The following is a 57,671-nucleotide window of genomic DNA, read 5'->3' on the forward strand; positions in this document are numbered from 1 at the left end:
AAGGATGATTACAACAAAAACAGACCGCACTCTTCACTCGGCAATGTCACACCGAATGAGTTCGCCATAAAAATGGCTCTAGAAAAACAGGCCGCTTAAGGCCAATAGTATAACCCAAGACTCTCCTGAAAAATGGAGGAGTGTTGGGGCTCAGGTCAATATCCATTTATTATTATAAGCGCTCGCTAGACGGCTGCTCATTTAAAAATCAATGGTGCGGCCTTTGATTTCCCAATCACCAAAACGTGCAGGATCTTTACCACCACGCCCGCCGATTTCACGCGGGGGTGCCGCTTGTTCTTCAGTTTTCCGGCGCTCTTCCGCTTCTTTCAAAGCGCGTTGTGCAGCCGGTGGCAATTCGTCAAAGACACGCGCCTTCGCAGCCACGTCCTGTACCTGATCTGGCGCATCATTCTTGGTCATAACCACTATCCCACAATATTATAGACGATAAGTTCGAAAGCTAATTATTGAAGCTTGGCGTTCTGATCCCCATGATATAGGCAAGATCAATTGCCGTGCAAAGCATTAAACATGATAATTTGCACGAGATTACAGGAGATAGCCAATGAACATGACAAGAACAGCCATGCTGATTGCCTTGATGACAGTCATGTTTATGAGTGTCGGCTACCTTTTGGGCGGCAGCGGCGGCATGATGATTGCACTGTTGATTGCCATTGCCACCAATGCCATCGGCTATTGGAATTCCGACAAAATGGTGCTGCGTATGTATAATGCGCAGGAAGCCGATGAGCGCACCGCGCCTGAATATTTCCGCATTGTCCGCGGTCTTGCCGCCAATGCCGGTTTGCCAACGCCTAAAATCTATATCATCCATGAAGATCAGGCCAATGCCTTTGCCACCGGCCGCAATCCGCAAAACGCAGCCGTTGCCGCAACAACAGGCCTTTTACAGCGCTTAACACCGGAAGAAATTGCCGGTGTGATGGCACATGAATTGGCGCATGTGCAAAATCGCGACACATTGACGATGACGATCACCGCCACTTTGGCCGGTGCCATTTCCATGCTTGGCAATTTTGCGCTTTTCTTCAGCGGTAACCGTGAAAACGGCAATAATGTTTTGCACATTATCGGCACGATCATTGCGATGATTGTTGCCCCTTTTGCCGCTATGATTGTGCAAATGGCTGTCAGCCGCACGCGCGAATATGCTGCTGACCGCAGAGGTGCCGAAATTTGCGGCAATCCGCTTTGGCTCGCTTCCGCCTTGAATAAAATTGCCCGTAGTGCCAAAACAACCGTAAATGAAGAGGCCGAGCACAATCCGGCAACCGCACATATGTTTATTATCAACCCGCTATCTGGACGCGGTGCAGATAATTTGTTTTCAACCCATCCAGATACTGATAATCGCATTGCAGCTTTGCAGCAAATGGCGGCAGAGATGGGCTTTTCTCATTCAGCGCCTTCATCACGTGTAACTCCTGAGCCAACACGCGGCCCTTGGGGTAATAGTGATGATCAGGGCTCAACCGGCTTTAAAGGACCGTGGTCGTGAACCAAACTAACAAAAAGAACGCCGGAAAAAAACGGAATTTCAAACAACAAGCCGATATGTTCGACCGTCCGGGTCTGGCAGCGCGTCTTTGTGCGCAGCGCCTGCTTGGTGCAGTCATTGAAAAAAACAGCTCGCTTGACGGCTTGACCGATAATAATACCGGTAACGCACAATATCTGGCGCTGGAGCCGCGTGACCGCTCGCTCGTGCGCGCAATCCTCGGCACATCTTTGCGCAATCGCGGCACAATTGAGCAGACAATCCGCCGCCTGCTTGATCGCCCGCTACCGGAAAATGCTCATTCATTGAAACACCTTTTGCATGTGGCAACGGCTCAGATCCTTTATCTTTCGGTGCCGGATCACTCGGCTGTTGATTTGGCTGTCACTGCTGCCGACAATGACCCGCGCAACCGCAAATATGCAGGCCTCGTCAACGCTATTTTGCGCCGCATTGTCCGTTCAAAAGAAAAAGTGCTGGCACATGCTGCCAAAACTGACCAAGCCGCCAATAATGTGCCGGCATGGTTTAATGAAATGCTGATTGCTGCCTATGGCGAAGAAAAAGCTGCCAAGATTTTGCAAATGCAAACCTATGAGCCACCAATTGACCTCACCGTCAAAGGCGACCCGAGACATTGGGCAGAGGTGCTGAACGGCACTGTCTTGCCCAATGGCTCTGTACGTTTAGGCTCGTTTGAAGGTTCGCTCACCGATTTGCAAGGTTTTGAAGATGGCGAATGGTGGGTGCAGGATATGGCAGCGAGCCTGCCCGCGCGCCTCATGGGCGATTTAAAGGGCAAAAAAGTTGCTGATCTTTGCGCGGCACCCGGTGGTAAAACTGCGCAGCTGGCGCTTGCCGGTGCCGATGTCACCGCCCTTGACCTTTCTGCCAATCGCTTGAAAAGGCTGCAAGGCAATTTTGACCGTCTGAAACTGCCGGTCAAAACACACCAAACCAACCTGATGGATTATCAGCCGGAAGAGCTTTTTGATGCCGTACTTTTGGATGCGCCTTGCTCATCCACCGGCACCGTGCGCCGCCATCCGGATGTGCCTTGGACAAAAACACCAGACGATCTGGCAAAACTTGCAACGGTGCAGACCAATCTGCTGGCACGGGCTGTCGATTTCGTTAAGCCGGGCGGTATTATCGTTTTCTCCAATTGCTCGCTTGATCCGCAAGAGGGTGAGGAAGTCGCAAGAGCAGCGCTTAAAAATCCGGCATTGGAAGCCTGTCCTATCACCGCTGAAGATTGTCCGGGCATCGAAAATCTCATCACTGATGAGGGTTTTTTGCGCTCGACACCTGCGGATATGCCGCATGAAAATCCGCAGCTTGCAGGAATGGACGGTTTTTTTGCAGCCCGTTTTCGCAAAAAATCCGCATAGTCAGATATTAAATATCTGATATCCCAATGAATTGTGTGTTTTAACCTATACAGCTCATGGCTGATATGGTTAACACTCGATTCACCATTCTTGTAGCATTATACACTTAGAAGAGAAGGCCAGTGATTTGGCCTTTTGCTGACCGATGACATATGATTCCGTAAATTCAGGCAAGGAGACCGGCCGCGTGACTGTCGCCCTCAGCGAAACCCCGCATTTATGGGGACTGGCTGCCGCACAAACATGGCGGCGCTTCAGTCGTCGTTTGCGTATGGGGCCGCTTTATCGCTGGCGCTTTACCGGTTTCACTCCAGAGCGCATTTTGATTGCGCCGCCTGATTTGCGCGTTGCTGACCCGCAGCTGGCACAAGAATTTTACCACGGACGCTTTGCACTGGCCGGTCGCATGGTGGAAACTGGCGGCTTTTCGCCTTTCGCTGTTGAACCGCCAACCCATGCGTGGGAAGCGGCACTGCACGGCTTTGGCTGGTTGCGCCATATGCGCAGCGCCGAAACCGATCTTGCCAGCGCTAATACACGCGCCCTTGTCGATGATTGGATCAAGCTGCACAGCAAGCGTATTCATGGCATGGCATGGGAGCCGGAAGTTACCGCACAACGCATTATCGCATGGCTTCAGCATTCCAATCTTATTTTGGAAGGGGCGGAACTGCCAGCCTATCGCAAATTCATGCGTTCACTGGCAACACAAGTGCGGTATTTACGCACTGTCGCAGCCGTGATGGATGATGGCGAAGAAAAGCTGCGCGCCCGCATTGCGCTCGCCTTTGCCTCTCTTGCTCTGCCAATGTCTCCAGCAACGGTGCGTTCTGCCAAGCGCAATCTTGAATATGAGCTGAACCGTCAAATTCTACCCGATGGTGGCCATATTTCGCGCAATCCCGTCACCGTGCTTGAATTACTGGCCGACCTTTTACCTTTGCGCCAAACCTATGCCAATGGCACAGAAACACCACCCAAAGCATTGATTGAAGCTGTCGAGCGCATGCTTCCGGCTTTGCGTTTCTTCCGCCATCAGGATGGAAGCCTTGCACTTTTCAATGGTGTGGGCCCAACCTTGCCAGAGCGTATTATCTCTGTTTTGCGCCATGATGAAACCGCAGGCGCACCGCTTACTCATGCGCCCTATTCCGGCTATGAACGCTTGTCGATGGGCTCAACCACGATTATTGCCGATACAGGTCTGCCGCCGCCGGTGACTGCATCGCGTGATGCCCATGCCGGTTGCCTGTCATTTGAAATGTCCTCCGGTCGCCAGCGTTATATCGTTAATTCCGGCATCGACCGTTATGGCCCTGCCGAGTTTCGCCCGCTCGGGCGCTCAACCGCAGCGCATACTACTGCGACAATCAACGATACGTCCTCTTGTCGTTTCAGCCTCAATTCCGGCCTGTCCAGAATGCTTGGGACGCCGATCATTGCAGGGCCGACAAAAGTTCACCGTGAGCATATTGAAGAAATCGGCACGCAAGGTTTTCTGGCGCGCCATGACGGCTATGCCCGCCTTTTCGGCATTCATCATGAACGCCGCGTCTGTCTTTCGCACAGCGGCAGCATCATTCAAGGCTCTGACCGTTTTTACCGTGAAGACGGCAAGCCGATGGGCGCGAAAACCCGCGACCATATTGCCGTGCGTTTTCACATTCACCCTTCCGTCCATGTAGAATTTAACGAAGACGGTTTGCTGGTGCTTTCTGCCGATCGCGATGACACATGGGCATTTTCCTGCTTTGAAATTGCGCCGCAGCTGGAAGACTCAATCTTCTTTGCCGGTTTCCGTGGCCCCGTGCGCAGCAAACAAATTGTGCTGCATTTTTCCGGTTCCGAGCTGGAACAGGTCAACTGGCAGCTGACACGCATAGCCCTTGGCAATTATGTTTGAGGCAAAAGCGCCGCAAAAGCCTAAAATTCAAGCTTTTTGCCATTAAAAGCCAAAAATCCGGCTTTTAAGATAGGATTCATCCGCCCCTTGTGCTAACCCGCAGCCATCCCCTCCCGTTTCATCAACGAAGAGAATTTCCATGGCTGTTAGTTCCAAACATATCCCTGCTCCTGATCTGTGTCAGGTGCGGCGCGCGCTGCTGTCTGTATCGGATAAAACCGGTCTTATCGAATTTGCTCAAGCTCTGCATGATCAGGGTGTTGAACTGCTGTCCACCGGTGGCACGGCAAAATCAATCGCCGCAGCCGGAATTCCGGTGCGCGATGTCTCCGAAGTGACTGGTTTTCCGGAAATCATGGATGGTCGCGTCAAGACATTGCATCCTTCAGTGCATGGCGCTTTACTTGCTGTTCGCAATGATCCGGAACATGTCAGCGCCATGGAAGAACACAATATTCACGGCATTGATCTGGCTGTCATCAATCTCTATCCGTTTGAAGAAGTCCGCTATAAAGGCGGCGACTATGACACAACGGTTGAGAATATCGACATTGGCGGCCCTGCCATGATCCGTGCTTCGGCTAAAAACCACGCTTATGTCGCAACGGTTGTTGATCCGGAAGATTACGCGCTTGTTGTTGAAGAGCTTAAGCAAAACAGCGGCTCATTGCCTTACGCATTCCGCCAGCAGCTTGCAGCCAAAGCGTTTTCGCGCACTGCCGCTTATGATGCAGCCATTTCCGGCTGGTTTGCTGAAAGCTTGAAACAAGAAGCTCCAAAATGGCGCTCGGTCGCAGGCACATTGCATTCTGTTATGCGTTATGGTGAAAACCCGCATCAGAAAGCAGGTTTCTACCTGACCGGCGAAAACCGCGCGGGTGTTGCCACCGCAACGCAGCTTCAGGGCAAGCAGCTTTCTTACAACAATATCAACGACACCGATGCAGCTTTTGAGCTCGTTGCTGAGTTTGACCCAGCCCGCACCAGTGCAGTAGCCATTATCAAACACGCCAATCCATGCGGCGTTGCAGAAGGCAACAGCATTAAAGATGCTTACCTTAAAGCTTTGGCTTGCGATCCGGTTTCAGCCTTCGGTGGTATTGTTGCTCTCAACAAGACGCTGGATGCAGAAGCGGCTGAAGAAATTGTCAAAATCTTCACCGAAGTGATCATTGCGCCTGATGCAACAGAAGAAGCGCAAGCAATCGTTGCAGCCAAGAAAAACCTGCGCTTACTCACCACCGGTGGCTTGCCTGACCCGCGCGCCGAAGGCATTTCAGCCAAAACCGTTGCTGGTGGCTTGTTGATCCAGTCACGCGACAACGGCAATATTGATGATCTCGATCTGAAAGTTGTCACCAAACGTGCGCCAACCGACGCTGAAATGAATGACCTTAAATTCGCGTTCCGCGTTGCCAAGCACGTTAAATCCAATGCCATCGTTTATGTTAAAGACGGTGCAACTGTTGGTGTTGGTGCAGGCCAGATGAGCCGCGTAGATTCTGCCCGCATTGCAGCCCGTAAGGCAGAAGATGCAGCAGAAACAGCTAACTTGGATGCGCCACTCACTAAGGGTTCAGTTGTTGCATCCGATGCATTCTTCCCGTTTGCTGACGGCTTGCTCTCTGCCATTGAAGCTGGTGCCACGGCCGTTATTCAGCCGGGCGGCTCCATGCGCGATGATGAAGTGATTGCGGCTGCTGATGAGCATGGCATTGCCATGGTGATGACCGGCATGCGCCACTTCCGCCACTAAACATTACGGATAGTGTAAAATTAAAACACCGCCGGATTATCTCCGGCGGTGTTTTTTATGTCTTAATTTTAAACTTTTGCGGCTGGATAAGGTGTTCTAGCGATCAATAGTAATCCGCCGATAAAGAACAATAGTAACACCGCCATACCGAGACGCGGCGAACCAAGCGCCATTGTCACTGTCGCCACCATGAAAGGCGCTACAAAACTGGTGGCACGTCCTGCCAATGCATAGATGCCGAAATAGCGCCCTGCTTCTTCCGGTTTGACACTACATGCAAACCATGAGCGCGATGAGGCCTGTACAGGGCCAAAAGCAAAACCGATCAGCAAACCATAGACCAGATAGGCGCGCTCAGCACCGGTGGCAAACAGCCCTTCCCCATCAAGGCCAAATGTCAAAAGACCGAATAAAGTATAGTCGGTTCCGGTTGAGATGATCCCAACGGTCGCAATCAGCAACAAAATAAGAGACACAATAACAATTGGTTTCGAGCCGAAAAGCGCATCACATCGGCTGGCAATCAAACAGCCGAAAATCGCCACCACATTGAGAATAATCCCAAAAATCCCGACTTCGGTGATCGTCCAGCCAAACATCGCAGCAGCGAAGCCACCACCCAATGCCAGCAATGCGTTGACCCCATCCTGATAAATCATCCGCGCGATTAAAAAGCGCATAATACCGGAGCGCTGACGCACTTCATGCAATGTCGCTTTTAGCTCACTTAAACCCGACCGGATTGCTGGCATCAAGCGTGATGCTTTCGGTGCATCGGGTGTGAAAAAAAGCATCGGCAGAATGAAAATAAAATACCACATAGCGCTTAACGGCCCTGTGATGCGCGCATCTTCACCGCTCACCGGATCAAGCCCCCATAAAGGCTTGATACCGATCAGTGTCGTGCCGGTTTCGGGCGATGCCGCCAGACATGTCACCACGAAAATCAGCATAATCATGCCGCCTAAATAGCCAAGCCCCCACGCAATATTGGAAATACGGCCAATGTCCTCGCGCTTGACCAAACGCGGCATCATTGAGTCATTGAAGACGATTGAAAATTCGGCTGCAACGGTCGCCAGTGCAAAAAAGATCAATACCACCACAAGTGACGAGCCGGGCGCTGCAAACCACAACATGCTTAAACTGATTATTTTGATCGCTGCAAAAAAGCTGATCCACGGTTTGCGGGCACCTGTTTTATCGGCAACCGCGCCCAGAACAGGCGACAGAATAGCGATGATAAATCCGGCAATTGCCACGCCATAACCCCATGCAGCTTGGCCTTGCGCCGGATCTTCCGCCATGCGGGCAATGAAATAAGGGCCGAAAATAAAAGTGGTCACAACGGTGAAAAACGGCTGTGCTGCCCAATCAAACAACATCCAGCCCCAGATGCCGCGTTTAGGTGTCTCTATGACGCGTGGTGCCGCCCGTTCCAACTCAACCAAAAAATATTCCTAACCTGTTTTCGACTGAGCCGGATCATTTTGCTAAGACAGGTCTTACAATTCGACCAATTTGTCTTCCAGCTCGTTTTTACTGTTTCCGTCATCGGGAAAATGGGTTTTGAGCAATTGTTCTGAAAGCGCAATCGCCTCCACAAAACCATCACTCACTGCACCTCTTTTGGCGTGTCGCATCAGCACGCCAACAATTGCATTCCATTCTGCCTGATCGACTTTCGCATGAATACCAGCATCGGCGACCACTTCTGCATAATGTTCAGCCAAGGAAACAAACAGCAAAATACCGGTACGCTGCGAAGTCAGATGCACATTACGCGCTAAAAACTGCTGCATCGCATTGAGATGTGCGCGCTTATAAAGAATACGGCGCGGCACCAATAAAACGCGTAAGCTTGGGATAAACCACAATAGCAACATCGCGCAAATGAATGCACCCAGAATTGCCAAGCCAAAGCGCGGCAGAGCAATATCAAACCAATAATAATGCGCCAGAAAGGCCATCACGACGGTGCTCAGTAAAATGCCACAGGTAAATACAAAGCCCGCCGCGAAGAAATAATCATCACTGCGGCGTGCCAGCACGGCATAAATTTCACCGCTCGTGCCTTTCTCTGCTGCTGCAATTGCCGCGCTAATGTGCTTATGGCCAGCTTCGTCAACATGATGATATGTGTGATTGCTCATCAAAACTTATCCACTACCAACTGCCCGAGGCGCCGCCGCCGCCCGATGATCCACCACCTCCGGAAAAACCACCGCCGCCACTGCCGCCGCCGAAGCCTCCACCAAAACCACCGCCACGGCCTGACCGCCCGCCGCTGGATCCGCCCTGCGAGCGCATGTCAAAGGTCATGCCAAGCCATTCATAACGGCCGGGGGCAATTTTCTGCCCGAAAATCGGCACCAAAACCGCCATGCCGAAGCCACCAAAAAAGATACTGATCCAGAAAATCAGGAAAATGACTTCCAGCCAATCGACATTATCTGTGGCACTTTTCGCGTTGCGTTTGGCGCGCGCTTCCAGCTCTGCACCATCCCCTGAAAGAACAGCAATAATACCTTCAACGCCTTTGGCGATACCGCCGGAATAATCGCCATCACGGAAAGCCGGCAGAATGATTGTTTGAATAATGACGCTTGAAAGCGCATCGGTCATAATGCCTTCCAGCCCGTAGCCAACTTCAAGCCGTACTTTGCGGTCATTGGGGGCTACCACCAGCAAAAGTCCGTTATCTTCTTGCTTTTGCCCCAGTGACCATGCTCGAAACAACTGATTGGAATAGGTTTCAATATCCGAACCCTTGAGGCTCGGCACTGTCACCACCACCACCTGATCGGATGATGTCTTTTCAAAATCGGCAAGTTTTGCAACAAGCTGGGCGCGTGTTTGCGGATCAATCACATTGGCCGCATCAACCACACGCCCTGTCAAAACCAGTTCAGGTGAAGAACTTGCCTGTGCCCATGCAGCCGTTGCGTTTACGCAAAACGCACTCCAGACAAGCAGCAGCAACAAGCCAGATAAACTGGCCAGTTGGCTTAGCCGTTGACGAAATATGGTGCATGAAGCAGTCATTCAACGATCACCCGACATTCACACAGTCCACAAAAGATCAGAAATTGACCTTCGGTGCCTGCTGGCTGGCCGCATCAATGCTGAAAGTCGGCATTGGTTCACTATCGCGGAACCAGAACATCTTCCACAGCATTGTCGGCATGGTTTTTAAGCCAGTATTATAAACGCGAACCGCTTCAATATAATCACGGCGGGCAACAGCAATCCGGTTTTCTGTGCCTTCCAGCTGTGATTGCAAAGCCAAGAAGTTCTGATTGGCTTTCAGATCAGGATATTTTTCAACCACAACCATCAAGCGCGACAATGCACTGCTCAAATTGGCCTGATTGTCCTGAAACTGCTTAAACATTTCCGGATTATTGAGCATTTCCGGGCTCAGTTGCACAGATGTTGCTTTTGAGCGGGCTTCAATCACTGCGGTCAGTGTTTCCTGCTCATGCGCGGCATAGCCCTTCACGGTTTCCACCAAATTCGGGATCAAGTCGGTACGGCGTTGATACTGGTTAAGCACCTCGCTCCATGCAGCCTTGGCCTTTTCTTCATTGGTTGGAATCGTGTTGAAACCGCAAGCGGACAATAACGGCATTAAAATCGCAAGGCCGAGAAACAAAGCCAGACGGGAAAATCGGGAACGGGACGCAGTCATCGCAGTGGACATTTATATCTCCTGATAAAGCGCTTGTTTTATCAACCAATAAAAAAATTAATCCGGTTCAGTGTTCAAGCTATAGGACATTGAGTTTAAACTGAAAAGCGCAAAAGAAAAGCGGCAGAAAATCTGCCGCTTTCATATTCTTCATGCAAATCTGTATAAAAGATCAGGCTTTATGCGAAATTTCGCTCTCAGCCCTAATCTTTCATGCAAATTATTCGCTTGCAGCTTCTTCAGCTGGTGCGGCTGCTGCTGCAGCTGCTTCAGCGGCCTTTGCAGCAGCTTCTTCTTCAGCCTGCTTAGCCATTGCCAAACGTTCCTGAGCTTTTTTGCCCGGGAGACCCTTGGTTGGGTTGTTGCGGGTGTCACGCTTGGAAACACCAGCCTGATCCAAGAAGCGCAGTACGCGGTCGGTTGCCTGTGCACCGTGACCGAGCCAATGAGCAGCGCGTTCGCTGTCAACTTTTACGCGCTCTGCGTCTTTAGCAAGCATCGGGTTCCATGAACCGATGATTTCAAGGAAACGACCGTCGCGCGGGCTGCGGGCATCTGCAACTACGATGTGGTAGTAAGGACGCTTTTTAGAACCGGCACGTGCCAAACGAATTTTAAGGGACATAGTTTTTTTCCTTAGAGTAAATAAGAGATCTGACCGTCAGGGCAGAACAATGTTATGCTACGGTTAGCAGCAGTTTAGTTTTCACCGTGGTTAGCGGCGGTATGTTCATGATGCCGAATAACTTCTTTCACGATGAAGTTGAGAAATTTTTCAGCAAAATCGGGATCAAGGTTTGAATCTTGTGCAAGGGCACGAAGACGCGCTACCTGACGCTTTTCACGTTCAGGGTCAGCAGCGGCCAGCCCCTGTTCAGCTTTCAAAATGCCAACGGCTTTGGTGCAGCGAAAACGCTCGGCCAGCATATGAATAAGGGCTGCATCAATATTATCGATTGAGCCACGCAGTGCGAGTAACTCAGCAGGAGTTGTATTTGCTTCGCTCATCATACTCACTTCTTCTTTGGTAAGCCCGGAAGGCCGCCACCAAGACCAGGCAATTTAGGGCCGCCAAGCCCTGGTAAACCACCACCAAGACCCGGAAGACCACCTTTGGTCAGGCCTGCAGCTTCTGCTTGTTTTTGAAGCGCTTCGAGCTGCTTCGGATCCATGTTCGACAGATCAGGCAAACCACCGCCGAGGCCACCCATACCGCCACCGAGACCACCAAGCCCCATTTTACCGGCAAGGCCGCCCATCATCTGCTTCATCAGGCCGCCTTTGCCGCCCTTGCCCATGGCTTTCATCATATCAGCCATCTGACGATGCATTTTCAAAAGCTTGTTGATGTCGGCAGCATTGGTGCCGGAACCTTTGGCAATACGCTGCTTACGGCTATGTTTTAGCAAATCAGGGTTTGCGCGCTCGGCTTTGGTCATTGAGCTGATGATTGCCAATTGGCGGTCAAAAAGCTTGTCATCCAGACCGGCAGCAGCCATTTGATCTTTTGCCTTGCCCATGCCCGGCATCATACCCATGATACCGCCCATGCCGCCGAGCTTTTTCATCTGGCCAAGCTGATCGGCAAGATCGTTCAGATCAAATTTGCCGGACTGCATTTTCTTCGCCATTGCCGCCGCTTTTTCGGCATCAATGGTTTCGGCAGCTTTTTCAACGAGGCTGACAATATCGCCCATACCAAGAATACGGTCGGCAATACGCTTTGGATGGAACTCTTCCAGAGCATCCATCTTTTCGCCAGTTGCAATCGCTTTGATCGGCTTGCCGGTAATAGCGCGCATCGAAAGAGCTGCACCACCGCGACCATCACCATCCATACGGGTGAGAACGATACCGGTAATACCAACACGCTCATCAAAATTGCGCGCCAGATTAACGGCGTCCTGACCGGTAAGGCTATCAGCAACCAGCAAAATTTCGTGTGGGTTGGAAGCGGCACGAATTTCGGCCATTTCAACCATCAGCGGCTCGTCAATATGTGTACGACCCGCCGTATCGAGGATTACAACATCATGACCGCCAAGCTTTGCAGCCTGTACGGCACGCGCAGCAATATCAACCGGTGACTGACCGGCAATAATCGGCAAAGTATCAACGCTGACCTGCTCACCAAGCTGACGCAGCTGCTCTTGTGCCGCAGGTCGACGTGTATCAAGCGACGCCATCAGCACTTTTTTGCGCTGGCGGTCACTCAAACGCTTGGCAAGTTTACCGGTTGTGGTGGTTTTACCCGAACCTTGCAAACCGACCATCATAATAACAACCGGAGCCGGTGCATTCAGATCAATCGAGACACCTTCGGTGCCGAGCATTTCAACCAGTTCATCATGAACGATCTTGACGACCATCTGACCCGGTTTAATGCTTTTGAGAATTTCTGCGCCGACAGCTTTTTCACGAACTTTATCGGTAAAAGAACGAACAACTTCCAGCGACACGTCAGCTTCAATCAGCGCACGTCGCACTTCACGCAGGGCTGCCGATACGTCGCTTTCAGAAAGAGCGCCGCGTCCGGTCAGACCGTTGAGAATAGAGCCTAAGCGCTCCTGAAGTGATTCAAACATTCTTTTTCCTTACAGTTCCGGCAAGCATTACGATAAACACCCGCAGAATGGTTGTCATGCGCCCGAAAGACAAATGAAAAAGCAGCCAAAGCGAAACGACACCCGAGGGCGCATCGCGCTGTCGGATGTGTACCTCCGGGATCGTTTTATACCATTGCGGGTCCCGGTCGGCGGCTCAAACAAATAATCATGTTTGCAGAACAGCTCCGCTTAAAGCGTAAAAATGTCTTTGAGTCAAGAATTCCTTAAAAACCTGCCCTTAAACATATATGCAACAGTTAAGCCGAATTCGGCCTTTCGCATGTTAAATTGCAGGGCAAACCGCCCAAAAATGCCATGATACAGCTATAACTGCCTTATTTTTAGGATTAATACCCCCGAAACAAAACAATTAGCTGAAATTGATGATGCATTGATCACGATATTTGTTCATGTGATATCAATTTCAACATTAACTCGAATCATTATTCAGGAGATTCTAATGGCATTGTCTGCCACAGGTAAATTCTCAGTTGCTGCTGCTGCCCTACTGGTAGCAGGTGTCATTGGAACTGGTGCTGCAAACGCGGCACAATGCGGCAACAATGCTGCAGGCTATAATGCATGGCTGAAGCAGACCATGGCTGAAGCTCCGTCCCGCGGCATCGGCAAGGCTGGCATCAATGCATTGGGCAGCACCAAATATGCGACTGCAACCATCAATGCAGACCGCAATCAGAAAAGCTTCAAGCTTTCTCTGAATGAATTTATGCAGAAGCGTGGCTCGGACGCAATCATCAAGCGCGGTAAAGCACACAAGCAGGCAAATGCTGCGCTGTTTGCCAATATTGAAAAGCGTTACGGCGTACCTGCCGGCCCGCTTCTGGCGATCTGGGGCATGGAAACCGGTTTCGGCAGCTATCTTGGCAAGCAGCACACACTTTCAGCTGTCGCAACCCTTGCTTATGACTGCCGCCGTTCAGCATTCTTCACCGAACAGCTTTATGCAGCCCTCAAGCTGATTGACAATAAAGACCTCAATCCAAATGCAATCGGCGCAATGCATGGTGAAATCGGCCAGACCCAGTTCCTGCCATTGAACGTACTGAAATACGGCGTTGATGGTGATGGCAGCGGCCATATCGACATGATCAACTCCAAAGCTGATGCGCTGGCTTCGACTGCAAACTTCCTCGTAGGTCACGGCTGGAAACGCGGTGCAGGCTATCAGCAGGGTGAGCCAAACTATGGCGCCATTCAGGGCTGGAATGCGGCAACTGTTTATCAGCAGTCCATTGCCATTATGGGCAAGGCAATTGACGGCAAATAATCGTCACGCGATATAAAAACAAAAAAGCCCGTCGGAAAATCATTCCGGCGGGCTTTTTGTTGGACTTAATTTTTAAGAAGCTGACTGTTCCGCAGCTGGTGCCGGAATAATAAACGGATCATCAATATCAGGACGTTTGAAATCACCGGTTTCTTTATCCATCACCCACAATTCGCCGGTTGAAATATCAAACCATGCGCCATGCAGACTGATGCGACCCTTTTTCTCCAGAATATCAACGCACGGGAAAGTACGCAGGTTCTGGATTGAATAACGGATGGAAATACGTTCCAAAGCCGTGTGACGTTCACTGTCAGTCATCATTGTATTCGCGATAACATTTTCAGCAGCCGGTGCCAGAATGCTCATCCATTTACCAATGAAATCACCCGGCGACAATGGCGCATGATCCGGCGACAATGCCGCTTTAATACCGCCACAACGACCATGCCCAAGCACAACAATATGTTTGACCTTGAGGCTTTGGACTGCAAATTCAAGCGCCGCAGAGGCTGCATGATATTCACCATCCGGCGTATAAGGCGGCATCAGGTTTGCGACATTGCGCAAAACAAAAATTTCACCCGGAGCGGTATCAAAAATAATTTCTGGTGCCGCGCGCGAGTCGCAACACGCAATAACAAGGGTCTGAGGTGTCTGACCGAGGTCAGCAAGCTCACGATAACGGGCTGTTTCATGAGCAAAATGATTGTTCATGAAATTACGATAGCCATTGAGGAGTGTGTCTGGAAGATCTGCCATCCCTCTCAAATATCCCTATCGATATTTAAGATCAATAAAATAACACAAGCAGCGTTATTTTTTTGGGAACCAGAAACCACACCCTATGCACGCAAATTTTTACCCGGATGCATCAGCTGACGCATTTGCACCATCGCCATAGGCGAAGACAGACTGGCAGCATCTGCTTCCAGCATCAGCTCGTCTGCACCACGCTTTGCGGCGCGCACCATAATTTCAAACACGGATGCAGTTGTGCTTTGAAGCGCTTTTTCATCCGTCATCCCATCGAGAATACGGGCAAGGAAAAGTGCTGCCGTCAGATCACCCATACCGTTAGTCGGACCTTCCACATGGCGATGCTCGGCCATATAAGCATGGCCATCTGTCACCAAAAGATTGCCGGTTGAGCCATTCAACATCCCAAATGAGGACGTCACCAACATGCGTGAAGGACCTAAATCCAGCGCTGCTTCCATCAGTTTTTCGTTGTTTTCAGGCGAAACACCGCTCAGCCATGCAAGCTCAAAACGGTTCGGTGTTGCAATATCGGCAAGCGGCAATAATTCATCACGGATCGCTGCGGCAGTTGCCTCCGGCACATAAAGTCCTTCACGGTCACCAATCACCGGATCACACAAATAAAGTGCCTGCGGATTACGTGCCTTAATCGCCTTGATCAGTTTGGCTGCGGCTTTTGCCTGTTCAGCATTGCCTAAGTAACCGGTTAAAACCGCACCGACTTCACCAAGCCAGGGCGCGCGCTCCATATCTTCCATCAATTGCTTAAACTGCTGCACTTCCGGCACAATGCGACCCGCAGGGCCATGACCGGTATGCCACGGCAAAATAACCGTCGGCACAGCCCAGACCGGATGCCCCAGCGTTTCAAGGGCAAAAACCGCGGCACGGTTGCCGACAGAACCACGCACGACATGGCTTGAGATTACAATAACGGCAGTATTATCAGCAGCAGTTGTATTTGGCATTTTAATATCCGGTTCAGGCTTGCAACAGATAGAGAACCAACCACACCATCATGGCCAGCATAAGTATCAGACCCAGTATCCGCCCGATGCGCGTTGCCCAGACTTCAACCCGATCCTGATGGTCAAGTTCACTTGCTTTCAAGTGTTCCCGACCACGATGAAAGCTTCGCGTGATCAAACCACTCGCACCAGAGCCGGTTTCTGATTTTATGCGAGCCAGTATATCTTCCGATTCAGCCTTACGCGCATCATCATATCTTTTTGATGAAAAAGCATTTTCTTTTTCACCCGAAACATCGGCTTTCTGCTGCATCATACCATCCGGTTTAATATTGCGGTGTGATAAGATCAATCAATATGCAGTGTTATGCCTGCGCTGAATTCCTGCAAGTGAAAAATAATGAAAATAAAAAACCCCGCCATAACTGACGGGGCTTTTTTGTTTTTCGCTCGCATATCTGCAACCATAAAAGGGCTAAGGACATGCAAAGCAGATAAACTTAGTTCTTGGTCGGGATAACGAATTCCAACCATCTTTAACACCCGCCGCATGCCCACAGCCGTGAAACGGCGAGGACATGCAAAGCAGATATAATTAGTTCATGGTCGGGATAACGAATTCCGCACCATCTTTAACACCTGACGGCCAACGTGAAGTCACGGTTTTGGTCTTGGTGTAGAAACGGAATGCATCAGTACCGTGCTGGTTCAAATCGCCGAAGCCTGAACCTTTCCAGCCGCCGAAGGTGTAGTAAGCGATTGGAACAGGAATTGGCACGTTAATACCAACCATACCAACCTGAACGCGAGCGGCAAAGTCACGCGCTGCATCACCGTCACGGGTGAAGATCGCAACACCGTTACCATATTCGTGATCATTTGGCAGAGCCAAAGCTTCTTCATAATTCTTCGCACGTACAACAGCGAGAACAGGGCCGAAGATTTCTTCTTTGTAGATCGACATATCCGGTGTGACGTGGTCGAACAAGCAACCACCCAGATAGAAGCCTTTTTCATAGCCCTGCATTTTGAAGTTGCGGCCGTCAACAACGAGCTTCGCACCTTCTTTAACGCCTGCATCTACATAACCGCGAACGCGATCAACAGCTGCCTGTGTTACCAGCGGACCGTAATCTGCTGTACCATCGGTTGACGGGCCAACGCGCAGAGCTTCAACGCGTGGGATCAGTTTTTCCATCAGGCGTTCTGCGGTTTCTTCACCGACAGGAACAGCAACGGAGATCGCCATGCAACGCTCACCGGCAGAACCGTAACCGGCACCGATCAGAGCATCTACAGTCTGATCCATGTCTGCATCAGGCATGATCAGCATGTGGTTTTTCGCGCCGCCGAAGCACTGGACGCGCTTGCCGTTTGCGCAACCACGGGAGTAGATGTAATGGGCAATTGGTGTAGAACCAACAAAGCCGATTGCTTTTACATCCGGATCATCGAGAAGCGCATCAACGGATTCTTTGTCACCATTGACGACGTTGAAGATACCTGCAGGAAGACCAGCTTCCAGGAACAATTCTGCCAAACGCATTGGCACGCCCGGATCGCGTTCTGAAGGCTTCAGGATGAATGCGTTACCGCAAGCAATTGCAGGACCGGCTTTCCACAGCGGGATCATCGCAGGGAAGTTGAACGGGGTGATACCTGCAACAACGCCCAAAGGCTGACGCATGGAATATGTGTCAATGCCGGTACCGGCTGAATCAGTGAATTCACCTTTCATCAGGTGCGGTGCACCAAGGCAGAATTCGATAACTTCAAGACCGCGCTGAATGTCGCCCTTGGCATCAGGAATAGTCTTGCCGTGTTCACGAGCAAGCAATTCTGCCAGGCTGTCATATTCAGCTTCAACCAGTTCAAGGAACTTACGCAATACGCGTGCACGGCGCTGCGGGTTGGTAGCTGCCCATGCAGGCTGTGCTGCTTTTGCATTTTCTACAGCTGCACGTACTTCATCTTTGGTTGCCAAAGCAACTGTGCCGCGCACAGTGCCGTCAAGCGGCTGGAACACCTCAGTGGTGCGTCCGCTTTTACCTTCAACGTTCTTACCGTTGATAAAATGGCCATATTTCAACATCGAAGACCTCCCTGAAAAATCTCAAAACCGGCTATCGTTCACAATGAGTCCGATAAACCGCTTAACCTCATCATCGCTCTGCAAAATAACATTTGCAACTACTCAAAAAGAGTATCCGTTGTGCAAAAACTATAGTAATAGTGATTTATGAACTGGGATGACATTCGCATTTTTTTGGCAGTCGCCCGCTCCGGGCAGATTTTAGGCGCGGCGCGCAGGCTTGGTATTAACCACACGACGGTGGCGCGACGCCTCACCGCTTTGGAAACGGCCTTATCCACCACGCTGCTTTCCAGACGCACCAATGGTTCCAGTCTGACACAGGCAGGTGAAGAGTTTTTGCTGGCGGCAGAGCGTATGGAAGCTGAAATGCTGGCCGCACGCGCCCATGTCGGCAATGCCGATATTGCGGTGGCAGGCACGGTGCGCATTGGTGCACCTGACGGTTTCGGCGTTACCTTTCTGGCGCCACGCCTTGCAAAGCTCACTGCGCAATATCCTGATCTGACCGTACAGTTGGTGCCGGTGCCCCGCTCTTTTTCACTTTCACGCCGCGAAGCCGATATTGCCATCACGGTGGAGCGCCCCGATCAAGGGCGTTTGGTGGCCAGAAAGCTGGTTGATTATACCCTCGGCCTTTATGCGCATAAAGATTATCTGGCTGAACATGGCCTGCCGCAAACGGTGGACGAATTAGCCAATCACCGCCTGATCGGCTATGTGGAAGATCTTGTGATTAATCCGTCACTTGCCTATGCGCCGGAAATCAGCCGTGACTGGCGGCCGGATTTTGAAGTTTCCAGTGCGTTGGGCCAGATGGAAGCAGTAAAAGCTGGTGCTGGCATCGGCATTTTGCACGCTTTCATTGCCCGCGAACATCCCAATTTAGTGCCGGTATTGCCCGAACGCTTTATCAAGCGCTCTTATTGGCTCGCCTATCATGAAAGTGCGCGTACCTTGCGCCGTGTCACAGCGATTTCCACCCTGATTTCGCAATTGGTGGAAAATGAGAAACGGCTTTTTCTTTAATCGTTGAATAATTTCAACAGGCGGAAAACCAGCACCGCCGAGATAATCACAAACGGAATGCTGAGTGCCATCAGCCCCAGCCACCAATCGGCAAAACCGCCGCTGATTGCCCCAAGCATCAGAGCAAGCCAGACATAGAAATGCTCAAGCCAGCGGCCTTTAGGCACTTCGCCGGTGATGGAGCGCGCCAAATCCGCTGCACAACTAAACAAGGTTCCGGTCACATAAGTAGCGCCCAGTTTTGCCGTGCCTCTTTGTTGTAGCGACGCATTTTGCATGCCCATCGCGGCAGCAAGCAGCAAAGTCGGCTGTAAATAAACCATGTCAGCCTGTTTAAGTGCGATCACCACACCGAGAAGAACCAGCACACCGGCAAGCACGAAAATATTGCCGTTATGTGCAAAAACACTCATCATCAAGGTGCCTAAAAATGCGCCGGTGAAAAACAATATAATGAGAGCCGCCGGAAACCATACCATCACCTGACCGGTGGAATTTGGATGTCCGGCAAGGCCGATCCCCAACTGAGTCGTGTTACCGCTCATAAAAGAAGCGAAGAAACCGCCCAGTTGCAAAAACGCAATCACATCCACGAAACCCGCCGAAGCGGTCAATAAAAGCCCTGCAATTGTTCTGCCGTTAAAAGACAAGGTTTACTCCACCCCTCACACTTTCAGACTTTTTACATGCCACGTCTCAGCCTGACCTGCAAATTCTATCCATATCATGAAGCATGCACGTTTTTTTGTGGATCATAGTCATAATCCGTCTTTTGTTTTATATTTTGCACACATCTTTCAGGTAATATAAATGTGAGCTTATATTGACCTGACCTTATCAAGGCCACAGTTGCCCAAAAGCTTGATTATAAAACTCAAGGAAGCCTTTCATGCCGTCCAGCCTCAAGCGCTTAACATTTGCCCTGATCGCATCATTTTTTATGATGCAGCCGGTTATATCGGCTGAAACGCGGCAAATACAAACCATCGAGAATGGCGACTATTTCGGCTTTGATCTGCGTACCGAGAAGAATCTCTCGCTTGATCAGTGTAAATCCACTTGTCTGGGCGACAATAATTGCCGCGCTTTTACCTATAATGAGAAAGCGCAATGGTGCTTCCTGAAAAGCGATTATAATCAGCTCAATGCGGCAGCCGGTGCTATTGCCGGTAAAGTTATTAATCCGGAAAGCGCACCGGATATTGGCGCACCACCGCTGTTGACCTATGTCGGCGACAATATTTTTGAAGAAGCCCGCCGTCTGAAAGCCTATCTGGAACAGGCAGACCACGGCGACACCGGTCTTTCGGAGTGGCTTGTCATCGCACAATCGGCATTGAAAAACGGCGATCCGCGCAATGCAACCGAAGCGCTCCGCCATGCCGCCGGCATTAATTCCGATGACAGCCGTGTCTGGAATGCACTCGCACAGGCAATTTTAAACACCGAAACCGATAATAGCGAAGAGCGCTCCAAATATCGCCGCGATGCAAGTTCGGCAGCGCTGAATGCTTATCAGACCTCCCGCAGCACCAACAGCCGCGCCGATGCACTGGCTTCGCTTGCCACGTCCCTGGAGCGCCGCGATTATGACCGTCCGGCATTGCAAGCTTATGATGCCAGCCTGAACTTAGCCAATTCGGCTTCTGTACGCGCCCTTTATGAAGATTTGCGCGCCCGCAAAGGTTTCCGCATTGTCGATCACAGTGTTGATAATGACAGCGCCTCACCGCGTATTTGTGCGCAATTTTCTGAAGACCTCGTCAAAAGCGGCGTTGATTACGCCTCTTTCATCAAAGTCGACAATCAGGCACCCAAAGCCATCGAAGCCAAAGAACGCCAGATTTGCGTTGAGGGCTTGAGCCACGGTCAGGATTATCAGGTTTCATTCCGCGCCGGTTTGCCATCCAATATTGGCGAAACTTTAAGCTCGACTGTTGTTTTAAATGTCTATGTGCAGGATCGCGCACCTTCGGTACGCTTTACCGGTGACAGCTTTGTGCTGCCATCAACAGCCCGCCGCGGCATTCCGATGGTCAGCGTCAATATGGAAACAGCTAAAGTGAAGCTTTTCCGCGTTGGCGACCGCTCCCTTGCACAGCTTTTGTCCGGCTATCAGTTCCTACGTCAATTGGATGGCTATGATGTCAGCTCATTGGTTGACCAGATGGGCGCTCCTGTTTGGGAAGGCAAAATTGAAGTTGCTGACAACCAGCTGAACAAAGAAGCCACCACCAGTTTCCCGATTGATGAAGCGCTGCCGGAACGTAAACCCGGCGTTTACATCATGACTGCCGAACAGGCCGATAAAAACGCCGATACATATGACACGGTCGCAACCCAATGGTTTGTTGTTTCCGATATCGGCTTGGCAACTTATACCGGACAGGACGGGTTGCATGTTTTTGCCCGCTCCCTTGGTTCTGCCAAACCGGTTGCAGATGTCAAACTCACTTTGCTTGCCCGCAACAATGAAATTTTGGGCGAAGCTGTTACGGACAAAGATGGTAAAGCCATCTTCAATCCGGGCTTAAGCCGGGGCACTGACGGCATGGCGCCAGCCGTTCTTATGGCCAGCCAGTCAGACACCGACTTTGTTTTCTTAGATATGACCCGTCCGGGATTTGATCTTTCCGACCGCGGTGTAACAGGCCGTGCAACACCTGAAACACTGGACGTGATGAGCTGGACAGAGCGCGGCATTTACCGCGCCGGTGAAACCGTGCATGTGGCAGCGTTAGCGCGTGATGATAAAGCAGATGCAGTTGAAAAACTGCCGCTGACATTCATCTTCCGCCGTCCTGACGGCGCTGAAGATCGCCGTCTTGTCGTTGACAGCAATTCTGCCGGTGGTTACGCCGTTGATCTGACCCTGATGCCCAATGCTATGCTCGGTACATGGTCGGTTTCAGTTTACACAGATCCGAAACAAGGCGCTGTGTCTTCACAGATGTTTCTGGTTGAAGATTTTGTCCCAGACCGGATCGAATTTGACCTGACCGCAGACAAAGCCGAAATTATGGAAGGCGAAACTGCTGAACTGTTAGTAGATGGTCGCTTCTTATATGGCGCGCCGGCTGCCGGTCTGGCACTGGAAGGCGATGTCACTATTGCCACCAGCCGCAAATGGGATCGTTTCCCGTCTTATTATTTTGGCCTTGCAGATGAACAAGAAGGCGGCAGCACTCGCACCGCACTTGATAATCTCGATAATGCCGATGAAAACGGCAAAGCGACCATTCCGGTTGCTATCAATGAGTTGCCGTCCACCACGCGTCTTTTGTCAGCACATGTCAATGTGCGCATGCGTGAAACCGGTGGCCGTGCTGTTGAGCGCTCACTTGATTTAACCATCAAACCACAAACCAATATGATTGGTATCCGTCCGGATTTTGCTGGCGGCGAAGTTCGGCAGGGCGGCACAGCCAAGTTCAGCCTGTTGGCCAGCAATGCCAGCGGCAAGCGCATCACTATGGATGGTGCAAAATGGTCGCTGATGAAAATCGAGCGTCAATATCAGTGGTATCGCAGCGGCAGTTCATGGAACTATGAAGCCGTCACATTCACCAAGGCGGTGACTGATGGCGAGATCAATATTGATGAAAACGACGATGTAGCCATATCCATGCCGGTTGACTGGGGACGCTACCGTCTTGAAGTTGAAACTGCGGATGCCTCCGGCCCAGCGTCATCCTATGAATTTGATGCAGGCTGGTATGTTTCTTCAACATCCACCGAAACACCAGACGGCCTGGAAATTGCGCTTGATAAAGAGCAATATGCCATTGGTGACACTGCAAAGCTCAACATTTCTCCACGCTTTGCCGGTGAAATGCTGATTACCATCGGCACTGAAAAACTGATCCAGACTATTAATGTCAGCGTGCCGGAAAAAGGTCTGGTCGTTGATATTCCGGTTGATGCAAGCTTTGGTGCGGGCACCTATGTAACCGCAACCCTTTATCGTCCGGGTAGTGCGACGGAAAGCCGGATGCCAGCCCGTGCCATCGGTCTGAAATGGCTAAAAGTTGACCCAGAACAAAGAAGTCTGGCAATTGATCTGGCCTTGCCTGAAAAAACCGAACCTAAATCAACGCTCGCAGTACCGGTTACCGTTGCCAATGCTGGCAACCAGCAAGCCTATGTCATGGTGGCGGCAGTGGATGTCGGCATTTTGAACCTCACCCGTTATAGCGCACCAGATCCTGAAGGCTGGTTCTTCGGCCAGCGTCAGCTGGGGCTTGAAATGCGCGACATTTATGGTCGTCTCATTGATGGCTCGCTCGGTGTTACAGGCAAGTTGCGTACCGGTGGTGACGGCGGCAATATGGGTTCACAGGGCAGCCCTCCGACCGAAAAACTGCTGGCGCTTTTCTCCGGCATTGTCGAGCTTGACAGTGACGGCAAAGCGATCATCGATTTTGATCTGCCGCAATTTAACGGAACCGCCAGAGTTATGGCTGTCGCATGGACAAAATCAGCCCTTGGCCATGCTGAAAAAGACGTCATCATCCGTGATCCACTGGTCATTACAGCCGGTCTGCCACGCTTTATGGCACCGGGTGACATGTCAACCATCCGCTTTGACATTGCCAATACAGATGCACCGGACGGCGATTATCAGTTAACCGTCGAAACCAGCGACAATCTCAACGTCAGCGATGATGCAGCCTCTCAGACCCTGTCGCTTCAGGGCGGAAAACGCATCTCAGTAACAGTGCCGCTGGCAGCACAGGCAACCGGTGACGGGTTTGTAACCATCCGTGTGGCGAATGACAGCGGCATCATGGTTGAACAGATTTTGAACCTCAATGTGCGCCCTGTCGATCTGCCGATCACCAGCCGCTATGTGGTGGATTTATCTGCCGGTCAGGGTTTGACCATCGATGGCGAACTTCTATCTCAAAACCTGCTCGATGGCGCTCATGTCAGTGTGGATGTCAGCCGCAGCGCTGCATTTGACATCACTTCCATGCTGATGGCGCTTGATCGCTATCCTTATGGCTGCACCGAGCAGACCACCAGCCGTGCAATGCCATTGCTTTATTTGCAGGAAATGGCTGCAAGCACCAAAGATGCCATCAGCAGCGACGATCAGGATGCGATTAAAACCCGCGTTCAGGATGCGATTTACCGTGTACTGAACTTCCAGTCTTCGTCAGGTTCATTCGGTCTTTGGGGGCCGGGTTCCAACGATCCTTGGCTGGATGCTTATGTCACCGACTTCCTGACCCGTGCGCGTGAAAAGGACTATATTGTGCCTGAACGGGCGCTTGTCTCAGCTTTGAATAATTTGCAAAACACGCTGAGCTACAACACCAATATACAAGAGCACGGCAATGAAATTGCCTATGCGCTTTATGTATTGGCGCGCAACAAAAAGGCATCGGTCGGTGATCTGCGTTATTATGCAGATACCCAGCTGGAAGCTTTTGAAAGCCCGATGGCCGTGGCGCAAATTGCAGCAGCCCTTTCGCTTTACGGTGATCAGCCACGCTCTGATCGTACCTTTGAAGCGGCACTCAATTTCAGCCAGATGACACCGAAACATAACTACAACCGCACAGATTATGGCTCACGTCTGCGCGATGGCGCGGCTGTGCTGGCACTGGCTGCCGAAACCAAGCCTATGCCAAAAATCGTACCTGAACTGATTAAACTTGTTGGTCAGATGCGTCAGGACAGCCGCTATATGAGCACGCAAGATCAGGCATGGATGCTGCTTGCAGCACGCGGTTTGCAGGAAAACAACTCCAGCATCAAACTGGATGTCGACGGCACCGTGCATAAAGGCCTATTCTCACAGCGCTATACCGGCAATGCTTTGCAACAGGCACCGGTTAAAATCAGCAATCAAAGCTCTGATCCGGTTGATGCGGTGATCACAGCCGTTGCCCCTCCGGCACAATCATTGCCGGCCGGTGGTGATGGCTTCAACATCAAGCGCACATATTACACCTTGGATGGCGAAGAAACCAACATCACCAGTGTAGATCAAAACGAGCGTTTTGTGGTCGTCTTGCAGGTTGATGATTTGCAAAACTGGGCATCACGCGTGCTGGTCACTGACCTGTTGCCGGCTGGTTTTGAAATCGACAATCCGCGTCTGGTAAACAGTGCTGATCTGGCTAATTTCTCGTGGCTAGAACGTACCGAAGCCGCCCATCTCGAATTCCGCAATGATCGTTTTGTGGCAGCTTTTGACCGCGATGCAGGTGAAAAACGACAGATCACCCTTGCTTATGTGGTGCGTGCGGTAACACCGGGTATTTACACCCATCCTGCCGCAACGGTTGAGGACATGTATCGTCCGCAGTTCTCGGCGCGTACATCCACCGGCATGATGGAAGTCGCAACGCCTTAACATGTTGCGGCTTGGTAAATTGGGAAAAAGAATACTCATTGGCGGTGCCCTTCTTGTAAGCGGCATCGCCATTGTGGGTACAATTAGCCTGAATATGCTGGATCAGGCTTTCCCGCCCCCTCTACCTGAACGTTTGACCGTCTCCACCGAAATGATGGATCGTGATGATCATTTATTGCGCGCCTTTACCACGCCTGACGGCTATTGGCGGCTAAACACCAAAATCGAAGATGTCGATCCGCTGCTCGTTAAAATGCTGATCGCTTATGAAGATAAGCGTTTCTACGATCATTCGGGCATTGATTTTTGGGCGCTTTTACGTGCAGCCAAACAGCTTGTCACCAATGGGCGGATTGTATCCGGCGGCTCCACTTTATCGATGCAGTTGGCACGTTTGATCGAGCCGCGTGAAAACCGCAATCTCGGCTCCAAATTTTTACAAATTGCCCGCGCTGTTCAAATTGAACGCCGCCTCACCAAAGAGCAAATCCTCGAACGCTATCTGACACTTGCGCCCTATGGCGGCAATCTGGAAGGTGTACGCTCCGCGTCTCTTGCCTATTTTGGTCAAGAGCCTAAACGCCTGACCACCGCGCAAGCGGCACTCCTTGTTGCCCTGCCGCAATTGCCCGAACGCCGTCGCCCTGACCGCTACCGTGAGAACACCCAGAACGCGCGTGACCGTGTGCTGGCCAGAATGGAAAATGCCGAGATTATTTCCGCGCAGGAAGTAACCCGCAGCCAACGCGAAATGGTATCATCCAAACGTTTTGCATTACCGGCATTAGCGGCGCATTTATCGGATGAGGCAATCAAAAAAGACCCAAGCAATCCGCGCCATCAATTGACCTTGATGAAACAAGCGCAACAAGGATTGGAAAAAGTTGCCAAAGCCCACGCCACAAAAATCGGCAATAAAACCTCTGTCGCCATTGTTTTGGCCGACAGCCGAAATGGCAACATTCTAGCCTCCGTCGGCTCTGCCAATTATTTTGACAGCCGCATTCAGGGCTGGATTGATATGAGCCGCGCTGTCCGCTCGCCCGGTTCAACGCTCAAACCCTTTATTTATGGTTTGGCCTTTGAACAAGGATTGATCGCACAAGAAACAATCATTCAGGATCGGCCGACCGATTTTGCCGGTTATCGCCCGCGTAATTTTGATATGAGTTATCAAGGCGATGTCACCATCCGCCAGGCGCTGCAAATGTCGTTGAATGTGCCAACCATCAGCTTGCTGGATGCTGTCGGGCCATTGCAACTGACCACCCGCTTTCGTCAGGCTGGCGTAACATTGCAATTGCCTAAAAATGAAGCTCCCGGCCTTGCGATCGGCTTGGGCGGCGCGGGCATCAATTTGCGCGACCTTGTGCAGCTTTACACCGGCCTTGCCAATGGCGGCAAAACCGCCACTTTGCGAGACGGCACCGAAAAAACAGAACCCGTAATCACCGGCACCACCATTCTAAGCGAAACCGCCACATGGCAGATTGCTGATATTTTATCCGGAATTCGCCCGCCCGAAGGCGCAGCCCGTCGCATTTTGGCTTACAAAACCGGCACATCCTATGGCTATCGGGATGCATGGTCTGTTGGTTATGACGGGCGCTATGTGATGGGCGTGTGGGTTGGTCGTGCTGATGGAGGCCCTGTTGCAGGTTTGACCGGATATTTATCCGCAGCCCCCATTTTGTTTGAAGCTTTTGTCAAATCCGGTTTAGCGGCTGTGCCCTTTCCGCGCGCGCCTTATGGCGCGCTGCATTTAAACAGCAATGAACTACCCATCACATTGGGGCGTTTTTCCAATATCAATGATGGGCTCATCATGCTCAAAGCGACAGCGGAACCGGCACCACAAATCACCTTTCCGCCCAATGGAGTGCATGTGGAACTGAAGCCTAATGGTGAAAAAGCATCGCCTTTGGTTTTAAAAATGCAAGGCGGGCGCGCACCGTTTCGCTGGTTGGCCAATGGCAAACCTTTAGGCGAACCGGAACGCCGCCGTACTATACAATGGCAACCTGATGGCGTTGGTTATTCCACACTGACTGTGATTGATGCGGCAGGCCGCGCAGCCAGTGTGAAAATTTTTGTCGAATAATCACGCTCGTTTGATAACGCGCAACACAACCAGCAAAATCGCCGCGCCAATAAAAGCATTAACAACTGAAGCGATAAAACCGCCACCAACACTAAAGCCAAGGCGCGGTAATAACCAACCGGCAAAGAATGCGCCAATCACACCAATCACGATATTGCCGATCATGCCAAAACCGCCGCCACGCACAATCGTGCCTGCCAACCAACCCGCAACCAAACCAACAATCAGAAATACAATAAGGCTTTGTCCGTCCATTATGTTTCCTTCGCAAGAAAATTACGTGACGGACAAAGTTTCCTCAAGATACAGAAATTTACAAGTCTATTTATTGAGCCACAGCCAGATTAAAGTTTAACGCTTTAATTTATGGTGCCAAATGACGGAAATTGCGCACAACTTCCTGATATAATTTACGCTTAAATGGTACGATCAGCTGCGGCAGATCATCCATCGGTTTCCATTCCCAAGCGTCAAATTCTGCAACTTCATCACCCGGAGGCGGATTAATAGCAATTTCACTTTCATCGCCTTCAAAGCGATAGGCAAACCATTTTTGTGTCTGGCCGCGATATTTGCCCTTAAGCGCTTTGCCGATCAGATGAACCGGCAGATCATAATTAATCCACTCCGGTGCTTCCGCCAGCAGCGAAACCGAACGCATGCCGGTTTCTTCATAAAGCTCGCGCAAAGCTGCCTCAACCGGTTCTTCACCTTTATCAATGCCGCCTTGTGGCATTTGCCAGAGCTGCGTTGCGCCTTCCATCTCCCCTTCCGGCACGATGATACGGCGACCAGACCACACCAATCCGTCACGGTTTAAAACCATCAAACCCACACATGGGCGGTAAGGTAAGGTTTCAGGATCAATAAGCTTCTGTTTGTCAGCCATCCGTCGCACTCCATCTTCATCTGCCCTATTCTATAAGGTATTTTTATCAACAAAACATAACAAAAAAGCGGATGCAAAATTTGCACCCGCTTTAATCATTCAAATAGTACTGACAGGCAGAAATTACTCTGCCAGCGCTGCTTTTTTAGGATCCGGCGGGAAAGCCGCATTCTTTTCTTCACCGCGCAAAAGCTTCAAAGCTTCAGCCAGCTGAACGTCGTCTTTTGGCTCAGCCGGAACATAAGCCGCTGATCCTGAACCTTCTTCATCCTCAATTGCACCTTTAATGTGCCCTTTGAGACCGGATTCACCGCGCACCACATCTTCACCACGGAATTCCGGTGGTAAAGGCTGTTCCACTTTGATGTCAGGCGTAATGCCCTTACCCTGAATAGATTTACCCGAAGGGGTGTAATAAAGCGCCGTGGTCAGACGCAATGAGCCATTTTCACCAAGCGGAATAATGGTTTGCACCGAGCCTTTACCAAAGCTTTGTGTACCAAGCACGGTTGCACGACGATGGTCCTGCAAGGCACCCGCCACAATTTCAGAGGCCGAGGCAGAACCACCATTAATCATCACAATCACCGGCTTACCTTCAACAAGATCGCCGCTGCGTGCATCAAAACGGGTTACATCCTGCGGATCACGGCCACGGGTTGAAACAATCTCACCCTTATCAAGGAAGACATCCGAAACGGCGACAGCCTGATCAAGCAGACCACCCGGATTGAGACGCAGATCCAGTACAAAACCTTTCAGCTTGTCGTCAGGAATTTGCGACTGGATGTCTTTGATGGCTTTTTTCAGATCATCAAAAGTCTGTTCGGTAAAGGAAATGACGCGCAAATAGCCAACATCACCTTCAACACGATAACGGACAGCTTTGACCTTCACCACATCACGGGTGATTTTCAGCTTAATCGGCTTATCAACACCCTGACGGATCAATGTCAGTTCAATAGACGTGTTGATGGGCCCACGCATTTTGTCGACAGCATCATTGAGGCTGAGGCCACGCACTTCCGCGCCGTCAATCTGGCTGATCAGATCGCCCGACAACACACCGGCTTTAGAAGCAGGCGTATCATCAATAGGCGCAATCACTTTAACCAGATCGCCATCCATCGTCACTTCAATGCCAAGGCCGCCAAATTCGCCCTTGGTTTGAACGCGCATATCTTGTGCGGCTTCCGGATTAAGATAAGAAGAGTGCGGATCAAGCGATGTCAGCATGCCGTTAATGGCGCTTTCCACCAGCTTCTGCTCATCGGGCGGCGTTACATACTGGCCGCGCACACGCTCGAAAATATCGCCGAACACAGCGAGCTTTTTATAGGTATCGCTCGACGCGCCGGAGGCCGCATTGGCAATGGAGGCAGGTGCGCCCTGAACCATCACAATTGCTGATGCACCCATTAAGGCTCCGGCAAAAAGCAGCGATAGTTTACGTATCATTTCTATGTCCTTCCCGATAGCCGCTCGGCCCACCACGGAGCCGGGTCGACGGGTTTTCCATCTTTTCTAAATTCGATGTAAAGTAAAGGGGCGCTGTCATCAACATTCACTGATGCAACGCTGGCCAAAAGCTTTTCTCCCATAGTGCCGACAGGTTCTCCCGCTAGCATAAACTGTCCTTGTGACACATTGATTCGCCCCATACCCGCCATGACGACATGGTATCCGCCACCAGCGTCGAGTATCAAGAGTTGCCCGTAAGAACGGAAAACTCCTGCGTATAACACAACGCCATCCGAAGGTGACGTAATCGTGGCAGAAGGAGGAGTTTGTAAAATTTCTCCCATCATTGTGCCGCCAAGACCATCATTTGCACCAAATTTGCGAATGATTTTACCGGCTGCGGGAAATCCGAGCTGCCCTTGCAGCTTTTCAAAGCTGCCCTCGGCAATCAAATGACTGGTATCAGCCACGCCCTGTTCGGCGCGTTCTTGCCCTGCTGCCAACCGGTCAGCTTCTGCACGTTTTGCCGCTTCCGCAGCAGAACGCACCCCATCCATTTGCTTGTCCAATCCGGCAATCAGCTCTTGCAAGCTGGTGGCTTTAGCAGCCAAAACTTCCGACGTTTTGCGCATGACCAGCAATTCATCAGTGGAGGTTTCCTGAAGTTTTTTCTTTTCCTCAAGCAGCAATTCCTGCCGCTTATGTTCTTCAGCCTGTTCCTTACGTGCTGCCACCAGCCGTTGTTGTTCTGCCGTAATGGAAGCGGTCAATCGCTCCATTTCCTTCAAATCATCCATCAGTTCTTCGGTTTGCTGGCGCATTTCAGGCACAACAGCACCCAGCAAAACGGCGCTGCGCACAGAGGCCAAAGCATCATCAGGGCGCACCAAAATTGCAGGCGGCGGGTTCAAACCCATGCGTTGAAGAGCTGCCAGAACTTCCGCCAACGCGCCGCGCCTTGATTGTAATGATACACGGATGCCATCTTCCTGCTCCAGTAGCGAAATCAAGCGCTCACCCGTATCAGCAATATCCTGTTCGAGTTTCTTGTCAGTTTTGGCAGATTGAATAAGGGCTGCACTTAAACTGGCCTGATCTTTTTTGAGGGCGGCGACCTCCGCCTCCATCTGGTTCAGCTTTTCTTGTGTGACCAGCACTTCTTCATTTAATTTTCGCAGTTCAGCGTCAGCTTTTTCACGCTCAAGCTGCATGGGAGTCTGCGCAAAAACCGGTGCAGACACAAAACCAACTGTCACTGTCATAACCGCAACACCAAAAAAGCCGCGCCAGACTGTAGCCTGCGCAACCCTAAGCATCGCTCTTTGAAGGTGATGACATAATGACATTTAGTCTATTCTATCCGGCTTTATCCTGAACTTTATTGATCACATTGATTTTAGATATGTTTGCCAAATCCGGTTGCCCATTTTGGGAAACATATTCGGGATAATCTTATCCCATATCTTATTAATGAATTCCTATGGAATTCACGAGCGGTGATAGGGATGTCCGGAAAGAATAGTTGCAGCACGATAAAGCTGCTCAGCCACCAAGATACGGGCGATCTGATGCGGCCATGTCAGTGAGCCAAGCGCCAGAACCAAATCCGCTCTTTGACGCAAACGCGGATCATGTCCGTCAGGCCCGCCAATGGCCACAATCAGCTGACGTTTTCCTTCATCACGCAAGCGTCCCATTTGTCCGGCGAAATCTTCCGAGCTTAACGCCTTGCCGCGTTCATCAAGTAGAATAAGCCCTGCGCCGGCATCAAGCGCTTCAAACAGGCGCGCGGCTTCTTCTGTTTTTCGTAAATCCACCGTCTGTGCACGGCTTTCCGTGATTTCGCTCACACCTTGAAAATCAAAGCCCAGCGGATTGCCTGCCTTGGAAAACCGGTCAAAATAACGGTCGGCCAATTCACGTTCCGGTCCGGCTTTCATTCGTCCGACGGCAAAAACTGTAATACGCATGGATTTATTCGCAAAAAGTAATTTGCCCTTCCGATGAACCGAAAGGGCAAAATTTCATTAATGGACTGTTTCTGTTTTGCGCAGCTCTTGTTTGTCTGCATCAACCCAGATTTTTTCCAGATTATAAAATTCGCGGATTTCAGGGCGGAAGATATGAACGATAATATCGCCGGTATCAATCAACACCCAGTCGCCGCCTTCAAGGCCTTCCACCTTAATATCGCGATAGCCTGCTTCACGCAGAGCACGCAACAAATGGTCAGCCGCAGCCGCCACATGGCGGTGCGAACGCCCTGATGCGATGATCATATAATCGCCCAGTGCAGATTTTCCACGCATATCAATCGGGATAATGTCCTCAGCCTTGGAATCATCCAAAGTGGCGAGTGCGAGTTCGAAAGCCTCTAAGACGCGCTTGGCATCGTCCATTGCGGCTGTTGAAAGTGTGGTTTTCACTTTCTTATCAGTAGCTGTTCTCAGTGTCTTGCCTTCCGTTAAGAACAACGCAAATACGGCTCATACACGCCGTACTGCTAAAATGTGGCAGAATCTCATATCAGTTTTGTGACATATAACATATTTACCAAGCAAAAGCACGGAAAATAGCACAGATAATAATGCCCGCTCCTCAAAGAGAAACGGGCAAATATGACTAACTTTCAAGCTGAGCTCAGTTTTTCTGAATATCCGCCAATTCTGTGTTCAAAACCGGCGCACCTTCGGCTGGCACCACTGCCGGCGGCTCAGAAACGCCGCGCTGACGCTCGCGCACAAAGGTGAAAAAGCCGGAAATAATGATTAGAACCATGCCGAAAACCATCGGCATATCAACGCGGTCATGGAAGACAAAATAACCGAATAAAAGCGCCCAGATCATCTGGCTATATTGCGGCGAGGCGATTGCACTGGCCGGCGCACGGAAAGCAGCCAGCATCAGCAACACATTACCAAGTGCTGCCAGCAAACCATAGCCAGCAAGATAGATCCATTGAACAGTATCTGGTGCCTGATAATTGGGTGCTGCCAAAAAGCCCGCAATGACAATCGGCCCAAGCAATCCGCTGGTATAAAGCGAAATACGTTTTTCCCGTGTTCCCATAACGCGGTAGATAATAATCCCGATCGCACCGCCCATACCGGCAACCAAAGCACCTAAATGGCCAAGCGACAACTCACGGAAACCAGGGCGCAGGATAATCAACACGCCGATAAAACCGATAACCACCGCAGACCAGCGCCGCCAGCCCACTTTTTCACCCAAGAACACAACCGACAAAATGGTTACAAAAGCGGGCAGCAAGAAAATCAGCGCGAATGCTTCCGCCATCGACAAGTAAGTAAATGCCGCCACACTACCAATAGTGCCCATTGCCGAGCTGACAATACGTAAGAGCCAGATCGGACGGTTTGACGTGCGGAACATATCCAGCCACTTATCATTGGCACCCTTCATGAAGGGTACGCCGCACAGGCCAAAAACCGCGCCCAGCGAAGCAATTTGATAAGGTGACAATGAGCCGTCAATGAACTTAACGCACGCATCGCTGACGGCGTATGCTGCGTAAGATGCAAACGCGAGAAGAATTCCGTAAACCATAATGATATGCCTAAAAACGCACATGCCTGCCATGTCAGCGTTTATTTTATGTAAGCTAAAACGCCCATATTGGCAAAGCCAATATAATACGATCAATTCTGCTGATCGCACAATGTTAATATTCAGCAGAGAACCATTACAAAAACTCAATAATAATCATATTTTACCATTTTGATTCAATATCTTATGCCTTACCTCCCCCTTAATGCACTATTCTTACAATTTAATGACAGTACCCGATTTAAAAGGCGGATCCATTCCCATAGATCCGCCTTTTTCTTAAATGCTAAGCCTCATCCTCATCGCAAAGCAGCACTTCGCTATCGTCAAAAAATTCAACCGGCTTTTTCTCGGCCTCATTGACCTGTAGTGTGAAAACATCAGGACGTGCGTAATGGCCAACCACATCGAGGTCATATTTACCGCGGATTGTATCCATGAGATCAATGTCAGCCGTTATGATCGCTTCTCGCCCATAAACAGGACCGGCAATGACCTCACCCATCGGGCTCACAATCACACTACCACCGCGAATAAGTTCGCGTGCAGGGTCATTATCACCTGCAATGTCGTAATTTGCAGGCGCATCGCCACGGGTAAAATACTGGCAAGCGCTGAGCACAAAAGTGCGCCCCTCATAAGCAATATGGCGCATAGAGGATTGCCAGATCTCACGCTCATCAACGGTGGGCGCACACCAGAGATTAATGCCTTTGGCATACATGGTCTGGCGCAAATTCGGCATATAGTTTTCCCAGCAAATAGCCGCACCGATTTTACCGATATGCGTATCAAAAACAGGAATGGTTGAACCATCCCCCTGCCCCCAAACCAGCCTTTCGCTGGCTGTTGGCATCAGCTTACGGTGTTTGCCCAACAAACTGCCGTCAGGCCCGAAGAAGAGGACTGTGCAATAAAGGGTAGCGCCATCACGCTCAATCACGCCAGTGACCAAATGGGATTTCATTTTAGCTGCGAAAGAACCAATCGCCTTACATTCAGGCCCCGGCACATCAATTGCAGCCTGCCAATAACGCAGATAATCTTCGCGCCCTTCAGCGCTTCGCGTGCCCATACGGGCGCCAAAATCCAGCCCCTTCGGATAGCCTCCGACATAAGCCTCAGGAAAAACCGCCAGCTCCACCCCCTGACTTGCCGCCTCAACACATAGAGCCTCCATCCGCTCCAGTGTTTTGGGAGTATCAAAAAGACTTGTTCCCGCTTGTATCACTGCAACCCGACACGCACTCATAGCTTCCTCCTGACGCATTGGTGCTTCTTTGACATACGAGTGGAACAGAGCATTCATTGTTTTGCAAGGCGACAATATCGCCACCGCCCCTCAGCAATTGAGTGATAGTTCAGTAAGGCCAGCAGCTCTCGAAACAATCAATATCTTCTAACCACCAAGCTGTATTTAGCGGATCATGAAAAATCTGCACTTATTCTGGATAAAAACTGCACATTTTCTCATTGTTATTCCTGACAAGATGATTTAGTTTTTTCGCGTATTCAAACGAAAGGGGAAGTTGGTGTTGTATCAACGTGTCCAACATCATACCCGTGGCCCTGTCTTTGCCCCGCAAATTATTATTTCGCGGGGCTGACTAAGGATCGCATTGTCGTCTCATCGTCAGCCTTCTTGCAGGCAGTTTTGTCCATGCCTTTTTGACTGAATGAGATTAATCTATGTCCCTTATCGCCCTTAAAGACCTTTCCCTCGTCCGTAGTGAACTACTTTTCAAAGATTTGAGTTTTACTGTTGCCAAAGGCGACCGCTTAGGCCTCGTCGCCGCCAATGGCCGCGGCAAATCTTCGCTCTTGCGCATCCTCGCAGGTGAAGAAACAGCTACGACCGGCAATGTCACCAATATACGCGGGCTTGTTGTCGCTTTCGCACCACAAGACCCGCCAGCACATCTGTTACCATTAAGCTTTTATGATGCTGTACGCGACGCATTAACGGCAGAGCTTGCGGAAACAGAAAGCTGGCGCGTCGATATTTTGCTGGACGACTTAAGCGTCGATGAAGATATTCGTCATCGTCCGGTTAGCCAATTGTCCGGCGGTTGGCAGCGCACCATGCTGCTGGCACGCGCTGCGATCGTCGAACCCGATCTGCTTCTGCTTGATGAACCGACCAATCACCTCGATCTTGGCCGGATTGGTGTTTTGCAGCGTTTTTTAATGAATTTGCCACGTGATTGCGCGGTTATTGCTGCCAGCCATGACCGTGCTTTTCTGGACGATACAACCACCCGAACACTGTTTCTGCGCCCGACCGGCAGTGAAGATTTTGCACTGCCTTATTCACGCGCACGTCAGGCTTTGGATGAAAATGATAGTGCCCGTGGACGGCAATATGACAATGACATGCGCAAAGTGAAAGCTTTGCGTCAGCAGGCAGCCAAATTGAAAAATATCGGCATTAACTCCGGTTCTGATTTGCTGGTTGTTAAAACCAAACAACTGTCAGAACGTGCTGACAAGCTGGAAGAGCGTGCCCAGCCTGCGCATCTGGAACGCTCGGCCGGGAACATTCGCCTCACCAATAGCGGCACCCATGCCAAGGCACTGGTCACGATCAACGACACCCAGATTGAAACGCCGGATCAGCGCCTGCTATTCCGTATAAGCAAATTTTGGATTGAGAAGAGTGATCGCATTGCGTTGCTTGGCGCCAACGGAACCGGGAAAACCCGTTTTGTTAAACGGCTACAAGCGGCTTTGATCCAAGAAGACCCGCATATTCGCGGAGCCGCGAGTTTAAAACTTGGCTATTCCGATCAGGCACTTTCGCAATTGGATCAATTCCCTTCGCCTTGGGAAGCGGTAAAAAGATCAAGCGACCTAAATGATCATCAAGCGCGCTCACAGCTGGCTGGCGCCGGAATAAGTATGGAGGCACAGACTGCACCCGTGTCGCGTCTTTCCGGTGGACAGCGCGCGCGTCTTGCTATGCTGCTTTTGCGTTTAACTGAACCGAACTTCTATCTGCTGGATGAGCCGACAAACCATCTGGATATTGAAGGTCAGGACATGTTGGAAAATGAGCTGATTGAGCATGAAACGGCTTGCCTGCTTGTCAGCCATGACCGTGCGTTTATCACCAATGTCGCGACACGGTTCTGGGTCATTGAAAACAAAAAGCTCATCGAAGTCGATGATCCAGCCCCTGTCTTTGCCAAACTGATTGCAGAATAAGTAAAAAACAGCGGCGCTTTTATCAAAGCGCCGCTGTTATTATTTCACGAGAGCAAATGCCTCGGCAAAACCATTCAAAGGCAAAGTCAGGCTAATATCGTTTTGGGATGTATCCTGCATCGTCAGGATCAATTGCTTGCCCTTGATCATTGCCGCCAGTAAATCTTTATCCAGCGGATTTCCAAAATAACAACCGCTCGTATTGCAGGTTTGAAGGGAATAGCTAAAGGGCTTACCTTCATCCACTTTCATCGTAATACCGACACTCAGTGAAACCTCCAAAGGCACACGCACCATCAGCAATGGCTGCGCTTTTGCTTCAGGAACCCTGATCGTGAAATCCGTCAGCCGCTGACCGCTTTCAGTCAGAATAGCGCTTGCTTCAACCCTGCACTCCAATGCGGTTTTACGGTTTACCGCATTGCATGCGGTTTGCCAGCCGCTCGTCGTCAGCGATAAAGTCTGCTGGTTGCTCTCTTGTGCTGTGGCTTGCGCCACAGCACCCATGATGACAACCAATGCGCCCAGACAAAAAACTTTGACTTTCATCATCTCTGTGTCCTTACCAGCGCAGACGCAAACCGCCGGAGCCCGACACATCATGATTGGAGCCGGAGAAGTTGCCTGTGACCTTACCGTATAAGGACAGTCCGGTTTCGATCTGCACATTAAAGCCTGCTTCCACTTGCGCAGAATTACGCGGTTGTGCTGCCCCATGCACGACAAATTCATAGCCAGGTGCAGTTATAAAGCCTGCCTCGACCGAACGCTTATTGGCAAATTCATGCACCCATGCCGCACGCAGATAAGGTGAGAAATGAGCATTATCACCAAGGTCAATGCGCGTATCAACCTGTGCGCCTAAGGAAAGCGGCACAGAATGAATGGTTCTGCTCTTATAATAAAGCGCCAGATCACCACCGGTAATATCCGCGTATTCTGTTGAGCTATTCATATGGAAGCTCGACAATTGCAAGGCAGCAAACGGAGTAACCTGCACACCACCCAGATCCATACGATAACCGGTCTCAAGACGTGCATTAATGCCATAACCGGAGAAGTCGTTTTGCAAACGATCCGAGAAACCCGCATTACCCGCAGTCGGCAAAATAGCCGCCAAGCGATCAGTGCTCGCATTAAACCAATCCACACCGACAAGACCATCAACATAGAAATTATTATGGCGATAAGCGCCATAAATCGCGGTACGCCCGGTTTCGATATCACCTTTAGTCAGGCGATCACTCACTTTGAAATCGGCCTTGCTCATGCCGACAGAGAAACCAAGTAACAGGTCTTTGGTCAGCTCATAATCAAGCCCCGCAGCCATGCCCTTGCTATGGCTTTTCAGGTCGCCTGAACCAACCACATAAGGATCGCCCTTGATGCTGGTATTGCTGCCGAAACCAGAATACCAACCACGCCACAAGCTCTCAACACATAGATTATTTTTGAGCGTGCAGTTACGGCTCGCGTTGGTTTCAGCCTGACGGTAAGGATTGCTCCAAATATTGGTTTGCTGTGAAACCGCACCGATAAAGGCATTGGTGTCGGAGAAATAAGCCTGCTGCGCACCGGCAGTACCTTCACCGTCAATCAGATCATAGGTTCTTTGCAGGCTTGCAATATCGGCCTGTGCAAAGATAGCCGATGCCAATGGACGGAAAGCCGGAGAGGTTTGATCAAACTGAATATCATTGATGGTATTACCAACGGCAATGCCATTTTCCGTCAAGCCTTTAGCCGCATAATCAATATTGGCACCAAGCACGGTTTCGTGTTCGGTATAGCCAAGAGTGAAGGTTGCAACAGCTGTGTTTGGCGCTTCAAGTTTCATACCGTCATCCTGCACGCCACCTTCTGCTCGCACGATCACATAATCATTCTGTCCGCTTTTGGCATGGCCGGTATTGCTGATGCTCACCGGCAAATGGCCACCCAGATTGGCCTGTCCGGTTACATCAAGACGATCTGCCTTGCCGGATGCCGAAGATGTGGATGCAGCAACGCGCATGTTTTGATCTGCTGCGCTACCTGCGGCAAAATCCAGATCAACAAGATAGTTTCCTGTTTCAGTCTGATCAAAATTACCATCAATCACCGTTGTTTCAACCGCGCCGATACCGCCGGAAGTTAAAACACCTGCATTGGTAAAGAGTGAATCTGACTGACCACCAAGGCCGATATATGTACCGGCAACCATCCACGCGTCTTGATTATTGGTAAATCGATTGGAACCAATGCCCATATCGATAATACCAACGACAAGCCCGCTATTGGAAATATCCGTCGTACCGGTTGTACCTTGAATAGCCAAACCATCAACCCAGCCAGCGGCAAATAATTTGCCGTCTGCACCCGGAACATAGCCGAGCTTGTCACCAACAGCGGTGATGGTGCCATGATTGGCAAGGCTGTTTTTTGCGCCATCAATAATGCTCACACCCGCGCCGCCAGCACTACCACCGACAAGCAGACTTTCTGCCTGCACAACAATATCAATATTGCCGTTCGTTTCGCCGGTGCTTTGCGCATAAATAGCCGAAGAACCCTCACCCTTGGCAATCAGATTACCTGAATGGTCGATAGAGACATTTCCCGCCTGACCACCGCCGAAAGTGACAAAATCAAATGTCTCGAACTCAAACGCTGAAGCTTGTGCCACCTGCGGCATGGCACGTGATGCAAAGAGTGTATCCGTTTCCACGACAGAGGCTGCAGTCAATGCATTGGAGCCTGCACCAGCTGTTATCACATCACCGGAATTGGCAATGCTGACATCACCCGCACTTGTCTTACCCAAAGACTTTGCCGCAATGCCGTTTGCATTTTCACCCGCTGTCTCCACATCACCCGTATTATGAACGGTAACCGCACCAGCAACAGCACCTTCTGATAACGCGGTGATTGCATAAGCCGCATTGCCAGATGTAATAATGACACCGCTATTTTCAACGCTGACATCACCGGCATCACCAGCCTTTGCATCTACCGCCATTCCACCCCGTGACTCTGCGGCAATCGCATATGCACGGTTGCCGGATGTAACAATAACACCACTATTGACAACGCTCACCGAGCCTGCATCGCCACCTGTGCCATTTGTTGCTTCAGGAAAGTCATTCAGATTGCCCCTTGAACCCACTCCACCTGTGCCACCAATCGATTGCGCCAGAATACTATGGGAATAATCGCCTTTCGTTATCAATCCGGCATGGTTTTCCACCGACACAGTGCCTGCGTTACCTGCATTGCCACCATTGCCGCCAAGTTTAAGCGCACCAAAGGCAACACCGGCAAGGCTACCATCACCACCGATCGAAAGGGCATTAATCGCTATTGAGCTATGACCTGTTGTATAGATCAGGTTGTCTTTTTCATGCCCCGGCTGACCATTGATCACATGAATATTGCCGCCACGACCACCAGTACCATTCGGCGCATTTGTAAGGTCATTTAAAGCAGAACCGGCAAAGCTCAAGCCACCTCGCACATTACCAGCAATGCCGCCGGAACCGCCAAGTGACAGAGCTGATATGCCTGATGATTGTTTTCCTTCTGTGTAAATACCACCACTATTAACGACAAGAACGTCACCGCCATCACCGCCGGAACCACCCAGACCACCAGCTACTGCTGTGAGCGGTATTAGTGTATTATCTCCGCTTGCAGTCTCAATAACATCCGCGTAGCCGCCATTGCCACCACGCCCACCGGTAGAATGCGCTGTAATACCAGTCGAATAATCGCCAAGGCTCACCAGAATAGCATGATTTTCAACCTTGATATCACCGGCATTACCACCAAGACCGCCGTCTCCGGCAACCGAAGCACCGATTGCAGCTTCAAAGCCTGTGATAACCGGCACGTCAAACTGAAGAACACCGGATGAATTACCGCCTGCGCCGCCTTTTCCACCAGTGGTTTTTGCAACAATCAGACCGGCATTCTCGCCATAAGAGCCCAGCACTGTGGCTCCCGGATTTAATGCATCACCATTGATAACACTGACATTGCCTGAATTGCCGCCGGCACCTGTGCGGCCATACCAGTCAACCTGTGTGTTAATCAAACCATCAGCTGCGCCACCAGCAACAGCAATTAACTTGCTCTTGCTATCTCCGGCTTTGCTGCCTGCTCCACCAACAGATTGCGCCAGAATGGCATTGGAGTCTTTTCCAAAGGTTAAGATTGAACCCTGATTGGCCACGCTTACATCAGCACCATCGCCACCTTTGCCACCACGACCACCAAGGGACACGAAACCTTCACGCGCATACGGCGTGCCAATAGAACCACCGGCACCACCAATGCCACCTTGAGAAAGTGCCGCAATACCGGCAGAATTTTGGCCTTTGGTGATCAGTATCCCATGATTGGCAATATCTACATTACCGGCATTGCCACCAACACCACCATCACCGCCAAGGCTTATGATACCCGACGCATAAGCCGCTTTTGCGCCCTTACCGCCAAGGGATTTTGCTTCAATTGCCGTCGAACTATCGCCTTCAGTGATAATCTTAGCATGGTTGGAAACAGTCACATCCGCGCCGTTACCACCAGCACCGGTACCGCCAAACCATGACAGATTTTCGCGTGCCAACTGATCCAGCGCTCCACCGGCAATACCGACATATTTGCTCTGTCCGACACCGGAAACACCACCCGCGCCACCAACAGATTGAGCCTGAATGCCACGAGATTCATCGCCCGTTGTCCAGATCGAGCCGTGATTATCAACGCTCACATTGGCGGCATTACCGCCCTTGCCACCGCGACCGCCAAAGGTCAAATAGGCTTCCTGTCCACCACCACCGGATGAAGCATCGCCACCTGTGCCGCCCGCTCCACCTGTTGCACGCGCAATGATCGCTGAGGACTGATCACCAAAGGTGGCCAAGGAAGCATGATTGACGACATCCACATCACCTGCATGACCACCGCGTCCGCCATCACCGCCCAGCGCAATCTTGCCAAGACCATTGCCGCCATCGCCTCCTGCACCACCGAGAGTTTCAGCAATCAATGCTGCAGAATGATCGCCTGACGTTTGAATTCTACCCGCCAGCATATCGCCAGCTACACCATTGGTAACAGATACCGCGCCAGCATCACCACCTGTGCTGACATCATCAGCCCAGTTAAAAATCTGATCCAGAATTGCAGATTGTGTTTGCGTATTTTCACCCACAGCGCGGACAAGCTCAGTTAATGCGCCACCTCCAATACCAAGGCTACCATCACCGCTATGGCCACCCTGACCGCCAACGGAACGTGCCAAAATACCGGCGGCATCATCACCATAAGTGAAAATCGCCCCCTGATTGACCAATGTTACATCTGCGCCGTTGCCCCCTGCACCTCCGGTGCCGCCAGCACCGATGATCCGGCTTTCAGCCTCTTTATCAATCAGATTTTTGATCGGGTCGAATGGAATGTCGCCAGCCGAAAACAGCAATTTGCTGTTGCCGCCATTGCCGCCTGCGCCCCCAATGGATTGTGCGTCAATGCCGGTGCTGCCATTGCCTCCCGTGAAAATTTTATTGTGGTTACTGACTACGACTTGCGCACTGTCACCACCCTGACCACCGGCACCGCCCGCAAGCAGCTGATAAGTAATGGCAGAAGGTGCATCATCATTTACATTCGGGATATCAACTTTAAACAAAGCATGGGCGGCATCACCATCGCCACCATTACCACCCTTGCCGCCCAATGAATGAGCCTGCAAACCGGCAGATTTGACATCAGTTGTGTAAATTTCACCACTATTGGTAACATTTACCACGCCACCATCAGCACCATAACCGCCACTTCCGGCAATGCCGACTAATCCGATCCGCGACTGGCCTTCATTGATACCGGCCAGATTGGCTGCACCTGCAACAGCTGTTCCGCCATTGCCACCGGCACCACCCTCTGAAAGGGCGGCAATAGCCCGTGCATCCTGACCACCGGTATAAATATACGCCTGATTATTGACAGTAACTGTACCAGCTTCTGCGCCATTGCCGCCATTACCGGCCACAGCCAAACTCACATTGGTGTTGGAAGACGCATTTTGCGCCCCAATCGTACCGCTTAACGCCTGTTGTGCCGCGCCGCCTTGACCTCCGACAGAGCGTGCAACGAGCGCATCAGATCCGTCACCTTCTGTTTTCAAAAGGCCATGCGTTTCAACATTGACATTACCGGCGGCGCCACCGTCGCCTGCGCCACGCCCCCAGGAACCGGCGCCATTCGTTGCACCAATATGGCCTGCGGCGCCTGCAATATTCAGTGCACTCTGCCCACCTTCACCGCCAAGGCTTTCGGCCAAAATGCCATGAGCATTTTTTCCAGTTGTGATAACTTTGCCCGTAAAATCAACCGATGCGTCACCAGCTGCGCCGCCCTTGCCTCCGGCTCCGCCAACACTGCCAGCAATATTGGCTGCATCCGGTGTAAAGCCGATGCCAGCGCTCAGCGTGTTACCGGCATCGCCACCTTTGCCACCGGCAGAGGCAGATCGGATACCATGCGAACCTTCACCGGTGGTTTGTATCCGACCGTCAAATGTAACACTGCTATCTGCACCCGCACCACCATTGCCGCCGGTGCCACCAATAGCAACTACTGCACCAAAGGATTTTGCATTGATCGCTGCTTCCAGTGCACCACCGCCATTGCCGCCATCACCACCTTGCGACACGGCTTCAATGCCGCTCGCCTGATTGCCTTTTGTAAGAATATGGTCAAAGCTCGTTACATGGACATTGCCTGCATCAGCGCCTGCGCCACCATTACCACCAATAGCAACAGCTGCACTCAGTGTAGTTGGCCCCAACGAACCTGACAAGGCGCCCGCCATGCCGCCATTGCCGCCGCTTCCTCCGACAGATTGTGCGTAAATTCCGCGTGAGCCATCACCCATTGTGCTGAGTGAGTCAACATTCTCAGCCGGACGATTTATATCGGATTGCGAATTGACAACCACATCACCCGCAGCCCCGCCCGCGCCGCCAGAGCCTGCGGATGCAACGAGCTCACTTACCGAAAAATCACTATCGCCACCTTTACCGCCAGCAGACACTGCAATAATTGCATTCGAATTATTGCCCTGCGTGCTGATGGATGACTGGTTATTGACGCTAACGGCTCCGCCATTGCCGCCATGGCCACCCGAGCCGCCCTCCGACGCAAGCAAACCATCCGTATAATTGGCCGATCCGCCCTCACCGCCGGTGGATACTGCAACCACAGCACTGGATAAATCGCCTGTTGTGGTGACTGCACCTAAATTATCAACCTGAATTGCACCTGCATTGCCACCGTTACCACCATTGCCGGATTCAGATTTAACAAGGGCAACCGTGGCAGAGCCACTCGCTCCACCTGCACCACCTGTCGATTCAGCATAAATAGCGTGCCCGCTTGAAACGGTAACGGATCCTTTATTGATGATATTGACACCACCGCCATTGCCGCCATGCCCGCCATCAGCTGTTGTTGTATCAACAGAGCCGCCAGACGTTACATTATTGCCGTTGCCGCCTTTACCGCCAACAGATTTACCCACCAAGCCATTAGATTGAGCACCTTGTGTAGTTACAATCTTGTCATTGGTGATTGTAACCGTTCCGGCATCGCCACCATTACCAGCCACACCATTCGTTGCACTGCCGATAAGGGATTTTGCTTCTGCCGCACCAGCTCCGTTGCCACCCAAAGACAGGCCATGAATTGCATCCGAACCAGACCCGTTGGTTGTAATATTATTGCTATTAATGATTGTGACCGTGCCACCGCTGCCGCCATCACCGCTTAACCCAGCAGTTGCATTAAATATTAAATTATCTGCATCACCAGCTTTGCCACCATGACCACCAGCAGCCTGTGCAAAAATACCAAAGGACTGATTTCCGCTAATCGTTAGCTGAGACTCATTGGTAACAGTAACCTGTCCCGCATTACCGCCATTGCCACCAGCGCCGGATGTAATATTGTCAATTGATGTGCTTTTATCGCCGCCCTTACCGCCTTGTCCGCCATTTGAAAATACAACAATGCCGCTTCCATTATGAACGGTTAAGTTTCCGGTCGTGTTTAGACTGACATTACCGCCATCACCGCCATTACCACCGGCTGCACCATCGCCTTTCATCAAGCGACCCGCAGATCCGCCCTTGCCACCGGCACCACCAGTACTGCCAGCAAGGAATATATTTTGCCCGGCTGCTGAGTACCCGCCGCCGTCGATTGTAAGAGGGCTACCATCGTTACCGCTGCTACCAGCTGTTGCCTCCACCCACTTTGGCAATAATCCCTCTTTTATATATGCATCTTTACCCTTCTTGCCATTCACAGGTGGCAGCAGGTGGGTAGTAGCGCCGCCCTTATTCACCAAATCGCTTAAAACCGGTGAAGGCACTGTATTAATATGTGCTGGAACAGTTTGCGCGAATGATGTCTCAAGCCCTAATGAGACGAGACAAACACCGGCAAGCAGAGTGTGCTTTATTTTCGGAAGAACCACAGAATAAGTTTTCAAATCCGATGACATCGGCACGCCCCCAAAAGTAGACAATAAAATACCTTCCAAACGAACTCATATTCGTTGGTCTACCGTGGTCTATTGAAACTAGAGGGAGGTACAATTCCCTTGAATAAGGGTATATTGAAAAAAGCTAATGTTTCAGCAATACAATCAAGCTCAATAGAAAATGCGTACAAAAACATTAATCGATTGAAATCATTACATTATTTATGGATTTATTATTTTATGTTTCATCGCTTCTTTCACAGCTTCCGCTCTTGAATGAACATCCAGTTTTTTAAAAATATTCTTGAGATAATCGTTGATAGTATGGTCTGAAAGCTGAAGAGCAACTGCGATCTCAGCATTTTTTTTGCCGTCAGCTAATTGTAACAGCACATCCAGCTCGCGCGGTGATAATTTCTTTGTATTCACACCCAGTGACGGGGTCTGACGTTTATTTTCAATTCGCTTGACCAAACGCAGCTTCGCTTCAACCTGTGAAATGAAAACACCCAGATCAATCGGCTTGACCAGATATTCATCAACACCTTCACGATAAGCCTCCAAGATCCGGTGCCGATCCGAGAGTGCCGAGAGAAACAAAAATGGTATTGCGTTTAATTGTTCAGAGCCCGAGCGCACCTGCCGTAAAAATTCCAGCCCGTCCATTTGCGGCATGAGAATGTCTGAAACAATTAAATCGGGCATGCGCTTTTTCAACAAATCCAAGGCAGCCAAACCATTACTGGCTTCAATCACTTCGTGACCGGAGCGCATCAATTCGCGCACCAGTTCTTCACGAATATATTTTTCATCCTCAACGCACATAATCAAAGCGCGATTGGCTGCATCTTTTGTCATTTCAAGCACACTCAATGCCGGTCAACGGCAACCGTAATTCAAATTCAGTAAAACCCTTGCCAGTTGCAAGCAAGGTTAAGTCACCGCCATGCATTTGAGCAATCTGGCGCGAAAAACTCAAGCCCAAGCCGCTGCCTGAAAGATGCGCAACATTGCTGGCACGATAAAACCGGTTAAAAACCATATCTGTTTCATTCTCAGGAATGCCCACTCCAACATCTTTAACCCTGCAAATAAATGTATCATCTTCAAGCAGAACTGTCACATCAACAGGTGTTGAACCAGCTGAATATTTATCGGCATTGGCAAGGAGATTAACCACAATTTGCTCCAGCAGCGTTTTATCGCCATGATATAACACTTGTGAGACCTGCTCTTCAAAATGAACAAAACGTGCCGGATGAATCTCCTGATGATAGGCAATTGACTGGCGCACCATCTCCACCAGATCAAACTCTTCCGCCTTTAATTTCACACCATGACCATGAATCACATCGCCGCTGATTGTGCTTTCAACAATACGCGACAAACGGCTGACGGCCTCACGAATTCTGCCAGCCGCTTCTGTCACTGCTTCACTATTGATGTCTTCAGGATGACGGATAAAACGCTGCGCAATTAAATCAATAATAGCCACCGGCGTTTTAAACTGGTGAGAAACGGTGGTAAGAAAGCCTTTATAAATCTCGTTGGATTTTTGTTCATTTTTCAAAGCAACGCTCAAAGCTTCTGTGCGCTGAGCGACAATCGCTTCCAATTCTTCCTGATAGCGCAGCAATTCATCATTGGCGCGATTGGCAGACTTAATATTCATAATCAGCAAGAATGATAAAAGGCCGCCAACCGTCATCAAACCAAGCACCGCAGACATCGTCAGATAAATTATGTTCAATTGCCGGTCACGATCAGCACCACCGGCATCCCGCTCATGGATCATCGAAAGATTGGCTATACGACCAAAATCACTAAAAACGGGCAAGACTTCGCGGTAAATCGACAGGATTTCTGCCTGTTCCAGGCTATCTTCCGCCTCATAGCGCGCTTCAATCTGCTCCATTGTGGCAACGATATTCTTAAGATATTCCTCAGCGCCAATGCTTTTGAAATAACCCAGCTGTGGTTCACTACTCAAAAGATTGATACGGCTTTTCAAAATATCAAAACGCAGCGTAATCATCTCTTTATCATGACTGTCCAGCAAAAGTGTATCGCTGAAGCGACGGCTTTCGCGGTCGGCCTGATTAACCGCCCAAAGCATATTCTCGCCGACATAGGTTTCCAGACTGCGCTCCACCCGCAAGAGCTGATAAAACGCATAAGTCAGCATCAGACAAAAGCCGAGCATAACAATGCCGGCTACAGTGTAAGCACGGGTGATTTTCATTCAATCAGCAATTCAGATAATTGCCATGCCCAACGATGATCAAAACGGGAGTCTTGTAACTCCGGTTTTTCATCACGCGGATAAACAATCCAAAAAGGACCAAACTCCGTTACAGGCATGGCTGAACCATTCATTTGGTCGGCAACCAGCACATCATAATCATAGGCATCCTGTGCCGGAATTTCGACTTCATAATCATTTAACGCACGGGCTTTTAGCATTGATTGACGAGCAGTTTTCTCATCAATACCGGCAGCTGCAAGCAATGTTTTCAGTGGCACACCAGAAAACTCCTGCACACCTTCTGTCCATGGTGTATGTGTTTTAACTGTTGCTCTTGCCAGCTCTGATGAACTGGCAACGAATTTATAAGCAGCGCCCGACGATGCCCTTACAACCAGCGTTGTAAGCTCAGAGGCTTGCGCAGAGATGTTCAAGTGAGTGGCATTATTTAAGCAAAAACTTGCAAGACCAACGCTTAAAATGACCGAATATATCAACTGATATTTTGGCATCATCACAAACACCTCTTCCCCTATAAAACTGTAGCATATTTAAATCTTAGCGTTTGCCACCATAGCCACGTTGTTTCCATTCCGCCAACGGCATGATGTCGGGCTGCCCGCCGCCTGCCTCATACCAAGAATCGATCGCCCAGCTACGCCCTTGCTTGTCTTTCATGACAGCCGTCCAATGAGGATAGCGCCCATCAATAAAAGAACCGCGCGATGTCCGGCGTGTAGGTGTATGATATTTCATCCAGCCACGCGCATGTAAATAACGTAAAAAATTATCCGTATTGGTCGATTCATCAACGCAGTCCATCTGACCTTTAATTCGTGATTTGCCAAATTGCATTTTGGGTTCATCACGCACACCAATCACAATATTGCTGCGTTCTTCAAAAATTGCGACCGCCATCCGCAATGCTTTACGCTCATCTGCAGCGCTGCGGCCTGCCCTTTGCAACAATGTACGAATACGCTGTTCATCCTTAGCAGTCAGCGTCACTTTGGTGCGATAATAGCAATCATAGCCATGACAGACATTCAATGTTTGTGCCGAAGCCACGCCAACCGGAAACATCAGGCCAATAAAAATACCGGCACTCAATAACTTCATCAAATGGTGGCTTCGCATTCAAATAAAACCTTTAAACTTATCAAAATAAAGCCACTCTTATAGCGAGTGCTGCCTCACTTGAAAAGTAGAGCGCTTATAGTGTTTTCACACTATGCCTACCCATTAGAACGCCGCGCATCTAAAAACACAAAAGCTCCTCTCAGATGAGAAGAGCTTTCAAGCCAAAGCTTGATCAACGTCACGAAGTCAGCTTTAAAATAATTTAGCCATTGAGATAGCGACGCTTGCAATAAAGCAAAGTACCTTCTTCGTCATTCTCGCGGATATTGATAACACGGCCAAAAAGAATACGGTGGGTGGCTTCATCCACCGCATTGCTTAGTTCACATTCAAAGCTCACCGATGCATTAGCCAAAACCGGCACACCGGTAATGCCTTCCTGCCAGTCACCAAGCAAAAACCGATCTTCCATCAAAGTGCCGGTTCCGCCGCCAAACAGGTTAGAAATATCTTCCTGCCCAGGCATCAGCGTATTGACGCAAAAATGGCGCACTTTATCAAAGGCCTGAAAACACGAGCTCGCACGGTTAATACATACCAGCAATGTTGCCGGTGTATCGCTGACACTGCAAACTGCAGAAGCTGTAAAACCATAGCGCTGACCGTTATGGATCGTGCTTGTCACGCTGACAGCCGAGCCAAGCCGTGACATACCATTGCGAAAACTGGCTTTGTCTACGATGTCGAAACGGTGATCCACTATGCCCATATCGGCCTCTCATATATTTTAAACACGAACAGAGCCCAAAAGCCCTGCTCGTGTTTTTTATTTAAGCAGACAGTTCTTTGCGAATGATTTCTGCACCCGCACCTAAGGCGCGTAGCTTGCCTCTTGCCACTTCACGCGACAAAGGTGCCATGCCACAATTGGTGCAAGGATAAAGCTTGTCGGCATCAACAAACTGAAGCGCTTTTCTTAAAGTGTTAGCCACTTCTTCCGGCGTTTCAATTGTATTGCTGGCCACATCAATAGCGCCAACCATCACCTTTTTACCTCGGATCAGCTCAATCAAATCCATCGGCACATGAGAATTATGGCATTCCAGCGAAATCAGATCGATGCTGGATTGTTGCAGCTTCGGAAACGCTTCTTCATATTGTCTCCACTCGGAGCCCAGCGTCTTCTTCCAGTCTGTATTGGCTTTGATACCGTAACCATAGCAAATATGAACTGCTGTTTCACATTGCAGACCTTCAATGGCGCGTTCCAATGTAGCAACGCCCCAATCATTCACCTCGTCAAAGAAAACATTGAATGCCGGTTCGTCAAACTGGATGATGTCAACACCGGCAGCTTCCAGCTCCTTTGCTTCTTCATTGAGGATTTTAGCAAATTCCCAAGCAAGCTTTTCACGGCTTTTATAATGCGCATCGTAAAGCGTATCGATCATGGTCATCGGACCAGGCAATGCCCATTTGATCGGCTGCTTTGTCTGTTGACGCAAAAACTTAGCATCTTCAACAAAAACAGGCTTTTGTCGTGATACAGCGCCAACAACTGTCGGCACACTGGCATCATAACGGTCACGAATTTTTACCGTTTCACGCTTTTCAAAATCCACCCCGTCCAAATGCTCGATGAATGTGGTGACAAAATGCTGACGTGTCTGCTCACCGTCACTGACGATATCAATTCCTGCCTGTCGCTGATCATCCAAAGCCAAACGCAGAGCGTCTTGTTTGCCGGTCACTAATTCTTCGCCTTGCAGTTTCCACGGCGACCAAAGTTTTTCCGGCTCTGCAAGCCATGATGGTTTTGGCAAGCTGCCGGCGGTTGAGGTGGGCAAGAGTGTTTTCATAATAGGCAACCTTGTGATTTTAATTTCTCAATGCGCGTAATTGGCAGACCATTCTTCAAGAATGGCCTTGTATGGTTTAATGAAGTGCTCTTCAGCAAACTTTCCTTGCTTGGTCGCCATCCGGCTGCGCTCTTCACGGTCATAGACGATTTGTGTCAATGAGTAATCCGCATGTTTCAAGCTCGGCTGATAACGAGCGCCTGCCTGCGAATTGGCATTGTAAATTTCAGGGCGATAAATCTTCTGGAAAGTTTCCATCGTGCTGATCGTGCTGATCAGTTCAAGATTAGTGTAATCGGTCAGCAAATCGCCGCTGAAGTAAAAAGCCAAAGGTGCAGCACTGTTCGGCGGCATGAAATAGCGCACCTGCAAGCCCATCTTTTCAAAATACTGATCAGTCGACGAAAACTCGTTTTGGAGATATTCAAAGCCCAAAACCGGATGATAATTGCCTGTGCGATGATATGTTTTGCTGCTTGAAGCGCTTAAGCAAATGATCGGTGCTTTTGTAAAGTTCTCTTTATAGACGCTCGAATTAACAAAGCATTTGAATAGCTTACCATGTAACTCGCCAAAATTTTCCGGCAGGCTAAATGTTGGCTGATCACGATTATATTCAGGCAAAACAATGCTAAAATCATAGTCGCGCACATAAGAAGAAAAATTATTGCCGACAATGCCTTCAATACGTTCACCGCTTGCGCGGTCAACAATATTGGTTTTCAAAATTTCAATCAGCGGAAAAGCATCTTCATTGCTGTCGGCATCAACGCTCATTTCAACCGTAACGATCTCAATTTCCACCGCATAACGATCGCCATTCGGGTTATCCCAATGTGCCAAAGCGTTGAAGCGATTATCAATCATCCGTAATGCATTGCGTAAATTTTCTTGACGATTATTACCTCGCGCCAGATTGGCAAAATTCGTGGTAATACGTGTACTATCCGAAGGATGATAATCTTCATCAAAAGAAATAGTTTTAATTATAAAGTTGAATTTTTTTGTCATCGCGTCCGGCATCCTAATTCCTGAGATAAACCAATTTAATTGCTTGCGTCTTGAGGGTTTTCTCTCTCAGCAATCTTTCCTGCCGCTCAACATCAAGGGCGGCCAACGGGTTATGCCTGAGCCATCCGATGAATAAAAATGATTTGATCTCATCAAAGTATGAGGTGTGCTCATGCTTTGAATGGGGTTCGCTGAAAAGTCTCAGCGCAGAACAACTTGACCCGCATGGTTACATAGGGCATTGCTCATTTGTCGGGGTTCTATGGATGACAAGTCCGGAGCTAAGAGGGAATTCGGTTTTATGCCGAAGCTGCCCCCGCAACTGTAAGCGGCCAGCAAATGCCCATAAATGTCACTGAGTTCATCTCGGGAAGACGGGCAAAAGCGTTTATCCGCGAGCCAGGAGACCTGCCACGACAAATAGAGTTCACGGGCGGGGTGTCCCGGAGTGCCGCTTTTGCGCTCGGGCTTCCGTGCGGATGTTATTGCGTCATTTCACTGCCCTGTCATTTATAAAAGGGCGGCTATCACCATGCTGGACAGGCAACATTTATCGATCCTGCGAGAAGTTGATCGCTTGGGCAGTCTCACTGCCGCAGCAGAGCGGCTCAACGTCACGCAATCCGCACTAAGCCACACAATCCGTAAACTCGAAGAACGTTACGGCGTTGCGATGTGGGAAAAGGATGGCCGCAATCTTCGCCTCACCGAGGCAGGACACTATCTCGTAACGCTTGCCCAACGCGTACTGCCACAGATCGAGAGAGCCGAAGATGTTTTGTCGGATTACCGTTATGGTAAACGCGGTTCGCTTAAAATCGGCATGGAATGTCACCCATGCCATCAATGGCTGATGAGCGTTACAAAACCCTATCTGGTCGAGTGGCCTGATGTTGATCTGGCGCTCACTACTTCATTTACCTCTGGCGGCGTTGCCGCATTAACGAGCTATGAAATTGATATTCTGATCACGCCAGATCCGATTGAGGCGCAAGGCATTCATTATATTCCAGTTTTTGATTACGAGCTTGTATTGGCCGTTCCGGTTAATCATCCGCTTGCGCATGAAAATTATGCCGAGCCTGCTGACCTTTTGGAAGAGACCCTTTTCACCTATCCGGTGCCTCCTGAGCGGCTCGATGTATTTACACAGTTTCTTGTGCCCGCGAATTGCCGTCCGCGGCATCATCGCAGTGTTGAGACAACAGAAATGATGTTGCAACTTGTTGCAGCAGGGCGTGGCGTCAGTGCTATCCCAAGCTGGCTGGTGTGCCAGCAAGCAGAAACATTAGGGGTTCGCCCTGTCAGAATTGGTAATGCCGGCATCCACAAGAGCATTCACCTTGGGCTTAGAAGCGGCGACGAAACCGTCGATTTCATCGCCGGATTTCTTGCAACCTCACGTGAGATAAAAGCATAATTCAAAAATGTACATGTTTTGAAACAAGACGCCCTGCAATCCATATCAAGAATTGCAGGGCGCAATGTATTCATTCAATTTTAGTTCATGAATAGACCAACACCAGGTGCGATTGGCCAGCCCATTGTCATCCAGAAAATAAGGAACAATGTCCACACAATCAGGAAGCCCATTGCGACAGGTATCGTCATTGAGGCCAAAGTTCCAATACCTGCATCTTTCTGGTAGCGCTGCAAATAAGCCAAACAAACGGCAAAATACGGGCTCATCGGCGAAATAATATTGGTGGCAGAATCCGCAATTCTAAATGCTGCCTGCACCAGTGCCGGCTCAAAACCAATCAGCATCAACATCGGCACAAAAATTGGTGCCATCAGCGACCACTGTGCCGAACCGGATGTGATGAACACATTCATCACCGCTGCAAGACCAACAAAAGCCACCAAAAGCGGAGTGCCCCCAAAACCACTGCTATCCAGCAAATGTGAACCACCAATGGCAATCCACTCGCCAAGGTTTGTCCATTTGAACCATGCCAAAAACTGCGAGATCGCAAAGAACAGCACCAATGTCGGCGCCAATTCCTTGACGGATTCACTCATATAGCCAACGGCATCACGTGCTGTTTTAATCTTGCCGGTTGTGGTGCCAAAAATACAGCCGATCACCACGAAATAAATACCAAAGAGCGCAACCGCACTATTAAGCAAAGGTGATGGAACCAATCCGCCTTCTTCATTTCGCAATGGTGAGCTGGCAGGCCAAACGGCCGCAACGACCAGCGCAATCATAATCAGAGTTGCCCAGCCGGCACGCTTCAAGCCTTTTACTTCCAATGCATCCGGTTCTGTCAGTTTCAACTCAACATCGCCGGTATATTTGCCAACCATTGGCTCAACAATGCGCTCAATAATAAACGCACCAACGAAAGACATCAGCAATGCAGAAGCCGCAATGAAATAGTAATTATCAAGCGGAGAAATATAGGCCTGAGCATCAACCGTATGCGCTGCACTCGTTGTAATACCCGACAAAATAATATCAGTCGGTGTAATGAGAATACTCGCATCATAACCCGCACCAACGGCCACATAGCCGGTAACCGCGCCCACCAGCGGATTACGTCCCATTGCCTGAAAGATAATGGCAGAAAGCGGGATAAGGATAATATAAGCGGCATCGGATGCAACATGACTGCACATACCGACAAAGAAGATCATAAATGTGGTCAGATAACGTGGCGCTTTAATAACGCTGACCTGCATAAAAGCAGCAATTAAGCCGGTTTTATCAGCGATGCCAATCGCCAGCATAATCACCAGAATAATGCCTAATGGCGGGAAATTAATAAAGTTTGTCGCAATAGATGTCAGAGCGAAAACTGCACCCTCACCCGAAATCAAGCTTTTAACAGCAACTTCGGCACCGGTTTTTGGATTAACACCGGTGCCGCCAAAACTTGCCAGAATCCATGAGAAAACAGCAACAATCAAACATAGCCATAAAAACAATATGAACGGATGCGGCAGTTTGTTGCCGGCTCGTTCTATCGAGTTAAAAAACTTCTGCATTCGCAATTTCTCCCGAATTAATGCCGCCTTCACTCCAACGAGCGTCCCGCATCATTCTGTTAGAATTATAAATAATGTTATTGGGTAAGCGTTTTATGAGCAATACCAACAAACATGCCGGCTGCCACAGGTAAAATTTCATCGCGGAAATTGTAAAGCGGATGATGCAAATAGGCACTATCCTCACCATTACCGACAAAGAAAAAACTACCCGGACGCTGTTCCAGATAAAATGCAAAATCTTCTGCACCCATGGTCGGCATCTGAGACATTTGACTGGTATTATTCTTGCCAAACAATTCATGTGCCGTTTCAACGACCAATTCCGTTTCCGCAACTGAATTGACCAAAGACGGTATCCGCAATGTCATATTGACCTCGCATTGCGCGCCATGCGCTTCGCAAACATTCGCAATGACTTTACGTAGCTCAGCATCAATAATAGCGGCCGCTTCCGGTGATCCGTCGCGGGTATTAATCACCATACTGGCATCACCCGGAATGATATTCCCGGCACTGCCGCCATTAAACTGGGTAACCGTTACAACGCCTGCATCCAAAGGCGATAAACGACGCGATATGACACTTTGCAGCGACTGAATAATGGCAGAGCCAACAAAAATCGGGTCAATTGCCAGATCCGGCCTTGAAGCATGTCCGCCTTTACCTGAAATTTTAACCTCATAAAGCGTATTGCCGCCCATAGCAGGGCCAGCTTTAGTAATGATATGACCAAGCGCATAACCAGGGCGGTTATGAAAACCGAAAACCTGTTCAACACCTTCCAGTGCGCCATCAGCAATCATTTGAGCCGCACCCTTGCCGACTTCTTCAGCCGGTTGGAAAAGCAGCTTGATTTTCCCGTTAAGCTTCGCGTGATCTTGCGCTAATTGACCAGCTGCCAGCAACAATGTTGCCGTATGACCATCATGGCCACAGGCATGCATTTTACCGTCTATTGTTGAAGCATAAGCTAAGCCGGTTTCTTCTTGAATAGGCAGTGCATCCATATCGGCCCGCAAACCAATCGTCGTACCAGCTCTGCCGGTATCAAGAGTTGCAACAATTCCTGTACCCGCAACATTGCGGCGCAATTCATAGCCATAACGCTGCAAAGTTTCAGCCACCAGATCAGATGTGGCAAATTCTTCGAATTTCAGTTCAGGAAAACTATGCAATTGACGCCGGATGGCTGTCGCCTCCTCAATTGCCTCTTTGCTAAAAATAGTCATTGAAACATCAACTCCCCGCCTCGGTTCCCGTGCCGCTAAACCTTTAATGGTAAAAAATTCCGGCAGTCATACCAACGGAATATTGTTGCAACAATTTCATAATTGCGTAAGCATCGTTGCAAAAAAGGCAAAGGTGAATGAAATGCAACATTTAGCGCTTAAATACTTTCAAGAAGTTGCGCGAACGGGCTCTGTTACGGAAGCTTCATTACAGCTGAATGTATCCGCATCTGCCATCAGCCGCCAAATTACCAAACTTGAACAAGATTTAAATGTTGCCTTATTCGAGCGCCGCCCTCGCGGGATGGTTTTAAGTCAGGCAGGCGAATTGCTGGCACAACATGTCACCCGTTTAGCGCTAGACACCGAGCGCGCTCTTTCTGATGTCAAAGAAATGCATCAGATACAGCGTGGCGTCGTCAAAATTGCCACCTATGAAGGTTTTTCAATTCTGGTACTGGCTGATATTATTGCACAATTTCAGCAACAATATCCATCCGTCGAAATTCAGGTTTGGGTCGGAAATTCCATTGATATTTGTCAGCGCATAAGCAACGGTCAGTCGGATATCGGCATTGTTTATAGCTATGCTGTACCATCCCATCTGCAAGTGGAGCACATGACAAAGCGGCCGATATTTGTTCTTGTCCCCCCTGATCATCCGCTTAGCGAGCGCGAAGAAATAACCCTGACAGAAGCCGTGCAATATCCTTTTGCACTACCCGATCACGACCGCACACAGCGCCACTTGATCAATACGGCACTGGCAAGCACGGGATTGGCAATTGATCCGGTATTTTCTTCCAATTCAATGGCAACATTGCTGATTTATGCGCAAAAAGCGGGCTGTTTGCTGTTTTCAAGCGCCGATATTCAAGAAACAAACGGCTTTTTGAGCAATGCAAAATCCGTGAAAATCGACAATGCTATTTTGCAATCAAGCGTCGCACAGGTCATTACGATGAAAAATCGGCAGCTTCCAACATCAGTTCAAGCCTTTTTAAGTTTCTTAACAGAGAGAATGCCGGCTTTTTCAGAGACGCCTTGAGACAAGCATTATAAAAGATGTCATAGCGACAGCTTGTAGTTCCACAAAAATATGAGTAATGAAGTCATATTAACACATCATTACCACACATCACACCGCGTAATTTGTTAGAAACTGCGCCATAAGCGAAAAATGTCATGAATTGGGATATCCAAGATCTGTTCAGAAGGCATGCAACGGATATTGCCCGTTTTCTGCGACAGCGCGGACACGATCCCGAAACCGTGAAAGATATCACTCAAGATACTTTCATGCGTATTCATAACACTGAAAAACGCACTGATATCAATAATATACGCTCTTATTTGTTCCGCATCGCTGATAATCTTGCCAAAGATTATTTTCGTGCTGCAAAGGCACAAAACCGGTATTTAAGCCCCTCCGAAACATTTGATGCCATTGACGAAAGCCCTGATCAGGAGCGTGTGACGGATTATCGCCAACGCCTGCAAATGCTTGAAAATGCAGTTGCAACTTTGCCGCCTCGGCAAAAGGAAGTTTTTCTGCTGCACAAATTCGATGGCCTCAGCCATGTCGAAATTGCTCAAAAACTAGGCATCACGCGCAGCGCAGTAGAAAAACTGATCATGAAGGCGCTTGCGCATTGCCGTGATCATTTGGGCGAGCATCTGGAATGACAATGATTACTTTTCTCTGCAATAAGGCTGAGGTATGGGGCTGTCTGAAACGTCTTAACTATAAGCCCTGCATATCAGACAGAATTACGGCACTAGTTACGGTTAAGAAAATAGTCGGCGGTCACGATGGTAAATATTAAAGACGACAAAGCTCAAACCTCCCGCAGCGAGGCATTGGCATGGTTCGTTACCATCAATTCCGGCAATGCAACTGATGCTGAACGGAATGCCCATGCAGTTTGGCTGACAGCTAATCCTGAAAACGCAGCAGAATATAATGCGCTGGGCTCCATATGGAGCGACCTTGATGCCATTGCCGATCCACGGCAAAAGAAGATCATCGAGTTGCCAGTTCCGCAAAAAACCACCTCACGGCGTGCCTTTTTATGGGCAAGCGGCGCATTAGCTGCCAGCGTAGCTGCCACTATCATCATCCAGCCGGACTT

General features: G+C 49.9%; 47 protein-coding genes and 1 riboswitch (1 of these 48 running past the window's edge). Of the genes, 14 read left to right on the forward strand and 33 right to left on the reverse strand.

Features of this window, described 5'->3' with window-relative positions:
• On the forward strand, window positions 1-99 hold a 99-nt coding region (locus ABDZ76_RS13810; RefSeq protein WP_343806757.1), incomplete at its 5' end, for an integrase core domain-containing protein.
• 102 nt (window positions 100-201) lie between these two features.
• On the opposite strand, the gene ABDZ76_RS13815 is transcribed toward ABDZ76_RS13810, so the two are convergent.
• The gene (locus ABDZ76_RS13815) at window positions 202-423 is read right to left on the reverse strand and encodes a DUF1674 domain-containing protein (RefSeq protein WP_343806518.1); all 222 of its coding nucleotides are present in this window, start codon (window positions 421-423) and stop codon (window positions 202-204) included.
• A 145-nt stretch (window positions 424-568) separates the two neighbouring features.
• On the opposite strand from ABDZ76_RS13815, the gene htpX reads away from it, so the two are divergent.
• The 4 genes from htpX to purH all read left to right on the forward strand — a co-directional run bounded on the left by htpX (window position 569) and on the right by purH (window position 6,575).
• Window positions 569-1,525 carry a zinc metalloprotease HtpX gene (gene htpX, locus ABDZ76_RS13820; protein ID WP_374844697.1) on the forward strand — a complete coding sequence of 319 codons (957 nt, stop codon included), beginning with the start codon at window positions 569-571 and terminating at the stop codon, window positions 1,523-1,525.
• 56 nt (window positions 1,526-1,581) lie between these two features.
• Window positions 1,582-2,916 carry an RsmB/NOP family class I SAM-dependent RNA methyltransferase gene (locus tag ABDZ76_RS13825; protein WP_343806763.1) on the forward strand — a complete coding sequence of 445 codons (1,335 nt, stop codon included), beginning with the start codon at window positions 1,582-1,584 and terminating at the stop codon, window positions 2,914-2,916.
• 187 nt (window positions 2,917-3,103) lie between these two features.
• Window positions 3,104-4,819 carry a heparinase II/III family protein gene (locus ABDZ76_RS13830; RefSeq protein WP_343806520.1) on the forward strand — a complete coding sequence of 572 codons (1,716 nt, stop codon included), beginning with the start codon at window positions 3,104-3,106 and terminating at the stop codon, window positions 4,817-4,819.
• A 139-nt stretch (window positions 4,820-4,958) separates the two neighbouring features.
• A complete protein-coding gene (gene purH, locus ABDZ76_RS13835) occupies window positions 4,959-6,575 on the forward strand; it encodes a bifunctional phosphoribosylaminoimidazolecarboxamide formyltransferase/IMP cyclohydrolase (RefSeq protein WP_343806522.1) in 1,617 nt (538 codons plus the stop codon).
• Between the two features lie 68 nt (window positions 6,576-6,643).
• On the opposite strand, the gene ABDZ76_RS13840 is transcribed toward purH, so the two are convergent.
• The 7 genes from ABDZ76_RS13840 to ffh form a co-directional block, all read right to left on the reverse strand.
• Window positions 6,644-7,960: an MFS transporter gene (locus ABDZ76_RS13840; RefSeq protein WP_343806766.1), complete on the reverse strand. Its 1,317-nt coding sequence runs from the start codon at window positions 7,958-7,960 to the stop codon at window positions 6,644-6,646.
• Window positions 7,961-8,080: 120 nt separating this feature from the next.
• Complete coding sequence (locus tag ABDZ76_RS13845; RefSeq protein ID WP_343806524.1) at window positions 8,081-8,728, reverse strand: TPM domain-containing protein; 648 nt, start codon at window positions 8,726-8,728, stop codon at window positions 8,081-8,083.
• 13 nt (window positions 8,729-8,741) lie between these two features.
• The gene (locus ABDZ76_RS13850; RefSeq protein ID WP_374844695.1) at window positions 8,742-9,620 is read right to left on the reverse strand and encodes a TPM domain-containing protein; all 879 of its coding nucleotides are present in this window, start codon (window positions 9,618-9,620) and stop codon (window positions 8,742-8,744) included.
• A gap of 37 nt (window positions 9,621-9,657) precedes the next feature.
• Complete coding sequence (locus tag ABDZ76_RS13855) at window positions 9,658-10,278, reverse strand: LemA family protein (RefSeq protein WP_374844693.1); 621 nt, start codon at window positions 10,276-10,278, stop codon at window positions 9,658-9,660.
• 208 nt (window positions 10,279-10,486) lie between these two features.
• Entirely contained in the window at window positions 10,487-10,891 is a 405-nt protein-coding gene (rpsP, locus tag ABDZ76_RS13860; protein WP_343806526.1) for a 30S ribosomal protein S16, read from the reverse strand.
• 74 nt (window positions 10,892-10,965) lie between these two features.
• Window positions 10,966-11,277 carry a chorismate mutase gene (locus ABDZ76_RS13865; RefSeq protein WP_184223830.1) on the reverse strand — a complete coding sequence of 104 codons (312 nt, stop codon included), beginning with the start codon at window positions 11,275-11,277 and terminating at the stop codon, window positions 10,966-10,968.
• 2 nt (window positions 11,278-11,279) lie between these two features.
• A complete protein-coding gene (ffh, locus tag ABDZ76_RS13870; RefSeq protein ID WP_343806530.1) occupies window positions 11,280-12,851 on the reverse strand; it encodes a signal recognition particle protein in 1,572 nt (523 codons plus the stop codon).
• Between the two features lie 481 nt (window positions 12,852-13,332).
• On the opposite strand from ffh, the gene ABDZ76_RS13875 reads away from it, so the two are divergent.
• A complete protein-coding gene (locus ABDZ76_RS13875) occupies window positions 13,333-14,160 on the forward strand; it encodes a lytic murein transglycosylase (RefSeq protein ID WP_343806532.1) in 828 nt (275 codons plus the stop codon).
• A gap of 72 nt (window positions 14,161-14,232) precedes the next feature.
• Here the strand turns inward: ABDZ76_RS13875 and ABDZ76_RS13880 are convergent, their stop codons facing one another.
• From ABDZ76_RS13880 to ABDZ76_RS13900, 5 genes are all read right to left on the reverse strand, one after another.
• The gene (locus tag ABDZ76_RS13880) at window positions 14,233-14,922 is read right to left on the reverse strand and encodes a carbonic anhydrase (protein ID WP_343806534.1); all 690 of its coding nucleotides are present in this window, start codon (window positions 14,920-14,922) and stop codon (window positions 14,233-14,235) included.
• A gap of 83 nt (window positions 14,923-15,005) precedes the next feature.
• Window positions 15,006-15,890: a pyridoxal kinase PdxY gene (gene pdxY, locus ABDZ76_RS13885; RefSeq protein WP_343806536.1), complete on the reverse strand. Its 885-nt coding sequence runs from the start codon at window positions 15,888-15,890 to the stop codon at window positions 15,006-15,008.
• Window positions 15,891-15,903: 13 nt separating this feature from the next.
• Window positions 15,904-16,206, reverse strand: coding sequence for a hypothetical protein (locus ABDZ76_RS13890; protein WP_343806538.1), 303 nt, complete (start codon window positions 16,204-16,206; stop codon window positions 15,904-15,906).
• Window positions 16,207-16,238: 32 nt separating this feature from the next.
• Window positions 16,239-16,424: a hypothetical protein gene (locus ABDZ76_RS13895; RefSeq protein ID WP_343806540.1), complete on the reverse strand. Its 186-nt coding sequence runs from the start codon at window positions 16,422-16,424 to the stop codon at window positions 16,239-16,241.
• Window positions 16,425-16,485: 61 nt separating this feature from the next.
• Window positions 16,486-17,982 carry a CoA-acylating methylmalonate-semialdehyde dehydrogenase gene (locus tag ABDZ76_RS13900; protein ID WP_343806543.1) on the reverse strand — a complete coding sequence of 499 codons (1,497 nt, stop codon included), beginning with the start codon at window positions 17,980-17,982 and terminating at the stop codon, window positions 16,486-16,488.
• A 147-nt stretch (window positions 17,983-18,129) separates the two neighbouring features.
• On the opposite strand from ABDZ76_RS13900, the gene ABDZ76_RS13905 reads away from it, so the two are divergent.
• Window positions 18,130-19,011, forward strand: coding sequence for a LysR family transcriptional regulator (locus ABDZ76_RS13905; RefSeq protein ID WP_343806545.1), 882 nt, complete (start codon window positions 18,130-18,132; stop codon window positions 19,009-19,011).
• Here the strand turns inward: ABDZ76_RS13905 and ABDZ76_RS13910 are convergent.
• A complete protein-coding gene (locus ABDZ76_RS13910; RefSeq protein WP_343806548.1) occupies window positions 19,008-19,661 on the reverse strand; it encodes a YoaK family protein in 654 nt (217 codons plus the stop codon). The genes ABDZ76_RS13905 and ABDZ76_RS13910 overlap by 4 nt on opposite strands.
• 290 nt (window positions 19,662-19,951) lie before the next feature.
• Between ABDZ76_RS13910 and ABDZ76_RS13915 the strand changes: the two genes are divergently transcribed.
• Both ABDZ76_RS13915 and pbpC read left to right on the forward strand, forming a co-directional pair.
• Window positions 19,952-25,375, forward strand: a complete 5,424-nt coding sequence (locus ABDZ76_RS13915; protein ID WP_343806775.1) for an alpha-2-macroglobulin family protein — start codon at window positions 19,952-19,954, stop codon at window positions 25,373-25,375.
• Between the two features lies 1 nt (window position 25,376).
• Window positions 25,377-27,476, forward strand: a complete 2,100-nt coding sequence (gene pbpC / locus ABDZ76_RS13920; protein ID WP_374844689.1) for a penicillin-binding protein 1C — start codon at window positions 25,377-25,379, stop codon at window positions 27,474-27,476.
• Here pbpC and ABDZ76_RS13925 read toward each other — a convergent pair whose 3' ends face one another.
• From ABDZ76_RS13925 to ABDZ76_RS13960, 8 genes are all read right to left on the reverse strand, one after another.
• Window positions 27,477-27,731 carry a GlsB/YeaQ/YmgE family stress response membrane protein gene (locus tag ABDZ76_RS13925; RefSeq protein WP_184223851.1) on the reverse strand — a complete coding sequence of 85 codons (255 nt, stop codon included), beginning with the start codon at window positions 27,729-27,731 and terminating at the stop codon, window positions 27,477-27,479. It abuts the gene before it with no gap.
• 109 nt (window positions 27,732-27,840) lie between these two features.
• Entirely contained in the window at window positions 27,841-28,365 is a 525-nt protein-coding gene (locus ABDZ76_RS13930; RefSeq protein ID WP_343806551.1) for an RNA pyrophosphohydrolase, read from the reverse strand.
• A gap of 123 nt (window positions 28,366-28,488) precedes the next feature.
• On the reverse strand, window positions 28,489-29,823 hold the full coding sequence (locus tag ABDZ76_RS13935; protein WP_343806553.1) for a S41 family peptidase: 1,335 nt from the start codon (window positions 29,821-29,823) through the stop codon (window positions 28,489-28,491).
• Window positions 29,824-29,825: 2 nt separating this feature from the next.
• Window positions 29,826-31,088, reverse strand: a complete 1,263-nt coding sequence (locus ABDZ76_RS13940; RefSeq protein ID WP_343806781.1) for a murein hydrolase activator EnvC family protein — start codon at window positions 31,086-31,088, stop codon at window positions 29,826-29,828.
• A gap of 225 nt (window positions 31,089-31,313) precedes the next feature.
• Complete coding sequence (rlmH, locus tag ABDZ76_RS13945; protein ID WP_343806555.1) at window positions 31,314-31,796, reverse strand: 23S rRNA (pseudouridine(1915)-N(3))-methyltransferase RlmH; 483 nt, start codon at window positions 31,794-31,796, stop codon at window positions 31,314-31,316.
• Window positions 31,797-31,853: 57 nt separating this feature from the next.
• Entirely contained in the window at window positions 31,854-32,225 is a 372-nt protein-coding gene (rsfS, locus tag ABDZ76_RS13950; protein ID WP_343806784.1) for a ribosome silencing factor, read from the reverse strand.
• A gap of 241 nt (window positions 32,226-32,466) precedes the next feature.
• A complete protein-coding gene (locus tag ABDZ76_RS13955) occupies window positions 32,467-33,393 on the reverse strand; it encodes a DMT family transporter (protein WP_343806557.1) in 927 nt (308 codons plus the stop codon).
• 286 nt (window positions 33,394-33,679) lie between these two features.
• Window positions 33,680-34,645, reverse strand: coding sequence for a nitrilase-related carbon-nitrogen hydrolase (locus ABDZ76_RS13960; RefSeq protein ID WP_343806559.1), 966 nt, complete (start codon window positions 34,643-34,645; stop codon window positions 33,680-33,682).
• A gap of 437 nt (window positions 34,646-35,082) precedes the next feature.
• Here ABDZ76_RS13960 and ABDZ76_RS13965 point away from each other — a divergent pair, with 437 nt between their 5' ends.
• The gene (locus ABDZ76_RS13965) at window positions 35,083-36,597 is read left to right on the forward strand and encodes an ATP-binding cassette domain-containing protein (protein WP_343806562.1); all 1,515 of its coding nucleotides are present in this window, start codon (window positions 35,083-35,085) and stop codon (window positions 36,595-36,597) included.
• A gap of 39 nt (window positions 36,598-36,636) precedes the next feature.
• Here the strand turns inward: ABDZ76_RS13965 and ABDZ76_RS13970 are convergent, their stop codons facing one another.
• The 9 genes from ABDZ76_RS13970 to ABDZ76_RS14010 form a co-directional block, all read right to left on the reverse strand.
• Window positions 36,637-37,149 (reverse strand): invasion associated locus B family protein, encoded by a 513-nt coding sequence (locus ABDZ76_RS13970; RefSeq protein WP_343806565.1) that lies wholly within the window; start codon window positions 37,147-37,149, stop codon window positions 36,637-36,639.
• Between the two features lie 10 nt (window positions 37,150-37,159).
• Window positions 37,160-45,142 (reverse strand): hypothetical protein, encoded by a 7,983-nt coding sequence (locus tag ABDZ76_RS13975; RefSeq protein WP_343806567.1) that lies wholly within the window; start codon window positions 45,140-45,142, stop codon window positions 37,160-37,162.
• A 201-nt stretch (window positions 45,143-45,343) separates the two neighbouring features.
• The gene (locus tag ABDZ76_RS13980) at window positions 45,344-45,979 is read right to left on the reverse strand and encodes a response regulator transcription factor (protein ID WP_343806569.1); all 636 of its coding nucleotides are present in this window, start codon (window positions 45,977-45,979) and stop codon (window positions 45,344-45,346) included.
• A 1-nt stretch (window position 45,980) separates the two neighbouring features.
• Entirely contained in the window at window positions 45,981-47,363 is a 1,383-nt protein-coding gene (locus ABDZ76_RS13985) for a sensor histidine kinase (RefSeq protein ID WP_343806571.1), read from the reverse strand.
• Window positions 47,360-47,881, reverse strand: a complete 522-nt coding sequence (locus ABDZ76_RS13990) for a putative pterin-binding protein (protein ID WP_343806573.1) — start codon at window positions 47,879-47,881, stop codon at window positions 47,360-47,362. The genes ABDZ76_RS13985 and ABDZ76_RS13990 overlap by 4 nt, the downstream gene beginning before the upstream one ends.
• 43 nt (window positions 47,882-47,924) lie before the next feature.
• The gene (locus ABDZ76_RS13995) at window positions 47,925-48,485 is read right to left on the reverse strand and encodes a hypothetical protein (protein ID WP_343806575.1); all 561 of its coding nucleotides are present in this window, start codon (window positions 48,483-48,485) and stop codon (window positions 47,925-47,927) included.
• A gap of 223 nt (window positions 48,486-48,708) precedes the next feature.
• The gene (locus ABDZ76_RS14000; protein ID WP_343806577.1) at window positions 48,709-49,215 is read right to left on the reverse strand and encodes a flavin reductase; all 507 of its coding nucleotides are present in this window, start codon (window positions 49,213-49,215) and stop codon (window positions 48,709-48,711) included.
• A 61-nt stretch (window positions 49,216-49,276) separates the two neighbouring features.
• Window positions 49,277-50,305 carry a methionine synthase gene (locus ABDZ76_RS14005; protein WP_343806579.1) on the reverse strand — a complete coding sequence of 343 codons (1,029 nt, stop codon included), beginning with the start codon at window positions 50,303-50,305 and terminating at the stop codon, window positions 49,277-49,279.
• Between the two features lie 27 nt (window positions 50,306-50,332).
• Window positions 50,333-51,316, reverse strand: coding sequence for a DUF1852 domain-containing protein (locus tag ABDZ76_RS14010; protein ID WP_343806581.1), 984 nt, complete (start codon window positions 51,314-51,316; stop codon window positions 50,333-50,335).
• Between the two features lie 238 nt (window positions 51,317-51,554).
• A riboswitch (cobalamin riboswitch) is annotated at window positions 51,555-51,746 on the forward strand.
• 102 nt (window positions 51,747-51,848) lie between these two features.
• Between ABDZ76_RS14010 and ABDZ76_RS14015 the strand changes: the two genes are divergently transcribed.
• A complete protein-coding gene (locus tag ABDZ76_RS14015) occupies window positions 51,849-52,736 on the forward strand; it encodes a LysR family transcriptional regulator (protein WP_343806583.1) in 888 nt (295 codons plus the stop codon).
• An 80-nt stretch (window positions 52,737-52,816) separates the two neighbouring features.
• Here the strand turns inward: ABDZ76_RS14015 and ABDZ76_RS14020 are convergent, their stop codons facing one another.
• Both ABDZ76_RS14020 and ABDZ76_RS14025 read right to left on the reverse strand, forming a co-directional pair.
• The gene (locus ABDZ76_RS14020) at window positions 52,817-54,307 is read right to left on the reverse strand and encodes an AbgT family transporter (protein WP_343806585.1); all 1,491 of its coding nucleotides are present in this window, start codon (window positions 54,305-54,307) and stop codon (window positions 52,817-52,819) included.
• Window positions 54,308-54,384: 77 nt separating this feature from the next.
• Window positions 54,385-55,539, reverse strand: a complete 1,155-nt coding sequence (locus ABDZ76_RS14025) for a M20 metallopeptidase family protein (RefSeq protein ID WP_343806587.1) — start codon at window positions 55,537-55,539, stop codon at window positions 54,385-54,387.
• Between the two features lie 142 nt (window positions 55,540-55,681).
• Here ABDZ76_RS14025 and ABDZ76_RS14030 point away from each other — a divergent pair, with 142 nt between their 5' ends.
• The 3 genes from ABDZ76_RS14030 to ABDZ76_RS14040 all read left to right on the forward strand — a co-directional run.
• Window positions 55,682-56,587, forward strand: a complete 906-nt coding sequence (locus ABDZ76_RS14030; protein ID WP_343806589.1) for a LysR family transcriptional regulator — start codon at window positions 55,682-55,684, stop codon at window positions 56,585-56,587.
• A 137-nt stretch (window positions 56,588-56,724) separates the two neighbouring features.
• Window positions 56,725-57,225: an RNA polymerase sigma factor gene (locus ABDZ76_RS14035; RefSeq protein ID WP_343806591.1), complete on the forward strand. Its 501-nt coding sequence runs from the start codon at window positions 56,725-56,727 to the stop codon at window positions 57,223-57,225.
• 126 nt (window positions 57,226-57,351) lie between these two features.
• Window positions 57,352-57,671 carry the 5' end (the start) of a FecR family protein gene (locus ABDZ76_RS14040; RefSeq protein WP_343806593.1) on the forward strand. The gene runs 634 nt beyond the window's last position, so the window shows 320 of its 954 coding nt (coding positions 1-320); the start codon lies at window positions 57,352-57,354; its stop codon lies off the right edge, out of view.

Source organism: Paenochrobactrum glaciei (assembly GCF_039522165.1).
In the GTDB taxonomy this organism is placed as follows: Bacteria; Pseudomonadota; Alphaproteobacteria; order Rhizobiales; family Rhizobiaceae; genus Paenochrobactrum; species Paenochrobactrum glaciei.

What these genes read in the sequence shown, in the direction of transcription:
- ABDZ76_RS13875 (WP_343806532.1), top strand. Translation starts at nt 13,333, where the DNA reads ATGGCATTGTCTGCCACAGGTAAATTCTCAGTTGCTGCTGCTGCCCTA.
- ABDZ76_RS14000 (WP_343806577.1), bottom strand. Translation starts at nt 49,215, where the DNA reads ATGGGCATAGTGGATCACCGTTTCGACATCGTAGACAAAGCCAGTTTT.
- ABDZ76_RS14010 (WP_343806581.1), bottom strand. Translation starts at nt 51,316, where the DNA reads ATGACAAAAAAATTCAACTTTATAATTAAAACTATTTCTTTTGATGAA.
- ABDZ76_RS13995 (WP_343806575.1), bottom strand. Translation starts at nt 48,485, where the DNA reads ATGAAGTTATTGAGTGCCGGTATTTTTATTGGCCTGATGTTTCCGGTT.
- ffh (WP_343806530.1), bottom strand. Translation starts at nt 12,851, where the DNA reads ATGTTTGAATCACTTCAGGAGCGCTTAGGCTCTATTCTCAACGGTCTG.
- ABDZ76_RS14005 (WP_343806579.1), bottom strand. Translation starts at nt 50,305, where the DNA reads ATGAAAACACTCTTGCCCACCTCAACCGCCGGCAGCTTGCCAAAACCA.
- ABDZ76_RS13935 (WP_343806553.1), bottom strand. Translation starts at nt 29,823, where the DNA reads ATGATACGTAAACTATCGCTGCTTTTTGCCGGAGCCTTAATGGGTGCA.
- ABDZ76_RS13880 (WP_343806534.1), bottom strand. Translation starts at nt 14,922, where the DNA reads ATGGCAGATCTTCCAGACACACTCCTCAATGGCTATCGTAATTTCATG.
- ABDZ76_RS13865 (WP_184223830.1), bottom strand. Translation starts at nt 11,277, where the DNA reads ATGATGAGCGAAGCAAATACAACTCCTGCTGAGTTACTCGCACTGCGT.
- ABDZ76_RS14015 (WP_343806583.1), top strand. Translation starts at nt 51,849, where the DNA reads ATGCTGGACAGGCAACATTTATCGATCCTGCGAGAAGTTGATCGCTTG.
- ABDZ76_RS13930 (WP_343806551.1), bottom strand. Translation starts at nt 28,365, where the DNA reads ATGGCTGACAAACAGAAGCTTATTGATCCTGAAACCTTACCTTACCGC.
- ABDZ76_RS13840 (WP_343806766.1), bottom strand. Translation starts at nt 7,960, where the DNA reads ATGTTGTTTGATTGGGCAGCACAGCCGTTTTTCACCGTTGTGACCACT.
- ABDZ76_RS13970 (WP_343806565.1), bottom strand. Translation starts at nt 37,149, where the DNA reads ATGATGAAAGTCAAAGTTTTTTGTCTGGGCGCATTGGTTGTCATCATG.
- ABDZ76_RS13825 (WP_343806763.1), top strand. Translation starts at nt 1,582, where the DNA reads ATGTTCGACCGTCCGGGTCTGGCAGCGCGTCTTTGTGCGCAGCGCCTG.
- ABDZ76_RS13905 (WP_343806545.1), top strand. Translation starts at nt 18,130, where the DNA reads ATGAACTGGGATGACATTCGCATTTTTTTGGCAGTCGCCCGCTCCGGG.
- ABDZ76_RS13940 (WP_343806781.1), bottom strand. Translation starts at nt 31,088, where the DNA reads ATGACAGTGACAGTTGGTTTTGTGTCTGCACCGGTTTTTGCGCAGACT.
- ABDZ76_RS14025 (WP_343806587.1), bottom strand. Translation starts at nt 55,539, where the DNA reads ATGACTATTTTTAGCAAAGAGGCAATTGAGGAGGCGACAGCCATCCGG.
- ABDZ76_RS13850 (WP_374844695.1), bottom strand. Translation starts at nt 9,620, where the DNA reads ATGACTGCTTCATGCACCATATTTCGTCAACGGCTAAGCCAACTGGCC.
- ABDZ76_RS13815 (WP_343806518.1), bottom strand. Translation starts at nt 423, where the DNA reads ATGACCAAGAATGATGCGCCAGATCAGGTACAGGACGTGGCTGCGAAG.
- rlmH (WP_343806555.1), bottom strand. Translation starts at nt 31,796, where the DNA reads ATGCGTATTACAGTTTTTGCCGTCGGACGAATGAAAGCCGGACCGGAA.
- ABDZ76_RS13975 (WP_343806567.1), bottom strand. Translation starts at nt 45,142, where the DNA reads ATGTCATCGGATTTGAAAACTTATTCTGTGGTTCTTCCGAAAATAAAG.
- ABDZ76_RS13915 (WP_343806775.1), top strand. Translation starts at nt 19,952, where the DNA reads ATGATGCAGCCGGTTATATCGGCTGAAACGCGGCAAATACAAACCATC.
- ABDZ76_RS13925 (WP_184223851.1), bottom strand. Translation starts at nt 27,731, where the DNA reads ATGGACGGACAAAGCCTTATTGTATTTCTGATTGTTGGTTTGGTTGCG.
- ABDZ76_RS13985 (WP_343806571.1), bottom strand. Translation starts at nt 47,363, where the DNA reads ATGAAAATCACCCGTGCTTACACTGTAGCCGGCATTGTTATGCTCGGC.
- ABDZ76_RS13855 (WP_374844693.1), bottom strand. Translation starts at nt 10,278, where the DNA reads ATGTCCACTGCGATGACTGCGTCCCGTTCCCGATTTTCCCGTCTGGCT.
- pdxY (WP_343806536.1), bottom strand. Translation starts at nt 15,890, where the DNA reads ATGCCAAATACAACTGCTGCTGATAATACTGCCGTTATTGTAATCTCA.
- ABDZ76_RS13990 (WP_343806573.1), bottom strand. Translation starts at nt 47,881, where the DNA reads ATGATGCCAAAATATCAGTTGATATATTCGGTCATTTTAAGCGTTGGT.
- rpsP (WP_343806526.1), bottom strand. Translation starts at nt 10,891, where the DNA reads ATGTCCCTTAAAATTCGTTTGGCACGTGCCGGTTCTAAAAAGCGTCCT.
- ABDZ76_RS13960 (WP_343806559.1), bottom strand. Translation starts at nt 34,645, where the DNA reads ATGAGTGCGTGTCGGGTTGCAGTGATACAAGCGGGAACAAGTCTTTTT.
- ABDZ76_RS14035 (WP_343806591.1), top strand. Translation starts at nt 56,725, where the DNA reads ATGAATTGGGATATCCAAGATCTGTTCAGAAGGCATGCAACGGATATT.
- ABDZ76_RS14020 (WP_343806585.1), bottom strand. Translation starts at nt 54,307, where the DNA reads ATGCAGAAGTTTTTTAACTCGATAGAACGAGCCGGCAACAAACTGCCG.
- rsfS (WP_343806784.1), bottom strand. Translation starts at nt 32,225, where the DNA reads ATGGACGATGCCAAGCGCGTCTTAGAGGCTTTCGAACTCGCACTCGCC.
- ABDZ76_RS13845 (WP_343806524.1), bottom strand. Translation starts at nt 8,728, where the DNA reads ATGAGCAATCACACATATCATCATGTTGACGAAGCTGGCCATAAGCAC.
- ABDZ76_RS13980 (WP_343806569.1), bottom strand. Translation starts at nt 45,979, where the DNA reads ATGACAAAAGATGCAGCCAATCGCGCTTTGATTATGTGCGTTGAGGAT.
- purH (WP_343806522.1), top strand. Translation starts at nt 4,959, where the DNA reads ATGGCTGTTAGTTCCAAACATATCCCTGCTCCTGATCTGTGTCAGGTG.
- ABDZ76_RS13890 (WP_343806538.1), bottom strand. Translation starts at nt 16,206, where the DNA reads ATGATGCAGCAGAAAGCCGATGTTTCGGGTGAAAAAGAAAATGCTTTT.
- ABDZ76_RS13900 (WP_343806543.1), bottom strand. Translation starts at nt 17,982, where the DNA reads ATGTTGAAATATGGCCATTTTATCAACGGTAAGAACGTTGAAGGTAAA.
- htpX (WP_374844697.1), top strand. Translation starts at nt 569, where the DNA reads ATGAACATGACAAGAACAGCCATGCTGATTGCCTTGATGACAGTCATG.
- pbpC (WP_374844689.1), top strand. Translation starts at nt 25,377, where the DNA reads ATGTTGCGGCTTGGTAAATTGGGAAAAAGAATACTCATTGGCGGTGCC.
- ABDZ76_RS14030 (WP_343806589.1), top strand. Translation starts at nt 55,682, where the DNA reads ATGCAACATTTAGCGCTTAAATACTTTCAAGAAGTTGCGCGAACGGGC.
- ABDZ76_RS13955 (WP_343806557.1), bottom strand. Translation starts at nt 33,393, where the DNA reads ATGGTTTACGGAATTCTTCTCGCGTTTGCATCTTACGCAGCATACGCC.
- ABDZ76_RS13895 (WP_343806540.1), bottom strand. Translation starts at nt 16,424, where the DNA reads ATGGTTGGAATTCGTTATCCCGACCAAGAACTAAGTTTATCTGCTTTG.
- ABDZ76_RS13965 (WP_343806562.1), top strand. Translation starts at nt 35,083, where the DNA reads ATGTCCCTTATCGCCCTTAAAGACCTTTCCCTCGTCCGTAGTGAACTA.